This window comes from Fibrobacter sp. UWB11 (genome assembly GCF_900143015.1).
Lineage (GTDB): Bacteria > Fibrobacterota > Fibrobacteria > Fibrobacterales > Fibrobacteraceae > Fibrobacter.
Map to the genome: position 1 here is coordinate 288,357 of NZ_FSRT01000002.1, position 57,671 is coordinate 346,027.

General features: G+C 49.1%; 44 protein-coding genes (2 of these 44 cut by a window edge). 24 read left to right on the forward strand and 20 right to left on the reverse strand.

Annotation, left to right across the window (positions count from 1 at the left end; all coding sequences use genetic code 11):
• A protein-coding gene (locus BUQ91_RS09825; protein WP_074209127.1) for a histidine phosphatase family protein crosses the window boundary here: on the forward strand, positions 1-787 show its 3' portion. Its footprint begins 404 nt before the window's first position; the window shows 787 of its 1,191 coding nt (coding positions 405-1,191); the start codon falls outside the window, past its left edge; its stop codon occupies positions 785-787.
• An 86-nt stretch (positions 788-873) separates the two neighbouring features.
• On the opposite strand, the gene BUQ91_RS09830 is transcribed toward BUQ91_RS09825, so the two are convergent.
• From BUQ91_RS09830 to BUQ91_RS09845, 4 genes are all read right to left on the reverse strand, one after another.
• Entirely contained in the window at positions 874-1,755 is an 882-nt protein-coding gene (locus BUQ91_RS09830) for a phosphatidate cytidylyltransferase (protein WP_072827790.1), read from the reverse strand.
• Positions 1,748-2,458 (reverse strand): isoprenyl transferase, encoded by a 711-nt coding sequence (locus BUQ91_RS09835; RefSeq protein ID WP_072827789.1) that lies wholly within the window; start codon positions 2,456-2,458, stop codon positions 1,748-1,750. Before BUQ91_RS09835 ends, BUQ91_RS09830 begins: the two co-directional genes overlap by 8 nt.
• Positions 2,459-2,470: 12 nt before the next feature.
• A complete protein-coding gene (gene frr / locus BUQ91_RS09840) occupies positions 2,471-3,004 on the reverse strand; it encodes a ribosome recycling factor (protein WP_014546512.1) in 534 nt (177 codons plus the stop codon).
• A gap of 192 nt (positions 3,005-3,196) precedes the next feature.
• Positions 3,197-4,921 (reverse strand): right-handed parallel beta-helix repeat-containing protein, encoded by a 1,725-nt coding sequence (locus tag BUQ91_RS09845; RefSeq protein WP_074209128.1) that lies wholly within the window; start codon positions 4,919-4,921, stop codon positions 3,197-3,199.
• Between the two features lie 140 nt (positions 4,922-5,061).
• Between BUQ91_RS09845 and BUQ91_RS09850 the strand changes: the two genes are divergently transcribed.
• Genes BUQ91_RS09850 through BUQ91_RS09880 form a run of 7 tightly spaced genes read left to right on the forward strand, consistent with a single transcriptional unit; the run spans position 5,062 to position 9,717 of the window.
• The gene (locus BUQ91_RS09850; protein ID WP_074209129.1) at positions 5,062-5,646 is read left to right on the forward strand and encodes a TetR/AcrR family transcriptional regulator; all 585 of its coding nucleotides are present in this window, start codon (positions 5,062-5,064) and stop codon (positions 5,644-5,646) included.
• A complete protein-coding gene (locus BUQ91_RS09855; RefSeq protein ID WP_254842315.1) occupies positions 5,643-6,167 on the forward strand; it encodes a GNAT family N-acetyltransferase in 525 nt (174 codons plus the stop codon). Before BUQ91_RS09850 ends, BUQ91_RS09855 begins: the two co-directional genes overlap by 4 nt.
• Before the next feature lie 31 nt (positions 6,168-6,198).
• Entirely contained in the window at positions 6,199-6,822 is a 624-nt protein-coding gene (locus BUQ91_RS09860) for a CatA-like O-acetyltransferase, family 2 (RefSeq protein ID WP_074209131.1), read from the forward strand.
• 17 nt (positions 6,823-6,839) lie between these two features.
• The gene (locus BUQ91_RS09865; RefSeq protein ID WP_074209132.1) at positions 6,840-7,343 is read left to right on the forward strand and encodes an HXXEE domain-containing protein; all 504 of its coding nucleotides are present in this window, start codon (positions 6,840-6,842) and stop codon (positions 7,341-7,343) included.
• A gap of 52 nt (positions 7,344-7,395) precedes the next feature.
• Positions 7,396-8,622: an NAD(P)H-dependent oxidoreductase gene (locus BUQ91_RS09870; RefSeq protein WP_074209133.1), complete on the forward strand. Its 1,227-nt coding sequence runs from the start codon at positions 7,396-7,398 to the stop codon at positions 8,620-8,622.
• A gap of 57 nt (positions 8,623-8,679) precedes the next feature.
• Positions 8,680-9,015: a DUF3795 domain-containing protein gene (locus tag BUQ91_RS09875; RefSeq protein WP_074209134.1), complete on the forward strand. Its 336-nt coding sequence runs from the start codon at positions 8,680-8,682 to the stop codon at positions 9,013-9,015.
• Positions 9,016-9,027: 12 nt separating this feature from the next.
• Positions 9,028-9,717, forward strand: coding sequence for an aspartate/glutamate racemase family protein (locus BUQ91_RS09880; RefSeq protein WP_074209135.1), 690 nt, complete (start codon positions 9,028-9,030; stop codon positions 9,715-9,717).
• Between the two features lie 85 nt (positions 9,718-9,802).
• On the opposite strand, the gene pyrH is transcribed toward BUQ91_RS09880, so the two are convergent.
• A complete protein-coding gene (pyrH, locus tag BUQ91_RS09885; protein WP_074209136.1) occupies positions 9,803-10,510 on the reverse strand; it encodes a UMP kinase in 708 nt (235 codons plus the stop codon).
• Positions 10,511-10,673: 163 nt separating this feature from the next.
• Between pyrH and BUQ91_RS09890 the strand changes: the two genes are divergently transcribed.
• From BUQ91_RS09890 to BUQ91_RS09905, 4 genes are all read left to right on the forward strand, one after another.
• Positions 10,674-12,572, forward strand: a complete 1,899-nt coding sequence (locus tag BUQ91_RS09890; RefSeq protein ID WP_074209137.1) for a M6 family metalloprotease domain-containing protein — start codon at positions 10,674-10,676, stop codon at positions 12,570-12,572.
• Positions 12,573-12,742: 170 nt separating this feature from the next.
• Complete coding sequence (locus tag BUQ91_RS09895) at positions 12,743-13,624, forward strand: electron transfer flavoprotein subunit beta/FixA family protein (protein WP_014545688.1); 882 nt, start codon at positions 12,743-12,745, stop codon at positions 13,622-13,624.
• A 3-nt stretch (positions 13,625-13,627) separates the two neighbouring features.
• A complete protein-coding gene (locus tag BUQ91_RS09900; RefSeq protein ID WP_072827777.1) occupies positions 13,628-14,653 on the forward strand; it encodes an electron transfer flavoprotein subunit alpha/FixB family protein in 1,026 nt (341 codons plus the stop codon).
• Positions 14,654-14,658: 5 nt separating this feature from the next.
• The gene (locus BUQ91_RS09905; RefSeq protein ID WP_014545690.1) at positions 14,659-16,371 is read left to right on the forward strand and encodes an acyl-CoA dehydrogenase family protein; all 1,713 of its coding nucleotides are present in this window, start codon (positions 14,659-14,661) and stop codon (positions 16,369-16,371) included.
• A gap of 131 nt (positions 16,372-16,502) precedes the next feature.
• Here the strand turns inward: BUQ91_RS09905 and BUQ91_RS15425 are convergent, their stop codons facing one another.
• The 3 genes from BUQ91_RS15425 to BUQ91_RS09925 all read right to left on the reverse strand — a co-directional run bounded on the left by BUQ91_RS15425 (position 16,503) and on the right by BUQ91_RS09925 (position 20,463).
• Positions 16,503-17,681, reverse strand: a complete 1,179-nt coding sequence (locus BUQ91_RS15425; protein ID WP_083601227.1) for an FISUMP domain-containing protein — start codon at positions 17,679-17,681, stop codon at positions 16,503-16,505.
• 410 nt (positions 17,682-18,091) lie between these two features.
• Positions 18,092-19,558 carry an ATP-binding protein gene (locus BUQ91_RS09920; protein ID WP_073424918.1) on the reverse strand — a complete coding sequence of 489 codons (1,467 nt, stop codon included), beginning with the start codon at positions 19,556-19,558 and terminating at the stop codon, positions 18,092-18,094.
• Positions 19,559-19,593: 35 nt separating this feature from the next.
• A complete protein-coding gene (locus BUQ91_RS09925; protein WP_074209139.1) occupies positions 19,594-20,463 on the reverse strand; it encodes an Abi family protein in 870 nt (289 codons plus the stop codon).
• A gap of 350 nt (positions 20,464-20,813) precedes the next feature.
• Here BUQ91_RS09925 and BUQ91_RS09930 point away from each other — a divergent pair, with 350 nt between their 5' ends.
• Positions 20,814-21,179 (forward strand): cupin domain-containing protein, encoded by a 366-nt coding sequence (locus BUQ91_RS09930; protein WP_074209140.1) that lies wholly within the window; start codon positions 20,814-20,816, stop codon positions 21,177-21,179.
• 28 nt (positions 21,180-21,207) lie between these two features.
• On the opposite strand, the gene rseP is transcribed toward BUQ91_RS09930, so the two are convergent.
• The 3 genes from rseP to BUQ91_RS09945 form a co-directional block, all read right to left on the reverse strand.
• A complete protein-coding gene (gene rseP, locus BUQ91_RS09935) occupies positions 21,208-22,572 on the reverse strand; it encodes an RIP metalloprotease RseP (protein ID WP_254842316.1) in 1,365 nt (454 codons plus the stop codon).
• 106 nt (positions 22,573-22,678) lie between these two features.
• Positions 22,679-24,691, reverse strand: coding sequence for a glycoside hydrolase family 9 protein (locus BUQ91_RS09940; protein WP_074209142.1), 2,013 nt, complete (start codon positions 24,689-24,691; stop codon positions 22,679-22,681).
• 200 nt (positions 24,692-24,891) lie between these two features.
• Complete coding sequence (locus BUQ91_RS09945) at positions 24,892-26,751, reverse strand: glycoside hydrolase family 9 protein (RefSeq protein ID WP_072827772.1); 1,860 nt, start codon at positions 26,749-26,751, stop codon at positions 24,892-24,894.
• Between the two features lie 218 nt (positions 26,752-26,969).
• On the opposite strand from BUQ91_RS09945, the gene BUQ91_RS09950 reads away from it, so the two are divergent.
• The 7 genes from BUQ91_RS09950 to purF all read left to right on the forward strand — a co-directional run bounded on the left by BUQ91_RS09950 (position 26,970) and on the right by purF (position 35,172).
• Entirely contained in the window at positions 26,970-28,316 is a 1,347-nt protein-coding gene (locus tag BUQ91_RS09950; protein WP_072827771.1) for a UDP-glucose dehydrogenase family protein, read from the forward strand.
• A 75-nt stretch (positions 28,317-28,391) separates the two neighbouring features.
• On the forward strand, positions 28,392-29,468 hold the full coding sequence (locus BUQ91_RS09955) for an NAD-dependent epimerase/dehydratase family protein (RefSeq protein ID WP_074209143.1): 1,077 nt from the start codon (positions 28,392-28,394) through the stop codon (positions 29,466-29,468).
• 211 nt (positions 29,469-29,679) lie between these two features.
• Positions 29,680-29,979, forward strand: a complete 300-nt coding sequence (locus BUQ91_RS15560; RefSeq protein ID WP_139299731.1) for a hypothetical protein — start codon at positions 29,680-29,682, stop codon at positions 29,977-29,979.
• Entirely contained in the window at positions 29,939-31,600 is a 1,662-nt protein-coding gene (locus BUQ91_RS09960; RefSeq protein ID WP_074209144.1) for a CTP synthase, read from the forward strand. Before BUQ91_RS15560 ends, BUQ91_RS09960 begins: the two co-directional genes overlap by 41 nt.
• A 191-nt stretch (positions 31,601-31,791) precedes the next feature.
• A complete protein-coding gene (locus BUQ91_RS09965) occupies positions 31,792-32,133 on the forward strand; it encodes a P-II family nitrogen regulator (RefSeq protein ID WP_072828002.1) in 342 nt (113 codons plus the stop codon).
• 58 nt (positions 32,134-32,191) lie between these two features.
• A complete protein-coding gene (locus BUQ91_RS09970) occupies positions 32,192-33,457 on the forward strand; it encodes an ammonium transporter (RefSeq protein WP_072827768.1) in 1,266 nt (421 codons plus the stop codon).
• A 329-nt stretch (positions 33,458-33,786) separates the two neighbouring features.
• Positions 33,787-35,172: an amidophosphoribosyltransferase gene (purF, locus tag BUQ91_RS09975; protein WP_074209145.1), complete on the forward strand. Its 1,386-nt coding sequence runs from the start codon at positions 33,787-33,789 to the stop codon at positions 35,170-35,172.
• A 121-nt stretch (positions 35,173-35,293) separates the two neighbouring features.
• On the opposite strand, the gene BUQ91_RS09980 is transcribed toward purF, so the two are convergent.
• From BUQ91_RS09980 to gltB, 3 genes are read right to left on the reverse strand one after another with little or no spacing between them, the layout of a single operon-like run.
• A complete protein-coding gene (locus tag BUQ91_RS09980; RefSeq protein WP_074209146.1) occupies positions 35,294-37,333 on the reverse strand; it encodes an NAD(+) synthase in 2,040 nt (679 codons plus the stop codon).
• A gap of 29 nt (positions 37,334-37,362) precedes the next feature.
• Positions 37,363-38,727 carry a glutamate synthase subunit beta gene (locus BUQ91_RS09985; protein ID WP_074209147.1) on the reverse strand — a complete coding sequence of 455 codons (1,365 nt, stop codon included), beginning with the start codon at positions 38,725-38,727 and terminating at the stop codon, positions 37,363-37,365.
• Between the two features lie 32 nt (positions 38,728-38,759).
• Positions 38,760-43,187 (reverse strand): glutamate synthase large subunit, encoded by a 4,428-nt coding sequence (gene gltB, locus BUQ91_RS09990; protein ID WP_074209148.1) that lies wholly within the window; start codon positions 43,185-43,187, stop codon positions 38,760-38,762.
• Positions 43,188-43,638: 451 nt separating this feature from the next.
• On the opposite strand from gltB, the gene BUQ91_RS09995 reads away from it, so the two are divergent.
• The gene (locus BUQ91_RS09995) at positions 43,639-44,262 is read left to right on the forward strand and encodes a formate/nitrite transporter family protein (protein ID WP_074209149.1); all 624 of its coding nucleotides are present in this window, start codon (positions 43,639-43,641) and stop codon (positions 44,260-44,262) included.
• Between the two features lie 51 nt (positions 44,263-44,313).
• Here BUQ91_RS09995 and BUQ91_RS10000 read toward each other — a convergent pair whose 3' ends face one another.
• Complete coding sequence (locus tag BUQ91_RS10000) at positions 44,314-44,913, reverse strand: superoxide dismutase (protein ID WP_074209150.1); 600 nt, start codon at positions 44,911-44,913, stop codon at positions 44,314-44,316.
• A gap of 445 nt (positions 44,914-45,358) precedes the next feature.
• Here BUQ91_RS10000 and BUQ91_RS10005 point away from each other — a divergent pair, with 445 nt between their 5' ends.
• Complete coding sequence (locus tag BUQ91_RS10005; RefSeq protein WP_074209151.1) at positions 45,359-47,479, forward strand: glutamine synthetase III family protein; 2,121 nt, start codon at positions 45,359-45,361, stop codon at positions 47,477-47,479.
• A 202-nt stretch (positions 47,480-47,681) separates the two neighbouring features.
• Here the strand turns inward: BUQ91_RS10005 and BUQ91_RS10010 are convergent, their stop codons facing one another.
• The 5 genes from BUQ91_RS10010 to ileS all read right to left on the reverse strand — a co-directional run bounded on the left by BUQ91_RS10010 (position 47,682) and on the right by ileS (position 55,505).
• Complete coding sequence (locus tag BUQ91_RS10010) at positions 47,682-49,202, reverse strand: sigma 54-interacting transcriptional regulator (protein WP_254842317.1); 1,521 nt, start codon at positions 49,200-49,202, stop codon at positions 47,682-47,684.
• 85 nt (positions 49,203-49,287) lie between these two features.
• Entirely contained in the window at positions 49,288-50,496 is a 1,209-nt protein-coding gene (locus BUQ91_RS10015) for an LL-diaminopimelate aminotransferase (RefSeq protein ID WP_074209153.1), read from the reverse strand.
• A 62-nt stretch (positions 50,497-50,558) separates the two neighbouring features.
• A complete protein-coding gene (gene dapF / locus BUQ91_RS10020) occupies positions 50,559-51,419 on the reverse strand; it encodes a diaminopimelate epimerase (protein ID WP_074209154.1) in 861 nt (286 codons plus the stop codon).
• 258 nt (positions 51,420-51,677) lie between these two features.
• Positions 51,678-52,205 carry a hypothetical protein gene (locus BUQ91_RS10025; RefSeq protein ID WP_074209155.1) on the reverse strand — a complete coding sequence of 176 codons (528 nt, stop codon included), beginning with the start codon at positions 52,203-52,205 and terminating at the stop codon, positions 51,678-51,680.
• A gap of 114 nt (positions 52,206-52,319) precedes the next feature.
• Positions 52,320-55,505, reverse strand: coding sequence for an isoleucine--tRNA ligase (ileS, locus tag BUQ91_RS10030; RefSeq protein ID WP_074209156.1), 3,186 nt, complete (start codon positions 55,503-55,505; stop codon positions 52,320-52,322).
• Positions 55,506-55,870: 365 nt separating this feature from the next.
• On the opposite strand from ileS, the gene BUQ91_RS10035 reads away from it, so the two are divergent.
• Together BUQ91_RS10035 and BUQ91_RS10040 are read left to right on the forward strand one after the other, a co-directional pair.
• Complete coding sequence (locus BUQ91_RS10035) at positions 55,871-57,265, forward strand: sugar porter family MFS transporter (protein WP_072827755.1); 1,395 nt, start codon at positions 55,871-55,873, stop codon at positions 57,263-57,265.
• A 166-nt stretch (positions 57,266-57,431) separates the two neighbouring features.
• A protein-coding gene (locus BUQ91_RS10040; RefSeq protein WP_074209157.1) for a polysaccharide deacetylase family protein crosses the window boundary here: on the forward strand, positions 57,432-57,671 show its 5' end (the start). It continues 1,023 nt past the right edge of the window; only the first 240 of its 1,263 coding nucleotides appear in the window; the start codon lies at positions 57,432-57,434; its stop codon lies off the right edge, out of view.

Consider the following 57,671-nt stretch of genomic DNA (forward strand, 5'->3'; position numbering starts at 1 on the left):
ATCATCTTCAACGACGCCCTCGCCCGTTAAAATCACGCTCGACGAAAACGGCTTTGCAACAGTCGCCGATGTTTACCGCAGCCTTCAAGACAACGAAAAAGCCGTATTCATCATTCGACATTCCGAACGCGAAGACAATGTCGCCATCGAAACAGAACTAACCGCAAACGGCGTCAAAATGGCACAAGATCTAGGCGCCACGCTAAAAAGTGACGAGGAGTTCAGCTACATCACATCAGGATTTGTGCGCACAAACGAAACGGCAAACAACATTTCAAAAGGCCGCGGAGAAGCAAGCCTCCCGAAACTCATCACCAACTACGATATCACCGGGAACTGGTTCCTGAAAATTTCAGCGGATTCGCTCGCCCAGTACGCCACAAAGCTTAACATGAAAGGTAGTTCCGTCGAGCTTATGGCGCATTGGGCATACGATGGCGGCTACCCCGATGCCCTTTATGAACTCTCGCCCCGCTCCGAAGAATTCATGCAAAAAGTTATCCTCAAAAATCTATCCAAATGGAAACGCGTGAGTATAATGGTTTCGCACGACATTCTCGTGATGCCGCTCGCCGTTTTCGGTTCCGATAAAAAAGTAGCCCTCAAATACCATGAAGACTACCATTGGATAAATTACATTGCCGGGCTCGCCATCATCATCGGAAAAGAGAACAACCTGCGCTATGTCCCTGTAAAAGGCGCCGATTCCGGCGTCATCGACTATCTTGCCATTTACATGGAAGAACACGGCACGGGAAGCAAGAAGCCCTCTACCCCCAAAAAGTGAACCAAGAACTTGAACCTTGCAAAAAAAGACCGTAGCTGAAATTATCAGTTACGGTCTTTTCAATGCTTTTTCGTAGCTTTTTAATTCTATACGACGTTCTTCAAGAAGTCCATGAAGATGTACAAAGCCGGGGCAGCGAGCAAGAAGGAATCGCAGCGGTCAAGCACACCACCGTGTCCCACGAACAGATTGCCAGAATCCTTGGTGCCGCTCCAACGCTTGAGTGCAGACATCAAGAGGTCGCCCACCTGACCAGCCACCGTAATCAAAAGACCAATGACGATAGCCGATGTCCAAGTGTAGTTCATTTCGAACGAGCTAAGAGCAGCACTGCACTTGACCCAGTATGCCACCCATGCAACCGTTGCAATGGAGCCTGCAATAGAGCCTTCCCAAGTTTTCTTGGGGCTAATACTCGGCGCAAACGGATGGCGACCAAACGGGCCCTTGCCTGCAGCGAACTTTCCGAAGAAGTAAGCGACAGTATCGCAAAGCCACACCGCGGTCATCACCAAAATAAACGGATAGCAATGTTCAAAGCCCTGACCGTTACCCATCATGAGCACGTTCATGCCACCCCAAAGTCCTACGTACAGCGGAGCGCCGAATTGCATCACAAGCCACGGGAACAAGTGATCAATCTCCACCTTCGCAAAGGCAACGCCGATGTAAATTGCAAAGACCGCAAGGAACGTCATGCCTAGCACGTAAGGCACTGCCGGGAGCCCAAAGTAGCCACCCTTCGAAAGCGCCCATGCAAGCGTCAATGCTAGCGACGATGCAAAAGAGAGATAGCGCATATCGGGACCCTTGAACATCTTAGATGCCATGCGAGCCCATTCCCAGGAACCCACAGCACTCAAAAAGCTCATAAGGCCAATGCGACTAAAATCGTTAAACCACAAGCAAACAAAAACAATCGGAATCGCGATAAATGCTGTGATTAATCGCTGCGCAAGATTACTCATGCAACACCTTCCCAAAACGTCTTTCTCGGGTATTGAAAAATTCAACAGCCTTCATGAATTCTTCTTTGGTAAAATCGGGCCATAGCGTGTCCGTCACATAGAACTCGCTGTACGCGGCCTGCCAAAGCAAGTAGTTCGAAAGGCGGAATTCTCCACCGGTGCGGATAACAAGATCCGGATCGGGAGCACCCTTCAAATAAAGATTCTTTGCAAATAAAGTTTCGTCAATATCATCAACTTGGAGCGTGCCCGCTGCAACTTGTGCGGCGATAGACTTCGTTGCTTCCACAATTTCTTGCCTGCCGCCATAAGAAATGGCGAGGTTCAACTGCATGCCCGTATTGTTCGCCGTAATATCAATTGCGGACTGGAGACTTGCACGCGGCTTTTCGGGAATGCGGTTCATATTACCGATAACCGTAAGTTTCACGTTCTTCGCCATAAGGTCGGGGATTTCCTTCACTACCATTTCGATGAGAAGGTTCATCAAGTAATCCACTTCCTTGGAAGGTCTGCCCCAGTTTTCGGAACTGAAAACATACAAGGTCATGTGTTCGAGCTTGAGGTTTACGCCCACTTCGACTGCATCAATAGTGGACTCGGTCCCCTTACGGTGACCGAGGAAACGTTCCAAGCCACGGCTACGAGCCCAACGCCCATTGCCGTCCATGATGATAGCGACATGTCTAAGCTGATTTGCCACGCAAACCCCGGACTACACCTTGAGGATGTCTGCTTCCTTTTCGGCGAGCAAACGGTCAATTTCGGCGATAGCCTTGTCGGTAGCCTTCTGGATTTCGTCCTGTTGCTTCTTGACTTCGTCCTCGGAGATTTCCTTGTTCTTCTTGAGAGCGTCGTTAGCATCGCGACGGATGTTGCGGATAGCCACGCGGCCATCTTCAGCATGCTTGCGAGCAATCTTGGCAAGTTCCTTGCGGCGTTCTGTCGTGAGAATCGGAAGCGTTACGCGAATGCAGTTGCCGTCCTTCATCGGAGTAAGACCGATGTTTGCAGCGAGGATTGCCTTGTCGATTGTATCGACGAGTTGCTTTTCCCACGGAGTCACGAGGAGCATACGCGGTTCCGGCACGGAAATCTTTGCCACCTGGGAAATCGGAGTCGGAGTGCCGTAGTAGTCAATGCGTACGCCATTGAGGATAGCCGGGCTAGCCTGGCCAGCGCGGATCTTGGAAAATTCACGTTCAGTGGCCTCAATGGCCTTGTCCATCTTTTCAGAATATTCAGACATCTTTTTTGTTCCTAGTTCTTAGTTACTAGTTAATAGTTTTAAAACTAGAAAGACCTGCGGCGTAACCGAAGGACTCCTAGCGTTAGTTATACGTTCGAAATATAGGTAAAAATTATGAAGCGGGGTTATGGACAGAGGCTAGTTTTTACATTTCTTGGCATAAATAAGGATTTCTGAACGTCATAGAAGGCTCTATTTCACGCTTACCCTTTTCAGAAAACGGCCATACCGCACCAAGTACACACCCGGAGCTTTAAACTTTGTACGCAATATATCGGCTATGGATTTTTTACGACACAAATCCGCCGGCAAACGTCCCAAGTAACGGCCTTGCAAATCAAATACTGCAGCCATGCCAAAAACTTTCGCAAAATAGCCTGGACGCATTACGATAGAAGTCGAGACTGAACTACTAGACGAAACATTTGCAGAACTGCTCGACGCCGCAACAGCACTGCTCGAAAGTCCGTATTCAAATGCGCCCAGATCAGGGGCTTTCCCCACAAACGGGAATCCAACATTTTCGCCCTTATCAATAGCGCGGCTCCCCTTCTTGAGTCTTAAAAAGTCCACGTCGGGCAAGCTTCCATCAGCCTTACGCGGGCCAAGAATTCCCGGAATCGTCGAGAGGTCCTTGCCAGTCACGGTCATGCTCGGGTCGTCAAGACTCACAAAGTCATCTTCCGTCAAATCGAGATTCAAATTCCAAGAGTTATTTTCGCCAGCCGGGCAATCCACATAATGGTCGATGTTCTGACTCGATATTTTCTCCCAACAAGTTCCGATTTGCGATAGTTTGTTCGGAAAGGCAATGTTATTCTTGAGCACGTGGGCGTTGTCGCCGGTGAGGGGCGCCACCTCGGCAATGCGGTTCCCTTCGGAATCGAAGAGCGTCGATGCCATGGCAAATTCGCGGTCCTTGTTCATGTACGACGTGTTGTTGAGCCACTTGCTGCCCACGCCGGTGTAGTTCGCGTAAAAGCCCGTCGCCTTATTTTTCCAGGCGGCGCAAAACCTGATGGTATGCCGCCCACCACCGAGGGTGCTTTCGCCCATCTTAATGCCGTGACCGTTGCCGTTCTTCGGGTTTCCAAGTCCATAGTCGCTGTAGCCGTTCCCCATCGCATAGCAGTTCTCCAGCACCACGGGGAATTCCTGGTTGATGAAGTCGAAACCGTCGTCGCTGTTCCACCAGGCGCGGCACCCGATGAACTTCGTGGTATCGCCCTCGCCGGGATTCTGGTAGTGCGCACCAAAGCCGTCGGCATTTTCGCCGTCGCCCTGCCAGCCCAAGGGGTCGTAGTTGTCGTGGGCATCGCAGTTCAAGAAGATGTGTCCGCCGCCATCCGGTGCGCCGTCGTTCGCGAAGAATCCGGGGCCCGCATTATGGTGGCTGTCAATCTGCTCCAAGAAGATGTGCTTGCTCGCGTAAAGGAAAACGCCAGAATTCGAATTGTGCTTCATGGGCGTGTTCCGCACCTCAAAACCCTTCAGGTGCAAATACTTTGCCGAAATCACAATCGGCGAGGTATACATCGCTCCCTCGGGCGTGCCGTCGCTATGGTCCGTGCCTGCGGCCACGGGGAGGTTCGCGCCGTCAAAAATCGGACGCTCGCCCGGATAGGCTAGATAATGGATGCGTTTGTCATCGCTCTCGCCGCTTGCAGTCAAGAGAATGCCCGCGGTCATTTTATACCGCGCATAAAAAACCGTATCGTTCAAGTCGTATATGCCGCCACGCACCCACACGGTATCGCCCGCGTGCACCACCTTGTTCGCCTTGTTGAGCGAGGCAAAGGGTTTTGCTTTTGTACCGGCGTTGTTGTCGCTGCCATCGGTGGCCACGTAGTAAACGGCACCGAACGCTTGAACAGCGGCCAAGACTATCCCCAATGCATATACAAACTTTTTACTCATATAACCTATTATATAAAAAAAATGACTCATGTGAATAAGACAGATAGTCCAAATTGAGCAATAACTCTTCAAATGTGAAATTGACAGGCTAATATTTATTAGCTATTTTAGCTAACATTCATTAGCTAAATTTTGGAATCATGTCTACAAAAGAAAAAATTTTAGAAACGGCGCTCACCATGTTTGCCAAGAACGGCTACAACGGAACGAGCATGGAACAGATTGCCCAAGACGTGGGCATCAAGGCGCCGTCACTTTATAAGCATTTCAAAGGGAAAGAAGACATTCTGAACTCGCTGATTGACATCGCCGAAGCTCGTTACGAAGAAAACTTCGGTTCTGATAAAAAAATCGGCAAGTTGCCCGAAAGCATCGATGAATTTTTACGCTCAACCACAGAAAGAATACGTTTTACAATAAACGACCCCATCATCCGAAAAATGCGCATTTTTTTAGTGCAGGAGCAGTTCCGCAGTGAGCGTCTCGCCAAAATTACAACACGTCACCAAATGGACGGCATTCAAAAAATGTACCAGAAGATTATAGGAAATCTGATGAACAAGGGGCTATTCCAAAAAGATAACCCCGCCTTGCTAGCCATGGAACTCATCGCCCCCGTAACAGTTCTCGTTTCAAAAGTCGACCGCCAGCCCAACAGCAAAAAAGATGCATTAAAACTCATTGAAAAGCACGTTAAACACTTTGTCGAAATTTACAAGAAATGATGGAAACTAATAGAATTTTACTGCGCCCTTGGAACGAAGGCGATGCCGAAGCTTTGTTCAAATACGCAAGCGACCCCGAGGTAGGGCCTCGTGCAGGATGGCCACCGCACAAAAGTTATGCAGAAAGTTTGCAAATCATCCGCATGGTTTTTAGCGGCGAAGGGATGTGGGCTGTCATCTGGAAAGAGACGGGAGAGCCCATCGGTTGCGTCGGCTATTTACCAGCGTTCGCGTCGAACTTGAAAATTGCTGAAACCGAATGCGAAGTGGGTTACTGGATAGCCCGCCCCTATTGGGGAAAGGGAATTTGTACTGAAGCGATGAAGTTGGTTATTGACTATTGTATTAACGTGAAAGGCTTTACCACTCTGTGGGGCGACTATTTTCTCGACAATCCGTCATCGGGCCGCGTGATGGAAAAATGCGGATTCATTGATACCGGAAAAGAAACGTTATGCACAAGCCTTGCGGTAGGTTCCGACCGCCCCGTGAAAGTGATGAAACTCTGTCGAAACGGATAAAGTCATCGGTGAACATATTTAAGGCAAAAAAATGGCAAAAGAAATCAATCCTAAAAGCACAACCAGAGCAAAAGCGTTTGAATTTTGGATGCAAGCTCCGAATCCGATGGTAACATTTTTCAAATCGTTGAACGTCACAAGACTCGTGAAGGTGAGCAAGAAACGCGGTTTGAAATTCAACATGCTTATGGATTACTGCATCGGCAAGGCTGCGGCAAGCGTTAAAGAATTTTACATGCTCCCGGTCAACGGCAAACTCATGCAATACGATTCGATTGCGGTGAATACAATCGTGAAAAACGACGAAGGCGAAGTCAGCTCTTGCGACATCCCGTATTCCGAAGATTTAGCGACATTCAACCGCGACTACCTCAAATACACAAAAATCGTGGCAGAAAGTAGCCAGGATTGGGACTTGTCCGAAAACAGCATGGTCATTGGCACTTCGGCTATTATCGATACAGAAATCGACGGTGCAGTCGGAATGAATTCCGGCATTTTCAACAATCCCTTCATGATTTGGGGACGTTACAAAAAGCGTCTTTTCCGCTATGAATTGCCGGTTTCGTTCCAATTCCACCACACGCAAATGGACGGAGCTCACGCCGGGAAGTTCCTCGCGAACTTGCAAAAAGCAATCGACGAATTGCGATAAAAACAACAGCTATCATTATGGATTTAATTTGGATTATATCGTTCCCTCTAGCGTTCATCGTTCACGATGGCGAAGAGATTATCGTTCAACACAAATGGATGCTGACGCATAAAGATCTTTTAATCCAAAAATTTCCAAGAGCGAAGCGTGTCATCACTCACTTGTCCAGCCTTTCAACAAAAGCTTTCACAATGGCTGTACTGGAGGAATTGATTCTTTTGCTTTTTGCGACAGCGTACATTCTTATCGGTGGCGCGTATGCAACAGAATTATGGATTGCGTTATTTATGGCCTTCTCGGTACACTTTGTTATTCATATTGCGCAGGGCGTTATAGTAAGGGGGTACGTTCCCGGACTCGTGACATCTATTTTGATGTTGCCTTATGCGTATTTCGGAATAAGTAGAATTTGCGAAGAAGTTAGTGGAGATAAATTATTGCATTTAAGCATTTTAGGAATCGTCGCAATGATGATAAACCTGAGATTAGCTCACTGGATAGGAAAAAAATTTTCGCACTAGAAGTAACACTTTTCAAGACCTTAGGTGTTACAGATAAAAAGGATTATCAAAAATGACTTTAGTTTTGAATACATTGGAATCGTGCGATTGTTCGGAACAGATTAAAGCATTGTTTGCGGACAAAAACGAAGAAATAGAAATCATCAACACCGCAGATTTAAAAATTATGCATTGCATGGGCTGCAACAACTGCTGGCTGAAAACACCAGGCGTTTGCGCCATCAAGGACGATTACGAAATCATCCTCAAAAAATTGGTCACAGCAGAAAACTTCTGGGTTGTAGCAGATACAAAATTTGGTTTTGTTGACTACCGCGGCAAGCGAGTCTTAGACCGTGTTGTCCCGATGCTAAATATGTACATTGAATTTCGCGATGGTTGGGAGCGTCACCAGCTGCGTTATCACCCGCTAAATTTCGGTGTCATTTACAAGGGCTATGGTAACCGAGAATTACTTGAAGAATGGAGCATGCGAGTCGCCAGAAATATGGCAGGGCGCTCGCTCGGTGTAATTAGTTTAGACAAGAATGGGATGGAAATGCCGTCCAAAACCGCCGCGACTCCAGTCGAAAATGTCGCTTTGGAAACTGCCACGACTCCCGAACACGTCATCATAATTAACGGAAGCCCGCGCGTCAAAAAGAACAGCAACACGAATAAGATCATCCAAGCTTTTGCAGAAGGGCTCGAAGAAGCAGGAATCACGCACAAGCTTTATTCGCTATCAAACCATGCTGAATGGGATGAAGCCCGCGAAGCGTTCATGACGAACGACAACATCATCATTGCCTTGCCGCTCTTTGTAGAATGTCTGCCGAGTCTGTTGCTTGAATTTTTAAACACACTCCCCACGGAACGCAAGCAACCTGCAAAGCTCTCGTTCATTCTTCACAGCGGATTTGACGAAGGGCATCAGTTGCGACTTGGCGAAAAATTCTTGAAAACGCTCCCCGCTCAGCTCGGTTGCTCTTGCGGCGGCGTTCTCGTGAAAGGCGGCAGTTTTTTGCTCCGAAACCGCGAAAACAGCTACATCAAAAAGATGACCGACAAAATGCTCGCCTCTTACACAGCCATGGGACTGTCGTTTGCCCGCAACGGGAGTTTCTCAACTCCAGAAGCACAGAAGTTCACAGGCCCCGAAAAGAATCCAAAAATAGGAGTCCTACTTTTCAACCTCATTTTCAAGCGCATCGTCAAAAAGAATTTCGACCGAATGGCGCAGGAATGGGGCTGTACCCGACCGCTTAATGATAAACCGTATTTAGCACAACAAAGGTGATCCCGGAATAAATCCGGGATGACAACTCAAGATGAGAACTCAAAAGAGAAATTTACTATGAATAACTTTATCGCTTGCTGCGGACTCGACTGCGAAAAGTGCGAAGCCCGCCTTGCCACCATCAACAACGACAATACGCTTCGCGCAAAAGTCGCAAAGGAATGGTCGGAACTCAACAAAGTGGAAATCACTCCGCAAATGACCAACTGCACCGGTTGCCGCATCGAAGGGCCCAAAACGCCGTTCTGTCAATCACTCTGCCCTATCCGCAAATGCGCACAAAACAAAGGCTTTGCCACCTGCGGTGAATGCAACGAAGTAGAGCACTGCGAAACGCTCAGCATGATTACGAGCCACAACGATTACGCTCTCAGCAACTTAAAATCAAAATAACTGGAAAGTAAAATGAAGACTATCGGACTTATCGGTGGAATGAGTTGGGAAAGCACCATCACCTATTACGAAATTTTGAACAAAGAAATCGCAAAAGCACTCGGCGGATTCCATAGTGCAAAAATCATGATGTACAATGTGGACTTTGCCGAACTCGAAGCAAACATGTCGAGCGGAAACTGGGACGGAAACGCCAAGATTATTTCGGATGCAGCAAAACGCCTCGAAGGCGCCGGTGCCGACTTTATCGTCATCGCCACCAACACCATGCACAAGCTCGTCCCGCAAATTGAAAAAGAAATCCGCATCCCGATTCTACACATTGCCGATGCAACCGCCAACAGCATCAAGCGCGGCAATATCAAGAAAGTTGCCCTCCTCGGCACAAAATTCACGATGACACAAGACTTTATCAAGAACCGCCTCATAGAAGCAGGTCTCGAAGTCATGACGCCTGATGCCCAAGACATCGAACTCGTAAATGATGTCATTTTTAACGAACTCTGCCTCGGCAAAATTCTTGATGCATCCCGCAAGGAATACCAGAGAATCATTGCGGAAATGAAAAAACGCGGCGCCGAAGGCGTGATTCTTGGTTGTACCGAAATCGGCATGCTCATCAGCGCAAAAGATAGCGTCCTCCCCACTTACGACACAACAATCATCCACGCGACCGAAGCCGCGAAGATGGCTCTAGAATAACGCCATATAAAAAGGTCCTCGCTTTTGCGAGGACTTATTGCTTTATAAAAGGCCACCTCGCGATTATTATTCGCGAGGGTTTTAATTAGCAATGCACGAGCGTGCCGAGGTCACCTTCGATAGCAGCGCGCGTGAGGTTGCCCTTTTCCATCTTGAAAACGAAGATAGGCATGTTATTTTCCATGCAGAGAGCGACTGCTGCGGTATCCATAACCTTGAGGCCGCGAGAAATAACTTCCTTGTAGGAAATGTCATCGAAGCGAGTAGCCGTCGGATCCTTGACCGGGTCTGCGGTGTAGATGCCATCGACCTTGGTAGCCTTCATAATCACATCACATTCGCTTTCGATAGCGCGGAGAGCAGCGCAGCTGTCCGTCGTGAAGAACGGATTGCCCGTACCGGCAGAGAAGATGACCACAGAGCCAGCGGACAAAAGCTTGAGAGCCTTGCGGCGGTCGAAGAATTCGCAAACCGGTTCCATGCGGATAGCGGACATCACCACAGAGTCGATACCCTGCTTGTCAAGAGCGTCCTGCATAGCAAGGCCGTTCATCACAGTGCCGAGCATACCCATGGCATCGCCCTGAGCGCGGTTCATGCCGCCGGCAGAGGCAGAAATGCCGCGAACGAGGTTGCCGCCGCCAATCACGAGAGCGACTTGCACGCCCTGCTTGACGATAGATGCAATTTCCGAAGCCATGTCGGAAAGGATAACGTTATCGATGCCGTGGCCCTTTTCGCCAGCAAGGGCTTCGCCACTGAGCTTGAGAAGAATGCGTTTGAATTTCATAATCTAGTCACTAGTTATTAGTCATTAGTTATTAGTGTTTCGGAGGAAATGTAATAAAAATAGGCTATGGGTAAAATGAATAGTCCTTGCTTTTTTCATACGAAACGCCTTCTTGCCGCAAATTAATGTATTTCTAAAAATGGATTAAAGGGAAAGGGATGTTTTTATGAAAACCAAATTTGCTTTTGGCCTGTTATTATTGCTCCCAACGATGCTTTTTGCAGACATCGTGTATCAAGGAAAACGCGTCCAGGAATGGCCCGAAGAAGCAAGGCCTAGATTCGCTACGCCCAGTTTTCTCCTAAATCGTTCAACAACAACACAAGCGAAGAGCCATTACGCAGCCCCAAAGGGCAAAATTTACAGCCTAACGCTGCTCGTCGATTTTTCAGACCAGAAGGCGCCCGTCTCGGTAGCCGACGTTGAAGAATGGCTGAACAAGGAAGGGTTCAACAGGGACGGCTGTAACGGATCCGTGCGCGACTACTATCTAGACGTTTCGAACGGGCAGCTAGACCTCACCAATGAAGTTTACGGCTGGTACCGCGCCAAACATCCCAAGTCCTGGTACGAAAACCTGCAAGGGTACACGGGTTCGGACTCGCTCATGAAAGAAGTGTTCAATTACTTCGATCCACTAGTCGATTTTTCACGTTATGATAATGACAAGGACGGCACCACCGAAGCCATCAACATCGTCTACGCAGGCCCCGGACAAACATGGGGACAAGGCCTTTGGCCGCACTCGGGATGGTCCAACGAAAGAAGGGACGGCGTCAAGTTGACGCATCATCAGATGACGGACATGCCCGGCAAATTTTCCATTTACGTCTTTGTACATGAATCGGGACACATGATTTTTGGCTGGCCGGACCTTTACTGGTACGGCGATTACTGCACCATGGGTAACCGTGCGCATGATTTGAACCCAGTCGCCATCAACGACTTTTACCGCGCGGACCAAGGCTGGATTCCCTTTGTGGACGTAACCAGCAATGACGTGAGCCTCGAAACCACAAAGCCCGGCGAAGTCTGCTACCGCTACAAGAACCCCGCAAGGCCCGACAAAGAAGGTTTAGTATGGTCCTACGTACAAAACAAGGGCCGCAACCAAGTGCTAAAAGGAAGCGGACTCTTGATGCAGCACTACGATTTTTCGATCGAAGGCAATTCCGCTGCAGACAAGCTCGGACTCCGAATCGTGCATGCCAGCGCGGCGGGAAAATCAAGCGACAATCCCGGCGACCAGTGGCCAAGCCCGGGCAGCACTGCCAACACGTTCTTCAAAAGCGGGACATACTCAGAATTTTCAGATGATGCCTACCCCGCCATCCGCTGGTACAACGGTTCCAAAACAGGACTCAAGATTACGGACATCGGAACGCCGGGCGAAACGCTAACGTTCTGCATCGGCGGAAACTGCCCCGCTCAAGAATCATCGAGTTCTCAGGGGATTGCATCAAGTTCGTCAAGTGCGCCGAAGCCCGAAAGCAGCAGCGCCGTCGAAATAAAAATCGAGAAAATCGCTTTTGACGTAACGCTTCCGATAGACGACAATTATGCTTACGTCACACTAGACTTGAAAGGTGACGACGTTGCAAAAGTATTGGGCCTCCAGAAAAGTGAAATTGCAGACAAGATTAAGTTTTATGGTGTAGAGCCCGACGGAACACTCAACAGTCGCACCACCGGTGAAGGCACCGGACACTGGTTTGACGCCGACGGCAAAATCGTTGCCTGGGACCCGAACGGCACCAGCATCGTATTCTCCAACATGGACCTCACGACCATGACCACAAAAATCGGCCACATGCCGAACAAAGTCAAAGCCGGAGATTCATTCGTCGTGCGACAGGCAGTCGTTTACGAAAGCAAGCAGGTCACTTTCGAAATCACGATCACGATACCGCAGAAGACAACTCGAATTTCAAGCATCCGCAGTTCAAGATGCGGCAAGCCCGGGAACATGATTTTCAATGCGCTCGGAAAACCCGTCGGTAAAAGAACAGAGTCGGGCGAATTGCCCGACCTGCCTAAAGGCGTTTACGTGGAAATAGCTAAGTAAAAATCATTTATTACAGAAATATTACACAAATCTTAAAATGGAGTTATTTTCAGCCCGTTCGGAGCATATTCAGAAATCCGGCGGGCTTAATAATTTTATCTTGTAGCTTGTAAAATTTTGCAGAGTAGCAGGATTTTCAATTAACCGTTAAATTAAAACACTATAGTAATATGAGTCTTAAAATCGTTGTGCTTGCAAAGCAAGTACCTGATACACGAAACGTAGGCCCGGACGCCATGACGCCGCAGGGTACTATCAATCGTGCCGCATTGCCCGCGGTCTTCAACCCCGAAGACCTGAACGCCCTGGAGCAAGCCCTTCGTTTGAAGGACCAGTTCCCTGGTTCCACCATCTCCGTGTTGACCATGGGTCTCCCGAAGTCTGCCGAAGTCGTCCGCGAAGCTTTGTACCGCGGCGCTGACTGCGGTTACGTCGTGACGGACCGCCCGCTCGGTGGTGCTGACACACTCGCTACGAGCTACACGCTCGCCCAGGCAGTGAAGAAGATTGGTGACTACGACATTATTCTCGGTGGCCGCCAGGCTATCGACGGCGATACCGCACAGGTCGGTCCGCAGATTGCAGAAAAGCTCGGACTCACGCAGGTGACTTACGCCGAAGAAATTTTGAAGCTCGACGAACAGGCACGCAAGGTCGTGATCCGCCGCCACATCGACGGTGGTGTCGAAACTGTGGAAGCACCGCTCCCGCTGGTTGTGACCGTGAACGGCAGTGCTGCTCCGTGCCGTCCGCGCAATGCAAAGCGCATCATGAAGTTCAAGAATGCGACTGCAGTTGCCGAACGCAAACCGGAAGATGCAGACAAGTACGCAGCTCTCATCGCTAAGAAGCCCTACCTCGACATCCCGCAGTGGGGTGCAGCCGATATCGACGCCGACCCGGCCCAGATCGGTAAGGCAGGCTCGCCGACGAACGTGAAGGCCGTCAAGAACATCGTGTTCAAGGCCAAGGAAAGCCGCACGCTCTCCGCAAGCGACGCCGACATTGAAGGACTTATCAAGGAACTTTTAGACGGGAAGATTATTGGCTAACCTATGAATAACGTATTTGTATATTGCGAAATTGAGGGAACCACCGTCGTTGACGTTTCCCTTGAACTGCTTTCTAAGGGTCGCAAGTTGGCCAACACTCTCGGCGTTCAGCTCGAGTGCATTTGCGCTGGCAAGGGCCTTGATGGCATTGAAAAACAGGTTTTCCCTTACGGTGTGGACAAGGTTCATGTGTTCGACGCCGAAGGCCTGTTCCCCTACACCACCAATCCGCACGCCTCTCTCGTGGTGAACCTCTTCAAGGAAGAACAGCCGCAAATTTGCTTGCTCGGTGCAACGGTTATCGGCCGTGACCTCGGCCCGCGCATCTCCAGCGCCATGCACAGCGGCCTTACCGCTGACTGTACCGAACTCGAAATCGACAGCTTCGAAATGAGCATCGGTGGCGTGAAGAAGTTCTACGAAAACCAGCTCTGCCAGATCCGTCCGGCATTCGGCGGTAACATCGTCGCAACGATTGTGAACCCGGAACACCGCCCGCAGATGGCAACCGTCCGCGAAGGCGTGATGAAGAAGGAAATCGTGGACCCGAACTACAAGGGCGAAGTCATCAAGCACGACGTGGCCAAGTACGTTCCGGAAACGGAATACGTGGTCAAGGTGCTTGAACGCCATGTGGAAAAGGCCAAGCACAACCTCAAGGGCGCTCCGATTGTGGTCGCCGGTGGTTACGGCATGGGCTCCAAGGAAAACTTCGACATGCTGTTCGAACTTGCCAAGGAACTCCACGCTGAAGTCGGTGCTAGCCGCGCCGCTGTGGATGCAGGTTTCGTCGATCATGACCGTCAGATCGGTCAGACTGGCGTGACGGTCCGCCCGAAGGTCTATATCGCTTTCGGTATTTCCGGCCAAATCCAGCACCTCGCTGGTATGCAGGATTCAGGTATCATCATCTCCGTGAACTCCGACCCCGAAGCTCCGATCAACGCTATCGCTGATTACGTGATCAACGGCACCGTCGAAGAAGTTCTCCCGAAGATGATCAAGTATTACAAGGCAAACAACAAGTAAGCGCTATGGCAAATTTCTACACAGATCACCCCGAGATTAAATTCAACCTCGAAAGCAGCCCCTTGATGCAGCGCATTGTCGAACTCAAGGAAAACGGCTTTGCTGACAAGGACAATTTCGACTATGCGCCGGAAGATTTTGCCGACGCTATGGACAACTACAACCGCGTGCTCGAAGTCGCAGGCGACATCACCGCAAACACGGTCTTCCCGAACTCCGAAGACGTGGATGCCGAAGGCCCGCACTGCGAAAACGGCCGCGTCCGCTACGCATCCAAGACCTACGAAAACCTTGAAGCCACCCGCAAGGCTGGCCTCAACGGTGTCACGATGCCGCGCCGCTTTGGCGGCCTCAACTTCCCGATTACCGCCTACACGGCCATCAACGAAATGATTGCCTCTGCAGACGCCGGTTTCGAGAACATCTGGTCCCTCCAGGACTGCATTGAAACGCTCTATGAATTCGGCGACGAAGACCAGCGTTCCCGTTTCATCCCGCGCATCTGCGCCGGCGAAACGATGTCCATGGACTTGACCGAGCCCGATGCAGGTTCTGACTTGCAGCGCGTGATGCTCAAGGCCACCTACAGCGAAGCTGACAAGTGCTGGTACTTGAACGGCGTGAAGCGCTTCATCACGAACGGCGACTCCGACATTCACCTGGTGCTCGCCCGCTCCGAAGAAGGCACGCACGATGGTCGTGGTCTTTCCATGTTCATTTACGACAAGCGTGACGGTGGCGTTGATGTTCGCCGCATCGAAAACAAGCTCGGTATTCACGGAAGCCCGACTTGCGAACTTGTCTACAAGAACGCCAAGGCTGAACTCTGCGGCCGCCGCAAGTTCGGTCTCATCAAGTACGTGATGGCCCTCATGAACGGCGCACGCCTCGGCATTGCCGCTCAGTCTGTGGGTATCAGCCAGATGGCTTACAACGAAGCTCTCGCCTACGCCAAGGACCGTAAGCAGTTCGGTCAGGCTATCGTGAACTTTCCGGCCGTCTACGAAATGATCTCGAACATCAAGGCTCGCCTCGATGCAGGTCGCGCCCTCTTGTACCAGACAGCTCGTTACGTCGACATTTACAAGTGCCTCGAAGACATCGAACGCACGCGCAAGCTCACCGACGACGAAAAGAAGGAACTCAAGCTTTACCAGAAGCTCGCTTCCGCTTGCACGCCGCTCGCCAAGGGCATGAACTCCGAATACGCAAACCAGAACAGCTACGACTGTATCCAGGTTCACGGCGGTTCGGGCTACATGCTTGAATACGCTTGCCAGCGCCTCTACCGCGACGCTCGTATCACCTCCATTTACGAAGGTACGACGCAGCTCCAGACGGTTGCAGCACTCCCGCACATCACCACCGGCAGCTACGGTCTCATGCTCGAAGAACTCGAAGCTATGGACGTTCGCCCGGAATACGAAAGCCTCAAGGCCCGCGCCAAGGCAATGGACGAAAAGTACAACGAAGCTATTGAGTACGTGAAGTCCGTTGAAAACAACGAATTCACCGACCTCTGCAGCCGTCACTTGTACGAACTCGCCGCCAACTGCGTGATGACCCAGTTGCTCCTCCGCGACGCCACCAAGGCACCGGAACTGTTCGACAAGAGCATGAAGGTGTATTTGAACCTCGCCGAAGCCGAAGTCGCAAAGCACTACAACTTTGTGAAGAGCCTCCGCGTGGAATCGCTCGAAAGCTACAAGCAGGCTTAACTGATAGCGGGGCGTGTAAACACCCCGGTGTCATCCTGAGCGGAGTGCCGTGAGGCACGAAGTCGAAGGATTTAAACGCTAAAAGAACCTCGGTGATGAACCGAGGTTCTTTGTTTGCAATTTCCTTTTACTCAATCTTTATTTTTTAAGCAACGCAACGACACTCCATTATCATCAGTCATTGTAACGGAAAAAGTAAAATACGAATTCGATGTTTGCGAAACATCTTTGGCATTAAAACTCGCAGTTTCTGTATTCCACTTTGTTTGACGATAGGTCGTCCAAAACTCAGCCCGTTCACCATAATAATCAAATGGTTCAAAAGTACCCCAGTCATTAAAGCTGTATTTAAAGCCCGATGGTTTGACATTAAATCCAAATTTATCACTTCCATTTCCATTATCAATCCAACCATTTTTCGATTTCAAAGCAATAGATCCAGCGGCATAGCTTTCCACACCACCATCTGCCGCCCCACCTCCCGCAACTTTTACAAGTGTAGACCATTCGTTTAAGCTAGGAACATGCCATCCTTTGGGGCATATTCCACGTATTTCTATTGTATCAACAATCAATGTTGATACACATTTAGCAACCCCACTTCCACACCCCGCAGTCTGAGAACTAAATATACCCGCACTATCAATAGCAGCCGAATATGTATATAGATGTCCTAATGATTCACAACTATCAGATATGTAATTAAAACAAAAACTCTTAGCAGTGCCATAATCATAATCCAATTTCAAGTTTTCCGCCATCCAAATTTGGCTGCCAATTGTTACAGTCTTGTACACCTGATTATCCCTTAAATCCTTGAGGGTATTACTTTTTCTATCATAAACACTCTCTCCATTTTTATTTACCACTTTAGAAAAAATAGTTGAAACAGGAATGCAATCATGATTTTTCGTTAGATAGTAGCAATATGAAGATTCGAATGCACTACTCATTACAGTACTACTAGAAATTTGATTAGAAATAATTGATGATGATGAATAGGAAGTAGCAATTGAACTGTAACTAAAAGAAAAAGGATCCATCAACTGCCAATTTCCATTTTGACAGGTATAAGCATTCCCCTGTGGATCTTGCATAACACTTCCCACAGAACAAGTAGGCAAATTATTTTGCAATGGAACGAATACGTCATTACGACATATATATCTGGTTCCATCAATATCTGTCTGAGAGCCTTCAATGCATACTGAATTATTTGTTTGCGAAGCAGTTACATTAGCGTTGGAATCATTGCCGCACGCAACGAAACAGAAAACTCCAACCAACCAAAAGACACACGCTATCTTCATAACATACCTCCCTACAAAATGGATAAATTCAAAAAAAAGACGTGGGAAACGTTCATGTTTATCCGAATCGAGGTTCAGCAAAACCTGCACTTGATAAACACAAACGACCCACGCCCATTACTGGACGTGAGCGTTCGCATCCCTTTTCTCAAGTGCTTGAAATTTGCTGATTTCGATTCAGAGAGCCAGGAGCAAAGCTCAAGAAATGTCAAAAACAAAATTACCTTATAAAAACACCTCTAAAAAGTTTACAATCCTAATATAACTCTTTTTTCACGATAAAAAGCCTTTTTTCAAACGAGAATGCTCTAAAATTAAGAAAAACATATCATATAGAGCTACCAGATAATATTCCTAATTAGACTAGTTTGGGTTTACTACGGCTTAATTAGCAATTAAGTCACCCACATCTATCTCTTTTTTGTAGGCTCAACCTGCTTGTAATACTTTTTTAAAAAAGTCTTATTGTCAATACGATCCTTATACGCATGAGCCCATAATTCGTTAAAATCATATGTTGGGTAATTAACGGCCTTGTTTTTTAGAATTTCAATGAAATCTTGGTTTTGATTTTGCAAATCAAGAAAAGATTCTAATTCAGAAATGTTTATGATACTTACATCATCTAGTTTTCCATATTCAGATTTCAGCAAATCCTTACATATACTATTTGCGTTATACAAATGATCATATAGAACAACCAGACTGTGAACTACATTGCAATTCTTGTATGCAGACAATTCTAGCAAGCCATTTGCCATCAAATTCTTGGTCACTCTAATTTGCTCGATGGCTTTACCAACACTATTTTTTAAGTTATTCGAAGCACAACGATGATCACCTAGAAACTTCGCGTTTGAAAAAATACCAGATTGTTTAACCTCAACAAGAACCAATTCATTATCTTTTTTCAAAAAAAAGTCTACCGTTTTATTTTGCCGCTTTCCATAAACAATTTCTCTAGATATTTCAAACGATGTTAGATAATAATCTAATAGCATCCCTACATAATTTTCGAAAGCATAACCAAATTCCTCTCGAAATAGATTCCTTTTAGCACCATTATTATAGTGATTGGATAAATCGTGGTATATTCCTGTAGTTACCCGAGCATACAAATAATTTACGGCAGGGACAAAGTAAACCACCCTATTTTTTCCCACAGGAATTTCTTCAGAATTCAAAATAGGCTTACTTATATAAGCTGGAGGAACGGTTCTATTTATCCATTCAGCCTTCTTTGAGGAAAAATAATCCAAGAACTTTAAATGTGAATCTTCCTGTAAATTTTCTCCGAAAAAAGACGATAATTCAGAAGGATTTTCGTACGGAAACAAGTATCCATTTTTTAGCGCAGCCATAGCAAAAAACAGAATTGACCTATAAGATATTCCTACAATAGACTCAATTTCTGTTAAAGGCTGAATGGTATTTCTTGACGGCCATGCATCTGTAAACAAGCACCAAGCTCTAGAGACCATATGCATAGGAGAGCCTCGAAACTGTTCATAAGAAACTAGGGTCATCATTTCAAGGGCATCCGAATGCTTTAGAAGATTCTTTTCTTCTTCTCCCGATGCAATACGAAGAACCAATCGTAAGCCATCATCCGTAGGAGTTGTCAACTTTTCATTTCTTGCGTATTTTGCAGCAAGAATAACAGCCTCGCACAAAGTTCTATCTGTATACGGGACGTCTTTAAACTGTTCCACCTTCTCAGATAGAAACAAATTTGAAGACAAACTACAAATTTTTCTTACTAACTCCAAAAAATTAAACTGAGAGAAAAAACTTTGGCATTCGCTTTCGGAAAGTTTAATTGTATCTGTTACCAATATATTCTTCCCACAAAAGGAACCTGGATTATAAATTTCCATTCCACCCCTCCCATTTATCACGATAAAACCAAGGATTATTCTTCCTTAGCAATCGCTTTTTCTGCCCAATCTTCCGGGAACGAAATGTGTTCCAACTGAATTGCAGACGAATACTTTTCAAACAATTCTTTAATTGACGGAAGAAATTCTTCGTTCCACTTTTGGGGATTCGGATACAAATTTCGCACAGCAAGGAACGCCGCCCAAAGAGAGCGTTCATCTTTTTCCTCGACTTCCTCAATATTTGCAGGAATAGCAGAGAAAATCCTATAGTAGAGTCGTCCGTAATGGGCACAGATATTACGCAAGTCAGTCGTACACCTTAGCCAGCTTTTTAGATTCTTCGGAATCGTCTTATAATACTGACATGCAAAGAGCTTTTGATCTGCAAGAACAAGGTCTGCATAAAAATAGGACAACATGCCAAACGAGAACAACTCCACAGCCACCCAAATGGGGAACACACCATCATAGCAATCCTGATGATGCTTCACAAAAAGAACATTAGAACTATGTTCAACTTCTCTATTGAACGTTTCTAAGAATCTTTGGTGTTTATGCGACGGAGAAAAATTCGATTCAATCAAATAACCCGTCGGACCATATTTATGCGCATGGAAATACGCAAGTCTCGCCCTCATAGAAATTTCAATCTCTTCAAGAGCCGAGAAAAGCGACCGTCTCAACAATCGGTCGAATTCGTATATCTGCACAATTCTTGAAAAACTCGTCCCTGCATTATAGGAACCATCTTGTTTTCTAAACGGTAGGAAATATGCAGACAACCTATAATAATTTATGGACTCAAGGCATCGAACAGCATCATCCACACTTTCGATACAACATCCACGTTGTTCGATCTTTTCAGCCTGCTCCCTATACGTTGTCGCCTTTTTGATTTCCATAAAAAAAATGTCCCCCCTGGGACACGTCAATGAGAGGTGCGGGGGGTCCTGTTATTTATAAATATACAATCTTTTTCAAAAAACAGCAAGTAGCCGTTTATTGAATCAGACAGAAGTAGCCTCACTTTTAAGATGCTTATTGATTGCGGTAAGCCGAGCGTTGCGAGTGCGGCATTTGCAAAAACCCCTGCGGCTCGACCATAGCCATGCAAGCATGGCTGCGACACACACCTTTCAACCTAATTCGGTAGGCCGATTCCGCCCCCACCTACCCAAAATCTCCCAAAACAGCGAAAAATACAGGCACACCACATTCACGAGTTCAATAAAGAGCTATCTTTGCATACGAAATGGAACTGATCAAAAACTACGACATTAGAGTCTTGTGCAATCCCGGTGTGGAATCGGCACAGTTGCTCACGCCCGACAACAGCAGGTCAGAAAAGGTTTCGGTCACGAAAGTTTCTGTGATGCCAGGTGCAGAGCAGCCTCGTCACAAGCACTACACGTCGGAACAGATCTGGGTAGCTATTGCTGGTCGCGGAGTTCTCTTGTTGGCAGACGACAAGGAAGTGCCGTTTGAAGCAGGCGATGTAGTCCGTTTTTCGGAAAAGGAAATTCACGGACTCAAGAACATGGGTGCCGATATTTTCGAATACATTTGCATCAGTACGCCACCGATGAATTTCGCATACGCGTACATGCACGAGAGATAAAAGAAGGCGGCCGAGGCCGCCATTTTTCTTATTTCAAGAAGAGCGAGATTTTGCCGAAGTCCAGAATCGTGATGAACACGAAGAAACTGATGAAGAATGCTGCGGCAACATTTTGAATAACTGATTGAGTTTTTAAACTCAGCGGTTTTCCGCGTACTTTTTCAATTCCAAGGAACATGAGCAGGCCACCGTCCGTAATTGCAAGCGGAAGCAAGTTCATTACACCCAAGTTAATGCTGATTAATGCGAGGAGCATCAAGAAATCCTGGAAACCACTCATCCACACGTTTCCCATTACGGCGACAATGGAGACCGGGCCCGAGAACGCATCGACTTTAACTTGTCCTTGGAACAAGCGTTTGAAGTATCGGAAAATGCTCGTGGTCATTTTCCAGCTTGTAGCGCAAGTCTTTTCAAACGCTTCAATCGGTCCACGGCGCACAAGGTGCGTTTCGCTGAACATCACGTAACCCATCTGGATTCCGACAATGTAGCGTTTGAATTCTTCGTTGTAGGCAGGAGTCATTTTCACGTTGACTTTTTCGCCACCGCGCATGAGCGTCACACTGACTTCGGCTCCTTTGGAGCCATCTATCAAGCGGACAACATCTTCGTAGCGAGAAATGTGTTCGCCGTTGATTTCGAAAATAGTATCACCGCGCAAAATTCCAGCTTTTTCAGCAGCAGAGCCTTCCTTGGGCGGCAAGCGCACGATAACGCGATTGCGAGGATAGACTCCGATATCGCCAATGCCCATTTTGATAGGATCGGATGTCGAATCCATAGCCGGGATTACAAGTTCTTGCGGAACAACCTTGATTGCAAGCGGTTCACCACCGCGATGCACTTCGAGCATGACATTTGCGCCAAGGCTTACACCAATTTGTTCGCGAAAGTCATCCCATCCTTGCGTTTCCTTGCCATTGATTGCAGTGATTGTATCACCCGGCTGGATGCCCGCCATTTCGGCAGAAGAATTCTTCGCCACAAATCCAATGATAAGGCTCTTGTTGTCGGGTTCCTGAACACCGACCATATAAAGGATAATCAATAGAACAAACGCAAAAGCGATATTCACAAACGGTCCCGCAAATGCAATTGCGGCACGCGCCCCTACGGACTTGCCCAAAAAATCATCTTGCGAGGGTTGATTGCCTTCGATGCTATCGGGATTTTCACCGGCCATCGCCACATAACCGCCAAAGGGAATTGCAGAGATGCAGTATTCCGTTTCGCCTTTTTTGTAGCGGAAAAGCTTTTTGCCAAAGCCAACCGAGAAGGTGTTCACCCTAACCTTGTTCCACTTGGCAACAATAAAATGGCCCAGTTCATGAATGGTCACAAGGAAGCTCAGGGCCAACAGCCCCAAGACAAACATCAACAAATTGTTCAAAATACTCGACATCATGTTGACAATTTAGAAATTTTGCTTTTAATAGAAAAACGGCGCCCCGACAAATAGGGGCGTCGTTTTGCATTCTATGAATATGAGAATTTGTTTACTTGATGTGTTGTCCCTTCAAGTCAAAGCGTTTGCCGTTCTTTTCGACGAAGAGAGAGTGACCATCGAAACGGAAACGCGGTTGCTGAGAGCGAACGACATTAGATTCAACAGGCACGCGGATTGCAATCGTCCCCTGCGAGCTGGAGGATTCTACGTTTGCAGAAGAGCTTAAGGAAACGCTCGGAACAGAAGAAGAGCTCACGGCGGTTTCGGAAGAACTAGACACAACTGCCGAAGACGAACTCTGCGGAGCACTCGAAGAAGAAGAAACCGTAGAAGAGCTAGAAGCCGGTACATCCTGTTTTGCAACGCCTGCGGCAGCAAATTCCGGAGCATAGCCAGCATTGATGGCTTCGATTGCACCAGCGAGATACGCAAGCGGAGCGTTCCAGTTAATGGCAACTTCATTTGTGGCATAGCTGCAACGCTGATCGGTGTAAGCGGTAGCGGCCTGACCTGTACGGTAATCTGCACACTTCCATTCGGCAGCAGAGCCAACGTCTTCGCCGCCCGGCTGTGGGCCACCCACGAGCATTCCCGGAATCGGGTCTTCTACATTATCAGAAGTACTCGGACGGTGGTGCGGCATTTTCGGAGACTTGGTGCCGTAACCTGTCACAAAAGACATGTCGAGAGGATTCTTGCCGAGCAAGTAATCGAGAGCCTTGACGGCAGCCTTGTAATACTTTTGATTGCCCGTGAGGTAATAGGCATGCAACAGCCAAACACCCTGATTGGAAGCAACGGCATTGGATCCCCATACAAAGTCATCCTTGTCCATCACGACGCCAAAACCCGATTCGGCGCGGTTGACAAACTTATCGGCAGTACCCAAAATTTTCTGTTTTGCTTCGCTGGCATCGCCACCAAACTGAGTTTGATGAGTTGCTTTTTCGTAAGTGGCAAGGCCCATGACATCACCCCAATACGAAACGTATTCCGAGGAGCCCGACTGCTTGTAAGAAGCATCGCCGGTCGTGATGTAGAGTTCCGTACCTGCGAGAACCTTTTCATCATTCGGATTGTCATTTTCGTAGGCGCCCGTCGAAACGTCCGACGGATTGGCGAGATAGTTACGGCTCGGGTTCTGCTGACCCCAAGCATAAGCTTTCTTGGCAGCTTCGAGACACTTGGAAGCGTAAGTAGCATCGAACGGCTTGTAAATGCGGGAAGCCATAGCCATGACTGCGGCAAAATCAAATGTACCAGCAGTGCTCTTACCGATAACATAAAGTTCGGAGTTATCCTGAGCAGGCATTACATCACCCGGGAAACCGAGAGACGTGAGTTTGTGATAAACGCCGCCATCAGAAGCCTGCATGGTGAGCATCCAATCGAGATTGTACTTGATTTCGGCAAGCAAATCCGGCAAGGAGCCTTCGGCCGGGATATTCCACTTGAGCGTCTTGAAATACTGCGGGAAGTGTTCGTAGAGAGAGAGAAGCGTGTAAGTCGTGATGCCCGAGTTCACGATATAGCGACCATAGTCACCAGCATCGTACCAGCCCTTGCTCGACTGGATTGTACCCGAGGCACCGGTAGAATTGTGAAGTTTTGCTGTTGCGTTCGTGTGACCAGCGGCACGAGCCCACTTGCCTGCGTACTGTTCTTCGAGAGCCATGGAGGCACGCTGGTAGTAGAACCACTTGATGGAGGCCTTGACTATTTCTTCGTAGGTTTGCGATTTCACAACGAGATCGGAACGGAGCACATTACCGTTCACCTTGATGCTGTACTTGCCCGCTTCGGCGAGCTTGGAGAAATCGACGAGTTGGACGTTCTGACCGCTCGCATTCCAGTAAGATGCAGCCTTCGGCGTGACAGAAAGCACTACTTGGCCAGCCGCATTAACAAAATCCACATTGCCGTTAGCTTCGACAAGGGCTAGTTCCTTGAAGTCGCCTGGACGGTAACCGATTTGGTTGATGTAAGCGGTCGCAGCAAAAGCCGGAACCACAACAAGCGCAGCAAGCGCAACGGACTTTATCGCATGATTTTTCACAAACATCCTCACTTAAAAAAGTGCAAGTATTACCCATATAATATAGAGCCGTTCAAGTACTTTTTCCACCCGCGCAAGCATCATTTTAGAGAAAAGTGTAGCAAGTGTTTTGCAATCACACACAAAAAAACGGCGCCCCCGGAGAAAGGGGCGTCGCTTTGCATTCTATGAATATGGATTTTTTGAGGTTCGGTTAGGAGAATTCTTTAGAAACGATGACCCTTGAGGTCAAAGCGCTTGCCGCTCTTTTCGATGAACACCTTCTGATCATCAAAACGGAGACGCGGAGCATTATCAACAGACACACGATGCCTCGATACAACCGGCTTGATGGACGATGTACCACCCTTTGCAACACCAGGAACCGCAAAAGACGGAGCAAAGCCAGCATTCAAAGCTTCAAGGGCGCCAGCAATGTAAGCAAAAGGAGCGTTCCAGTTGATAGCGACTTCGTTCGTCGCATAGCTGCAACGGTCATCGATATAAGATGTTGCAGGAACACCAGTCGTGTAATCCTTACATTCCCAAGACTTGGAGCCAATATCTTCACCACCCGGCTGCGGGCCACCCACAAGCATACCCGGAATCGGTTCCGTTATTTTATCCGCAGTACTCGGACGATGATGCGGAAGTTTCGGCGACTTTGTTCCAAAGCCTGTCAAGAAAGACATATCAAGCGGATTCTTGCCGAGCAAATAGTCAACGACTTTTTTAGCAGCTTCGTAATACTTCTGTTCGCCAGTAAGGTAGTAGGCATAAAGGAGGAACACGCCTTGGTTACCCGCCACAGCGTTGGAGCCCCAGACAAAGTCTTCGTTCGACATTACAACGCCAAAGCCACTCGAAGCGGCAAAGGCAAATTCATTTGCATAGCTCAAAAGCATCGACTTAGCGGTTTCGGCATCGACACCAGCTTCGGTCGGGTGAGTTGCGGCACCATAAACAGCAAGGCCGTACATTTCGGGCCATGCCGGAACAATGCTTGTCTTGTTAGCATCGATAGTCGGCTTGTACGAAGCATCTCCCGTAGAAAGGAACAATTCCATACCGGCAAAAGCCTTTTCATCGGAGAATTCGCCATCGCTATAAGAACCTGTTGCAACATCGACCGGATTGTAGAATGCAACATTCGGATTCTGGAGCGCCCAGGCATAAGCCTTCTTGGCGGCTTCAAGGCAAGTTGTTGCGTATGTGGCATCAAACGGTTTATACACACGATATGCAGCAGCCATCACACCAGCAAAATCAAGCGTTGCAGCAGTACCTTTACCGATAACATAAAGTTTATCGGTATCCTTGGCCGGCATCACATCGCCCGGGAACTGGAGAGTCGAAAGCTTGTGGTAAACCATACCGTCAGCGGCCTGCATGGTGAGCATCCAGTCAAGATTGTACTTGATTTCGGCAAGCAAATCCGGGAGAGTTCCTTCGGCCGGGATATTCCATTTGAAAGTCTTGAAATAATCCGGAAAGTGTTCGTAAAGTGAAAGGAGCGTGTATGTAGTAATGCCCGAGTTCACGATATAGCGACCATAGTCACCAGCATCGTACCAGCCCTTACTCGATTCGATCGTACCCGAAGCACCCGTAGATTTATGGAGATTCACGGTCGCATTCGTGTGGCCTGCATCGCGTTTCCACTGGCCGGCATACGTTTCCTCCAAAGCCATGGAGGCACGCTGGTAATAGTACCACTTGAGCGAAGCCTTGGCGACATCTTCAAAAACTTTGTCTGCAACTTTCAAGTCTGAACGAAGAACTTGGCCGCCCTGCTTAATGCTATAGACACCCGGTGTTTTCAATTCGGAAATATCTACCAGCTGCACATTCACTGCACCCGGATTCCAATAAGAAGCGGCCTTCGGAGTGACCTTGAGGACGGTCTGACCAGCGGCATCTACAATTTCGATATCGCCACTTCCTTCGGTCAAGGCAAATTCCTTCGGATCCGAAGTACGATAACCGACTTGGTTGATGTAAGCGGTCGCGGCGGTCGCAGCCGTAGCGAGCGAAAGTACCGTCGCCGCGAGAGGGATAAACTGTTTCAAGCCAAATTTGACCGACATAGGACACTCCTTTCCATTATTCAACACTATAAATATATCGTGAAAAACAAAAAACGCCCTTTGAATACGGCAAAAACTGGACACAGCTGTACCCAATTGTGAAAAAACGCAAACACACAACTACGCCTTCGTCGCAAATTTTGAGGCTACACCGCATTACAATTTTATTACATTTCACTTCGATTGTTAAATACAGAAATATCATCAAGGATTTCTTTATGAATATTGCAATTGTTGGAACGGGATATGTAGGGCTTGTCAGCGGTACATGCTTTGCTGAAATGGGTGTCAATGTCACTTGCGTCGATGTAAATCAGGCAAAAATCGAATCTCTCCAGAAAGGTGAAATTCCTATATACGAACCGGGTCTCGACGAGATGGTACTTCGCAACCAGCGCGAAGGCCGCCTTAGTTTCACGACCGACCTTGCAAGCATCCTTGACGATGTAGAAATGGTCTTTAGCGCCGTGGGTACGCCCCCCGACGAAGACGGTTCCGCCGACTTGCAGTACGTTCTCGCTGTGGCACGCACGTTCGGTCAAAACATCAAGAAGTACACCGTTCTCGTGACGAAGTCAACAGTCCCGGTCGGTACGGCAAAGAAGGTCAAGGCCGCCATCCAGGAAGAGCTTGACAAGCGCGGCGTGAACGTTCCGTTCGACGTGGCTAGCAACCCAGAATTCTTGAAGGAAGGCTCCGCCATCACGGACTTCATGAAGCCCGACCGCGTTGTCGTAGGCGTTGAAAGCGAACAGGCCAAGGAACTCATGACCCGCCTTTACCGTCCGATGATGCTCAACAATTTCCGCGTGATTTTCACGGACATTCCGAGTGCTGAAATGATCAAGTACGCAGCAAACTCCATGCTCGCGACCCGAATCAGCTTCATGAACGACATCGCAAACTTATGCGAACTCGTAGGCGCCGATGTAAACATGGTGAGGAAGGGCATCGGAAGCGATACCCGCATCGGCTCGAAGTTCCTCTACCCGGGCTGCGGCTACGGTGGAAGCTGCTTTCCGAAGGACGTGAAGGCCCTCATCAAGACGGCCGAAAAGAACGGCTACAAGATGGGTGTTTTGAAGGCTGTCGAAGAAGTGAACGAATACCAGAAAACGGTGCTTTTCAACAAACTTGCAAAACGTTTTGGCGGTGAAGCAAATCTCAAGGGCAAGACGATTGCCATGTGGGGACTTGCCTTCAAGCCCGAGACCGATGACATGCGCGAAGCAACCGCACTCGTACTCATCGACAAGCTTGTAAAAGCAGGCGCCACCATCCGCGTATTTGACCCAGTCGCCATGAACGAATGTAAGCGCAGAATGGCTGCACGAAGCGATGCCGCAGCAATTGCAAACCAAATCGTGTATTGCAACGACATGTACGAAGCATTGCTCGACGCCGAAGCGCTCTTGCTTGTAACTGAATGGAAGCAGTTCCGCATGCCGAGCTTTGGCGTAATGAAGAAGTCGATGAAGAACGCGCTCATCATCGATGGTCGAAACATCTACGATGCGAAGGAACTCGCCGACGCTGGATTTGAATACAGCGCCATCGGCTGCTAAGCCACATGCGTTATCCTGAACGGAACGCAGGTGCTATAATATAATTGTTAGGATTAGTTGGAAAAGGAATATATAATGCTTGATAAAAATGTTGTTCTTAATGGAAAGGCTATCCTTGTCACAGGAGCCGCAGGATTCATCGGATGCAATCTTTGCAAAAAATTGCTGAACGGTTACTCCTGTTCCGAACTCGTAGGACTTGATTCCATTACCGATTACTACGACGTAAATATCAAGCATGAACGCCTCAAGGAAATCGATGACCTTGCGGCAACAACAGGCAAGAAATGGACATTCGTCAAGGCAAACCTCGCCGACAAAGCGATGATTGATAGCCTTTTCGAAAAGTATCATTTTGCCGTTGTCGTAAACCTCGCCGCTCAAGCAGGCGTTCGCTATTCCATCACTAATCCCGATGCCTACATCCAGAGCAACCTCATCGGATTCTATAACATTCTTGAAGCCTGCAGGCACAACGAAGTCGAGCATCTCGTGTACGCCAGTTCTTCTAGCGTGTACGGCAGCAACAAGAAGATTCCGTACTCCACAGACGACAAGGTAGACAATCCGGTATCGCTGTACGCCGCCACCAAAAAGAGCAACGAGCTCATGGCCCATGCCTACAGCAAGCTCTATAACATTCCGAGTACAGGTCTCCGCTTTTTCACCGTTTACGGCCCTGCCGGCCGCCCGGACATGGCCTACTTCGGTTTTACAAACAAACTTAAAGCCGGTAAAACAATCCAGATATTCAATTACGGCAAGTGCAAGCGCGACTTTACTTATGTCGACGATATCGTAGAAGGCATTGTTCGCGTGATGCAGCACGCCCCTGAAAAGCAAAACGGAGAAGACGGTCTCCCGCTCCCGCCTTACAAGGTCTACAACATCGGTAACAACCATCCGGAAAACTTGCTGGACTTCGTGACAATTCTCCAAGAAGAACTCGTCCGCGCAAAAGTTCTCCCAGCCGATTACGATTTTGAAGCTCACAAGGAACTCGTTCCCATGCAGCCCGGTGACGTTCCTGTTACCTACGCCGACACTTCTGCATTGGAAGCTGATTTCGGATTCAAGCCCGCCACTCCGCTCCGCGATGGTCTAAAAAAATTCGCAGAGTGGTATGCCAAATATTACGGAACGGCAAAGTAGTTTTTCTGAAAAACGCAACTCAGACGAATTTACAGACAAATTCAGAAAACACATTACAATTGCCCAAATCGCATTTTCAAACGACATAGTTTTACATTTTCTTGTATTTCGCAAAATTGCTTTACACAAAATGTAAGAGTTCAAAAATTGTTACAAAAAAATTTTGGTCAATTCTTGCCGCGCGTGACTTTTTTACTACATTATAAGTCCGATGAAAATATCGGAATCCATCGAAGCCCACCTGAGCTCAGCCGTTGCAGCAATCTCGCAACGCAACCAGGCGACTCTCTCTGAGTTGGTTATCAAACATCCGATTTACTTCACTGTCTTTCATCGTCTTTATCATCTTTATCGTCTGGCAAAAGCAACTGGCTTTTGCCTTTCTTTTTGTACAAACTTTAAACATATTTCGACTATAAAGTCGGAACACGGTGAGCAACGCAAAGCTCACTTACCCAAGGAGAAGCAACATGGCCAAGGCAACCGCAAAGAATACGGCAAAGCAGCCTAAGTACATTTTTATCACGGGTGGCGTCGTAAGCTCACTCGGCAAGGGAATCACCTCGGCATCGCTCGCGCTCCTTTTGAAGAGCCGCGGCTACAAGGTGTTCATGCAAAAGCTCGACCCGTATTTAAACGTGGATCCGGGTACCATGAGCCCCTACCAGCATGGCGAAGTTTTTGTGACGGATGACGGCTACGAAACCGACTTGGATTTGGGTCACTACGAACGTTTTGCAGGAGTGCAATGTTCCAAGGCATCGAGCTACACTTCGGGCCGCATTTATTCTTCCGTGCTTTCTAAGGAACGCGCAGGCCATTACTTGGGCGGCACGGTGCAGGTCATCCCACATATCACAAACGAAATCAAGGATGCATTCCGCTCGGCAGCCGAAAGCGGTGCCGATATTATTTTGTGCGAAATCGGCGGTGTTGCAGGCGACATCGAATCGCTCCCGTTCCTTGAAGCAGCAAGGCAGTTCCGTTTTGAAGTCGGTGTCGAGAACACTTGCTTTATCCACTTGACTTTAGTCCCGTACCTTAAAGCGGCTGGCGAACTGAAAACTAAACCTTCGCAGCATTCCGTGGCAGAGCTCCGCAATATCGGTATTTTCCCGGACATTCTCGTGTGCCGTACTGAAATGCACATTCCGCAAGAACATCTCGACAAGCTCGCCCTTTTCTGCAATGTGAAACCCGAATGCGTCATTGAAGAAAAGGACGTGACGGATTCCGTTTACGCAGTGCCGCGCGAACTTTCCAAACAGGAACTCGACCTGCGCGTTTTGGAGCAGCTCCACTTGAGCGTTCATCCCATTATCCATTCCGAATGGGATAGCCTCGTCAAGAAAGCAACCAAGCCCAAATACGAATGTACCATCGCGCTTGTGGGCAAATACATTGCCATCCGCGACGCTTACAAGTCCGTGCACGAAGCATTGCAGCACGCCGGCATGGCAAACAACGCCAAAGTGAAGGTGGAATGCATAGAAGCTGAAGAACTCGAAAAGAATCCGAACCTCATCAAGAAAGCAGACGGCATTTTGATTCCGGGCGGTTTCGGTAGCCGTGGCGTAAACGGCAAATGCGTTGCCATTCGTTACGCCCGCGAACATAAAGTTCCGCTGCTCGGCATTTGCTTGGGCATGCAATGCTGCGTTATCGAATACGCACGCAACGTTCTCGGCTGGAAGGACGCAAACTCTACCGAATTTGATGAAAAGACAACCCATCCGGTTATCGACTTGATGGACGAACAGAAAAACGTCACCGAAAAAGGCGGCACCATGCGCTTGGGCGCTTACCCGTGCAAGCTTTCCAAGGATTCCAACGCAGCGAAGCTTTACAAGAGCACAAACATCAGCGAACGCCACCGTCACCGTTACGAATTCAATTACAATAGCGAATTCCGCAAGGAACTCGAAAAGGCCGGTCTCAAGATTGCAGGTTCATCGCCCGACGGAAAGCTCGTCGAAATGGTGGAACTCAAAAATCACCCCTATTTTGAAGCTTGCCAGTTCCATCCGGAATTCAAGAGCCGTCCCACCGATCCACATCCGTTGTTTACGGGCCTCGTGAAAGCCGCTCTCGATCAGAAAAAATTGGGGACAAAAGCGTCTAAAACAAAGTAATAACAGTTTTTACATTTTCTGAATTTACTGCAATTTTTGTAAAACTAAAATTTGTAATCGCGATTCCTTGAATCGCGATTTTTCTTTTACTTTTGGCTTTTTTGAGCGAATTTCGGCATTTTCAACATTTTGGCACGACCTTTGCATTAGAAGGGACGAACAAAAAAGAAACCTCAAAAAAGGATACCATCATGAAGCTAGTTACAGCCTACATACAACCTGAAAGGCTAAATAATGTAAAGCAATCCCTATACGAAAAGAAGATCTACAAGATGTCCGTTACGAACGTCTTGGGCTGCGGCCAGCAGAAAGGTTACAATCAACGCTTCCGTGGCGTTGTGACCGAAGTGAATTTGCTTAAGAAGATTTGCTTGAAAATCGCCGTAAACGACGAATTTGTACAGCCTTGCATCGATGCGATTATCGAAGGCGCCCGTACAGGTAATATTGGCGATGGCAAGATATTTGTTACGACACTTGAACAGTGCGTTCGCATCCGCACCGGCGAAACTGGGCCGGAGGCAATTGGTTAATTCGGAATCAGGAATTCAGAATTAGGAATTAAAATTTTCAAAATAAGGAATTAAACAAATGAACGAAGTAGCAAATGTCGCAACCGTCAGTGACGCAATATTTATGACGGAAAACATCTGGATCATGATCAGCGCCATGTTGGTGTTCATCATGGGTCTCGGTTTCGCATGCGTTGAAGCAGGCCTTGTACGTGCTAAGTGCTCTGCAAACGTGGCATTCAAAAACATCGCTGTGCCGGCTATCGGTATTACGATGTACGCTGCATTAGGTTTCGGCCTTATGTACCCGGGCACCTTCAACGGAATTCTCGGTTTCGCAGGCTTCGGCATTGGCGACTGGGCAAATCCGGCAAACTTCACCGCCGCCTACAACGGACACTTCACGCTGTTCACAGACTGGCTGTTCCAGGCAATGTTCGCCGCCACCGCAGCAACGATTGTCTCTGGTGCCGTTGCTGAACGTGTCAAGCTCAACTCCTTCCTGATTTTCACCATTGTCTATGTTGCACTCGTCTACCCGATCGTCGGTTCTTGGACATGGGGCGGCGGCTGGCTCTCCACCTTCGGTGCTCACGGTTTCCACGACCTCGCTGGTTCTACCCTCGTTCACTCTGTCGGTGGTTGGGCTGCTCTCGCTGGCGTGATGATTCTCGGACCGCGTATCGGTAAGTACGTTGGTGGCAAGGTTCACGCTATTCCGGCTCACAACATTCCTCTCGCAACCGTCGGTGTGTTCATGCTTTGGTTCGGTTGGTGGGGATTCAACGCCGGTTCTGCTCTTAACGGCGACCCGAAGGCAACTAGCTGGATTCTCGTGACCACGAACCTCGCTGCTGTCGCAGGCATCATTACCGCAACGCTTACAAGCTGGATCGTTTCCAAGAAGCCGGACGCCACCATGGCCCTCAACGGATGCCTTGCTGGTCTCGTAGCAATCACCGCTGGTGCTGACGTCGTGACCCCGCTTTCTTCCTGGATTATCGGTGCTATCGCTGGTGTGCTCGTAGTCGGTGCAGTCTTCATGTTCGACCGCTTGCACTTGGATGACCCGGTCGGTGCTCTCTCCGTCCACCTCGTCAACGGTGTCTGGGGTACGCTCGCTGTCGGTATCTTCGATATCACTGGTGACTACACGCTCGGCACTCAGGCTGTTGGCGTCCTCGCCTACGCTGTCCCGTGCTTCGCAGCCGCAAGTCTGATCTTCTTCGTCATCAAGAAGACGATTGGCCTCCGCGTCACTGAAAAGCAAGAAATGCGCGGCCTTGACCAAGCTGAACACGGTCAAGAAGCTTACAGCGGCTTCCAAATCTTCAGCAACATGTAATTTAGCACTTAGTTATTAGTCAATAGTTATTAGTTAAAAAACTTACTGAAGTTTCCAAGCCTTAAACTAACGACCAACAACCAATAACTAACAACTACAAAAAGTATCTCTGTTGACTACTTCACCCCGGAATGAAAATTCCGGGGTTTTACGTTTTCTGTAAATCACATAATGCACTTTTTCAAGAAGCGCCGATTTTCGCCCAAAAACGCAATCCGTCTCAATTTGGCACATTTTTTGCTATTAAAATTCGTCCGTTTCCTCGCTTGCACCCGTCCGGGTGGGCTATGACCATAAGGTAAGGGAAACATCCATTCACAAGAGGCATTATGCTCGAAGAATTACATGAAGAATGCGGCGTTATCGGCATCTACAACGGCGATAACGTGGCACGCAACGTCGCTATGGGGCTCTACGCATTACAGCACCGCGGCCAAGAAAGCGCAGGCATTGCTGTTACAGACGGCGATAAAATACGAATCCGAAAATCCATGGGGCTCGTTGCCACTCTCTTGCGGGAACACAATATCGACGAATTACAAGGTTTTTCTGGCATAGGCCACGTACGTTACAGTACCACGGGCGCATCGACACTCGCAAACGCACAGCCGATTCTCGTGAGTTGCAAATGGGGACAAATCGCCGTTGCACACAACGGAAATATCACCAACGCCAACGAGCTCCGCGCAGAAATGGAAGCCGACGGCCACATTTTCCAGACAACGTCTGACTCCGAAATTCTCCTCCACGAAATTGCACGCACCCACGCAGATACATTGGGCGAAGCAATCAAAAAAGCGATTACAAAATTCACCGGAAGTTTTTGCCTTGTCTTTATCAGCAAGGATACCATGTACGTTGCCCGCGATGGCTACGGATTCCGCCCGCTCTCCATCGCCCGCATGGGAAAATCTTGGTGCGTTGCTAGCGAAACTTGCGCATTCGACTTGCTCGGCGCCCATTACGTTCGCGACATCCAGCCAGGCGAATTTCTGACGATTTCACAGAACGGGCTCCATTCGGAACGATTCACGCAAAAAGACAGACTCGCTCACTGCATTTTTGAATACATCTATTTCAGCCGCCCTGATTCCAAGATTTTCGAACAAAGTTGCGACAAAATCCGCCGCAAGATGGGTAAGCAGCTCGCCAAGGAATGCCCCGTCGATGCAGACATCGTGATTTCCGTGCCCGACAGTGCCACAACAGCAGCGCTCGGTTACGCACAGGCTAGCGGCATCCGATTTGAAATCGGCCTTTTGCGCAACCACTACGTCGGAAGAACGTTCATCGACCCCACGCAAAACGTCCGCGAACAAAAAGTCAAGCTCAAGTTCAACCCCATCGTAGGCGTTCTCAAGAACAAGCGCGTATGCGTTGTCGAAGACTCGATCGTTCGCGGCACCACGCTTAAGATTTTGTCCAAAATGCTCCGCGATGCAGGCGCACTCGAAGTCCACATCCGCATTGCATCGCCTCCTGTAGCGCACCCCTGTTTCTTCGGTATGGATTTTCCGAGCCAAGGCGAACTTGCTGCAAGTTCAATGACTCCAGACGAAATTGCCAAAATGCTCGGCGTCGAGAGTCTCGGCTACTTAAGCGTCGAAGGCATGAAGGAATGCACAGGCGAAGGCGAAAATTACTGCGCCGCCTGCTTCGACAACGATTACCCGGACTACATCGGGATTGATACAAACAAGACCCGTTGCGGTTAAAACGAAGCATAAGCACAAAAGAATTCTCTGTTGACGAAACAACCCCGGAACGAAAGTTCCGGGGTTTCATGTATTACGGCAAAAATTTTCGGTATTTACCGAAGCAATTTATCGAGCCCAATTATCGCGCCCAGTCCGCAAACGAGGCATCACTCGGCATGCGCCAATCCGCACGGGGCGAAAGTGAAATCGTTCCGACTTTCGGACCATCCGGGATGCAGCTTCGCTTGAACTGTTGCGTAAAGAATCGACGAACAAAAACAGTGAGCGCTTTTTCAATCTCTTCATCGCTAAATTTGCCCGCAAAAGCGTACTTCGCCAAGAACAAAAGTTTCTTGGGAGTTGCACCGTACTTGGCAAAATGATAGAGGAAGAAATCGTGAATTTCGTACGCGCCCAAAATGCTTTCGGTCTTTTGCGCAATTTGTCCATTATTATCGGCAGGCAGAAGTTCCGGCGATACAGGCGTATCGAGAATATCATACAAGACATTCTTTAATTCCATAGCCGTCTTTGCATCTACGCTAAACTTCAGCGAATTGTCCGCATACCAGCTCACGATATGGCGCACAAGCGTTTTGGGAATATCGCAATTCACCGCATACATGGACATGTGATCGGCATTGTACGTACTCCAGCCGAGAGCAATTTCGGACAAGTCACCCGTACCAATTACAATTCCACCAACGCTATTGGCAACATCCATAAGAATCTGCGTGCGTTCGCGCGCTTGGACATTTTCGTAAGTCACGTCGAGCTTTTGCGGGTCGTGACCGATATCCTTAAAATGCTGGAGACATGCCTCCTTGATGCTTACGGTCTGCAATTCAACGCCTAAAAGTTTCGCAAGCTCAACCGCATTGTTTTTCGTGCGATTGGTCGTTCCAAATCCAGGCATCGTGAGTGCCAAAATTTCTAATGCAGGGCGTTTTAACAGTTTAAAAGTTTCAGCCACAACGAGCAAAGCAAGCGTCGAATCGAGACCGCCCGAAAGGCCAATCACGGCACGCTTGGAATGAGACGCTTCAAGACGCTTAGCAAGGCCCGCACATTGGATATTGAAAATCTCTGTGCATGATTGGTCTCGCGTTTCAGGCGACCCTGGAACAAACGGCATCGGAGAAACAAATCGATACTGAAGCACATCGCAAGCACGCAGGCCATCGAAAGATGCCGCCCGCGCATAGAAACTGCGACTGTCAAAATCCTGGAACGAGCCTTCGCTCAGCCGCTGCATATTCAAGCGTTCCACGTCGATATCGGCATAGATGATTTCCGTTTCGCGAGAGAACGGTTTGCTTTCAGCAACCATGCTACCGTTTTCAGCAACCATCAAATGACCGCTAAAGACCATGTCCGTCGTCGATTCATGCACACCCGCAGAAGCATAGACATATGCCGCCATGCAACGCGCCGACTGGTTCATCACCAAATTACGGCGGTAATCGCGTTTGCCTACAAGCGCATCACTTGCAGACAAGTTTACAATTACATTTGCACCGGCCAAAGCGAGTTCACCGCTCGGAGGCGCCGGAGTCCACAAATCTTCGCAAAGTTCAACGCCTATGCGAACGTCAGAACCCGCGCAATTTGCAACATCCGCGCTGCCTTCAACCGCGCCGTTGTTACACAAGCCAAGAGTTCCGCGATCCTTCACCGTGAAGAAATTCGTTATCGGAACTTCGCCCATGCCTTCTATCGCACACGTCACGGCACCCGCAACACTACCTGCCAAAGCGCCACACGCTCCGCGCAACAAGTCGCGGCCACTCGAAAAATGGCGTTTTTCATAGAATTCTCGTTGGTTCGGCAAATAGATTTTCGGCGTAATCGCCACAACCCGCCCGCGCTGCACAAAAGCAGCACAGTTATACAACCTCCCAAACAAACGTAGAGGCAAGCCTACCGCGATAACAGCATCAGAATCCTTAAAAGATTCCGCAATTTTCAACAGCGCACGGGAGCTGTTCTGCAACAACAATTCCTGATGGAACAAATCGCTGCAAGTGTATCCGGTAATACAAAGTTCAGGAAAAACGACAAAAGCCGCCCCATTGGAGACGGCAGCTTTTGCGCTCTTGATGATTTCTTCGGTATTGAAGGCTGTATCGGCTACTTTTAGGATAGGAGATACAGCCGCAAAACGATAAAATCCAAACATGATTTCGCGAGCAGTATTCGAGATGAACGTTACTTGATTGTAGCCACTTTCGCTTTCGCATCGGCCATGGCACGCACCACAAGGGATGCACCATTAGCGCAGTCACCCACCGCATAAATATGGCGAGAAGGATCCGGAATAATTGCTGTACGCGGCGTAAGCGTGAGGCCCAAATCGTTCACGATACCTTCGGCGGGAACTCCGGTAAAGCCCATAGCGAGCACCACCAAATCCGTATTGATGACTTCGGTAGAATTCGGAACTTCGTTCGGCTTGAGCGGGCGGCCCTGCGGGGACATTTCCCATTCGACGCGAACAGCTTCAACACCGGCAACGCGACCATCTTTCACAATAAACTGCTTGGAAGAAACATTCCAGCGACGTTCACCACCTTCATGCTGGGCATAGCTTGTACGCAGCATGTACGGCCAATCCGGCCACGGCGTAGACGGAGAACGTTCCTCAGGCGGCTTCGGCATGAATTCCACCTGCAAAACGCTTTCGCAACCTTCGCGGATTGCCTTACCCACACAGTCGTTACCCGTATCGCCACCGCCAATCACGAGCACCTTGCGGCCCTTGGCAGAGAACTTTTCAGGATTCGTTTCGCCCGGTTTTTCGGCACCATGCAAAAAGTCGAGAGCAAGGAAAATGCCTTCGGCATCGCGGCCAGGAATTTTCAAGTCACGAGCATTCGGCGTACCGATGGCGAGGAACACTTCGTCAAAATTCTTGTGAATGTATTCCGCAGCAATATCCTTCCCGATTTCAGTATTGTAGACAAACTTGATTCCAGCCGCTTCAAGCAAAGCCACACGGCGGTCAATCACAGACTTGTCGAGTTTCCAGTTCGGGATACCATAGCGCAAAAGACCACCGGCCTTTTCACGCTTTTCGTAAACCGTCACGGCAAAGCCCTTACGGCGAAGCGCTTCGGCAGCAAACAACCCAGCAGGACCAGAGCCAATCACAGCGGCGCTCTTTCCGTTCGGTTCTGCAGAAGGGAGCTTTACCCAGCCTTCTTCAAAAGCCGTTTCGATGATGAACTTTTCAATCTGGCGCACCATCACCGGATCGTTATGCACGTTCCCGGTACAAGCCGATTCGCAAAGAGCCGGACAAACGCGACCCGTGAATTCCGGGAAGAACGCCGTCTTGCTAATGATATCGTAAGCGCGTTCAGCATTTCCCAAAGAAACCGCTGCGTTAAATTCGGGAATCAAGTTGCCGAGAGGACAACCAGCACCATGGCAGAACGGAATTCCGCATGTGTGGCAACGACCGGCCTGACCAACAATTTCAACAGAAGTCAGTCTACGTTCAACTTCCTTATTGTCCTTCACACGCTCTTCGACAGGGCGGTAGACATCTTGTATGCGTTTTACTTCTTGCATATAAACCTCAAGCTTGGGTCCTTCGACACCGTTTATGCCTTTTGTCCCTTCTTCAAGAGAGCGTTTCTATAATCCACCGGGAAAATCTTTACGAACTTCGGACGTTCGCTATTCCAATTTTCAAGAATGCGCTTGCCCTTTTCACTACCCGTTGCCTGAACATGCTGGTTAATGATATCGAGAAGTTCGCTTTCGCTATCAGTACCCGGCAGCACACTTTCAAGGTCCACAGAATCCACGTTGCAGCTCAAGTCAAAGTGACCCGTTTCGTCATATACGTAAGCGAAACCGCCCGTCATACCTGCAGCGAAGTTCACGCCCACGCGGCCGAGCACAACCACACGGCCACCCGTCATGTATTCGCAACCATGGTCGCCAACACCTTCCGAGACAAGGAGCATACCCGAGTTACGGATACCAAAGCGTTCACCAGCGAGACCGTTAATGAAGATCTTACCAGAAGTACCACCGTAACCGATAACGTTACCGGCAATGACGTTGTCTTCAGCCTTGAAGCTTGCATTGCTTGGCGGGCGCACAATAATCTTACCACCAGAAAGGCCCTTACCCATAAAGTCGTTTGCTTCGCCTTCAAGGTCAAGCGTTACACCCGGAGCAAGGAATGCACCGAAGCTCTGGCCAGCCACACCGTGCAAGTGAACCTTAATCGTATCTTCAGGGAGTCCCTTCACGCCAAAGTGTTCATCCACTTCGCCAGAAAGTTCCGTACCCACCGTACGATCGGTGTTGTGAACAACAGTGCAGAGTTCCACATTGGCACCACTCTTGAGCGTATCCTGCACAAACGGCAAGAGTTCGCGACGGTCGAAGTTGACCAATTCTTCCTTCACATAGTTCTTGTCGAAAGACTTGATGCCGCCTTCGACAGTCTGGAAAATCTTCGAGAAGTCGAGGTTGTGAGCCTTGTAGAATGCAATTGCCTGATCGCGTTCGAGCAAGTCGCTACGGCCGCAGGCTTCATCGAGGCTCTTGAGACCAAGGCTTGCCAAGATTTCGCGAACTTCGTCTGCAATGAAGAAGAGGAAGTTTTCAACGTATTCCGGCTTACCGGCAAAGCGCTTGCGGAATTCAGGATCCTGAGTTGCAATACCCATCGGGCACTGGTTCGTATGGCACTTGCGGTCCATCACGCAGCCAAGGCTAACGAGCAAGTTTGTTGCAAATCCGAATTCTTCGGCACCGAGGAGGGCTGCCACCACAACGTCACGGCCCGTCTTGAGCTGACCATCGACCTGGAGCTTGATGCGACCGCGCAAATCGTTAAGAACAAGAGTCTGTTCCGCTTCGGCAATACCGAGTTCCCACGGAAGGCCGGCATGCTTGATAGAAGTCAGCGGAGAAGCACCCGTACCGCCATCGTGGCCCGAGATGAGCACCACATCGGCATGAGCCTTAGCAACACCCGCGGCAATCGTACCCACACCCACTTCGGACACGAGTTTCACGGAAACACGAGCCTTCGGGTTCGAGTTACGCAAGTCGTAAATGAGCTGGGCCAAGTCTTCGATCGAGTAAATATCGTGGTGCGGCGGAGGAGAAATCAAGGACACATTCGGAATCGAGTGACGGATGCGAGCCACAAATTCGTTCACCTTGTGAGCCGGCAACTGACCGCCTTCACCCGGCTTTGCACCCTGAGCCATCTTGATCTGCAAATCCTTAGCATGGCGTAAGTAGTCAATCGTCACACCAAAGCGGCCCGAAGCAATCTGGCGAATAGCAGAGCTACGGATATCACCGTTAGCAGCAGGCGTATTGCGGTCCGGATCTTCACCACCTTCACCGCAGTTGCTCATGGCACCGATACGGTTCATGGCGATAGCAATCGTTTCGTGGGCTTCCGGGCTCAAAGAACCAAGGCTCATTGCACCGGCTACAAAATGCTTGATAATCGATTCGCGGCTTTCGACTTCAGAAATATCAATCGGAGTCGTCTGTTTGAACTTGAAGAGTCCGCGCAAGGTTGCCTGACGTTCGGACTGGTCGTTAATCAGCTTGCTGTAAGCCTTGAACTTTTCATAGTCACCGCCCTGCACTGCCTGACGGAATGTAGCAAGCGACTGCGGAGTCCACAAGTGCTTTTCACCTTCCTTGCGGAATGCGTACTGACCACCGGACTGGAGAACCTTGCTTGCATCGGCAAAGGCAATGTTCTGGCGATCGCCAACTTCATGGGCAATTTCTTCGAGGCCAATACCTTCGATGCGGCTTGCCGTACCCGGCAAGAACTTTTCGACAAGTTCATGATTCAAGCCGACAGCTTCGAAAATCTGGGCACTGCGGTAGCTACGAAGGGTAGAAATACCCATCTTTGACATGATCTTCAAAAGACCCTTGTCCACAGCCTTTACGTAGTTTGCAGCAGCCGTCACCGGATCGACATCTAGGTCACCGCAATGGCACATGTGGGTAAGGCTTTCAAAAGCAAGATACGGGTTAATCACCGTTGCACCGTAACCGAGCAACAAGGCAAAGTGCATCACTTCGCGGACTTCACCGGACTGCACAATCAAACCGATTTCCGGACGAACACCAGCTTCGACCAAGGCACGGTTTACACATGCTGTTGCAAGCAAACTCGGTATAGGCACATAGCCCCAATCGATGTTCTTATCCGAAAGCACGATGATATCGAAATCGTCGTTCACGGCACGCACGGCATCGCCAGCAAGGTTCTGCAAAGCAGCTTCCAAGACTTCGCCGTTACCACCGAGCGGGAACTGCATCTTGAGCACTTTAGCCTTAAAGCTCTTGTCACCGATATTTTCAAAACGACGGATTTCGTCTTCGGTCACAATCGGGCGCGGGATCTTGATGAGGTGAGCCTGTTCCGGAGTTTCTTCGAGAATGTTGCCGTGGTTACCAATGTAAGTCGTAAGGCTCATCACGAGCTCTTCACGAATCGGGTCAATCGGCGGGTTCGTCACCTGTGCGAACAACTGCTTGAAGTAGTTGAACAACGGCTGCGGCTTATCCGAAAGCACGGCCAAAGCGGCATCGTTACCCATGGAGCCGATCGGTTCTGCACCGGTCTTTGCCATCGGCTTCAAAATCACAGACAAGTCTTCGGCAGAATAACCGAAACGCTTCTGCTGCACCAAAATATCATCCGGAACATCAGACGGATTGATTTCGCTAAAGAGGCCGCGAACGCTCATCTTGTTTTCGGCAACCCAGCGGCGGTAAGGCTTGCTACGTGCCACCTGAGCCTTCATTTCGGCGTTCTTCAAAATTCTGTGGTTTTCCAAATCCAAGTAAATAATTTCACCTGGTTTGAGGCGGCCCTTTTCTTCGACTTCATCATCGCGCAAATCGAGCACACCCGTTTCAGAAGCCATCACGAAAAGGCCGTCTTTACATAAAGTGTAACGTGCCGGACGAAGACCGTTACGGTCGAGAATTGCGCCAGCGTTCACGCCATCGCTAAATGCCACGGCGGCCGGTCCATCCCACGGTTCCATCAACATGGATTCATATTCAAAGAAGCCACGCACATCGCGGCCGAGGTAATGCTTCTGGCCCCAAGCCTGCGGCATGAGCATCATCATCGCATGCGGAAGGCTACGGCCCGCAGCGACGAGAAGTTCAAACATGTTATCAAGGCTAGCAGAGTCGCTCTGTCCACCCGGAACGAGCGGCAAAAGTTTCTTGATATCGTCGCCGATAATTTCGCTCTTCAAGTGCGGTTCACGAGCGCGCAAGCTGTTGAGGTTACCGCGAAGCGTATTGATTTCACCGTTGTGAGCCAAGTAACGGAACGGATGGGCAAGCGGCCAAGTCGGGAACGTGTTGGTAGAATAACGCTGGTGAACAAGCGCAATCGGGGATTCAAAATCGAGGTCGTTCAAGTCCTTGTAGAAGCCTTCGATCTGGCTTGCAAGCAAAAGACCCTTATAAACAATGCTACGGCGGCTGCAGCTGCAAACATACAATCCGTTGCAAGCCTTTTCAATCAGGCGGCGAACCACATAAAGCTTAATATCAAAAGCCTGGTCCGTCTCAAAAGCAGAGCCGTCAAAGAACACTTGGCGGATATGCGGCAAAGTTTCGCGAGCCGTGCGACCGATCTTGGCAGGATTTACCGGCACTTCGCGGAACTGGAGAACCTTCACGCCTTCAGCTTCGGCAACTTCACGAATCTTAGCGTCAAAGGTATCCGCTTCAAGCGTGTTCTCGACAAAGAACATTGCCACACCGTAACGCGCCGGAAGTTCCGGGTACAACTTGCGGAAGAACTTGTGCGGCATAGAAAGCAAAAGACCCGCACCATCACCAGTTTCCGGGTCTCCACCTGCTGCACCGCGGTGCATGAGTCTCTTCAATACGGTAATACCCTGCAACACAATCTGGTGCGAGGCAACATTATTTATATTAGCGACCAAGCCGACACCGCAGGCGTCGTGTTCGTTAATCGGGTCGTAAAGTGCTTGAGCTTTCATAAAATTCCTTTTCTAATTTTTTGCGACCACATTATGCAAAAACTGTGCCAAGACATAGGCTCAATACAAAACACACGTATCAATTAGTGAAAAAGCGGTTAAAAATGTAAAACCTGAATCAAAATCGAGAAATCAGTCAAATTAGCTATTACAATTTCTGAAAATAAACATTCGAGTTTTACAATTAGTGTAATTATTGATAGATTTCAAGCTCCAAACAGCCCCGCCGAACACCTACACGACGTAGGCCTCTGTACAAATCCTTGCATTGGCATTATTTTTGCAACGCCTTACGACAATTTTCACCTTTTTTCAAATTGGCATCCTTGCGGATGCATTTAGTCCCACCTTTTACTAAATTTGCATCCTCACGGATGCATTTAATACGGCTCGGTCATGTCAAAGCACAAATGCTTTGACGCGACTCTCACCTTTAATTAAATTTGGCGCCATGATTAATTTTATCAAATCCGTCTATTCCGGCCTTTGCATCGGCCTCGGCGGTACAGCATTTCTCTCTTGTGACAATAAAATTTTGGGATCGTTCCTTTTCGGTCTTGGACTTTTCACCATCCTGAATTTCGGATTCAACCTTTTTACGGGCAAAGTCGGATACTTTGTCAACAAGAGACCCAACTACTGGGGATTCCTCGTCATCGTCTGGCTCGGCAACTTCGTCGGAACATTCCTGTTTGCAAAAATGATGGCCGCGACCCGCTACGGCGAGGCACTCCAAGCCAAAGCAAACGCACTTTGCATTATTAAAGATAGTGACAGTCCCTTAAGCCTTGTAGTGCTCGGCATCTTTTGCGGCATGCTCATGTTCATCGCGGCCGACGGTTACAAGACCATCGAAAATCAGGTCGGAAAAGTCTTCACCGTGTTCCTCCCCGTCATGGTCTTCATCTTGAGCGGATTCGAACACTGCATTGCAGACATGTTCTATTTCTCGCTCGCGAGCGACTTCTCTTTGACAATGTTCAAAGCGCTTTTCGCCATCACAATCGGTAACACAATTGGCGGCGGGCTCATCCCGCTTATGCAAAAGCTGAAAGACAAAGCCCCGAACATTTAAATGCATAAAACGGCCGGGACATCCCGGCCGATTTTGTAATCAGTTTAAACGTTATCCAAGACGCGCGTTCACAACGTCCCAATTTACAATGCTCCACAGAGACTTCAAGTAATCCGGACGGCGATTGCGATAATCTATATAATAGGCATGTTCCCACACGTCAAACGTTAAAAGCGGCGTGAGCCCCTTGGTAATCGGGTTTTGCGCGTTACCTTCTTGCGTGATTACGAGCTTACCCGAAGCATCGGCAGAAAGCCAAACCCAACCGGAGCCAAAAAGCCCAGCACCCTTCGCCTGGAATTCTTCCTGGAATTTTTCGAAGGAACCAAAATCACGGGCAATCGCATCGGCAATTTTTCCCGTCGGAACATTCCCTTCCTTGGGGGCCGCAAACTGCAAGAAATACATGGCGTGATTCAGAATCTGGCCAGCGTTATTGAAAACGCCCCCATCAGCAGTCTTTACAATTTCTTCTAAAGACTTGCCCTCGAACGCACTTCCCGGAAGGGCTGCATTCAAGTTATTCACGTAAGTTTGCAAATGCTTGCCATAATGAAACTCAATCGTTTCGGCGCTCAAGACCGGAGCCAAATCAGTTGCAGCATACGGAAGAGACGGCATTTCAAATTTACCGTTGATGGGTTGAGTCATAGAAAACCTCGCTTTTTTTTTCGAGCCGACACCGGCGTAATCTTTTTGTAATATATATAAGATTTTGGAGAATGGAGAAAATCACCCCTAAAGGTTACCAAATAAATGATAAAATTCTAAGGAATAACAAAGCTACACAAAATGTAAAACGACTTTTTTCTCTACTCTTTCGTCATTTTTGCTAAATTCGCCCTCATAATTGACAATATTTGCGTAGCAAACTTATCGAATCAAGACAGGGATAACCTTCCACAAATACGTTATTTACATATTTTGTAATTTCACCTATAATTTTTCATAATCTGTAATTTTCAAAACACGAAATAAAAGCTCATCAAATTTTCATTTTTCGTTTTCGTGCAAATTTCGCGGTTTTACAGGCAAATTTCCGAATTGGCACACTTTTCGCTTATAAGGCTGCGAAAAAAAACTTAAGGAGATTGCCATGAGCAACGAATACAGATTAAAAGCTATCAAGGAAATCGCAAGTGAAAACGCAACGGGCGTAATGCCGGCAGCACCTGCAAACATCGACTTTTACGGCGAAGACGTTTTCAACGCCGAAGCGATGCGCACCTACCTTCCGAAAGACATTTGCAAAAAGCTCTTCGCTACTATTGATGGTGGCGCACCGCTCGACCCGAGCATCGCTGGCGAAGTTGCACACGCTATGAAAAAGTGGGCCATCGATCGCGGTGCCACTCACTTCACTCACTGGTTCCAGCCTCTTACTGGTTCTACTGCAGAAAAACACGACTCCTTCCTTGAACCCGAAGATGGCAAAGCCATCCTCGCGTTCAGCGGCAAGAACTTGATTGTTGGCGAACCGGACGCATCTTCCTTCCCGAGCGGCGGCCTTCGCTCTACGTTTGAAGCTCGTGGTTACACCGCTTGGGACCCGACTTCCCCGGCTTTCATCAAGCGTCACGGCAACGGCGCAACCCTTTGCATCCCGACTGCATTCTGTAGCTATACTGGTGAAGCACTCGACAAGAAGACTCCGCTCCTCCGCTCCATCCAAGCTTTGCAGAAATCCGCCGACCGCCTCATGGGCCTCTTCGGTGTCGCTCCGCAGAAGGTCACCGTCACGCTCGGTGCCGAACAGGAATACTTCCTCGTCGACAAGCGCTTCTATCTCCAGCGCCCGGACCTCTACCAGGCTGGCCGCACCTTGTTCGGTGCCGCTCCGGCTAAGCACCAGCAGATGGAAGACCACTACTTCGGTAGCATTCCGTCCCGCATTTTGAACTTTATGAACGATGTGGAAAAGGAACTCTGGAAGCTCGGCATTCCGGCAAAGACCCGCCACAACGAAGTCGCTCCGGCTCAGTTCGAACTCGCTCCGATGTTCGAAGAAGTGAACCTCGCTTGCGACCACAACATGCAGATTATGGAAGTCCTCCGTCAGGTTGCTGACCGCCACGGACTCGTCTGCCTCCTCCACGAAAAGCCGTTTGCAGGCATCAACGGTTCTGGTAAGCACAACAACTGGTCTGTGAACTATGGTAAGACCAACCTCTTGAACCCGGGTAAGGACCCGCACCAGAACGCCATCTTCCTCACCACGCTCTGCGCTGTGATTTACGCCGTCGATACTCACGCTGACCTGCTCCGTATGGCTGTTGCAAGCGCTGGTAACGACCACCGCCTTGGCGCAAACGAAGCTCCTCCGGCAATCATCTCCATGTACCTCGGTGACCAGCTTGCTGACGTCGTCGACCAGCTCGAAAAGGGCGATCCGAAGTCCAGCAAGCAGGCTGGCGCTCTTAAGCTCGGTTCCGACACTCTCCCGCCGCTCCCGCGCGACGCCACGGACCGCAACCGTACTTCTCCGTTCGCCTTCACTGGCAACAAGTTCGAATTCCGTGCACCGGGTTCTAGCCAGAGCTGCTCTGAACCGAACGTCATCCTCAACACGATCGTTGCCGAAGCATTCGACATCATCGCAGACAAGCTCGCCAACGTTCCTGCAGAAAAGTTCCACGAAGAACTCCAGAACCTCTTGCAGAAGATTGTCAAGGAACACAAGCGCGTTATCTTCAACGGCAACGGTTACACGGACGAATGGGTCGAAGAAGCTGCAAAGCGCGGCCTCCCGAACACCCGCACCACCATGGAAGCCCTCCAGGCACTCAACAAGAAAGAAAACGTCGCCCTCTTCGAAAAGTACGGCGTGTTCAACAAGCGCGAACTCGATTCCCGCTACGAAGTCAACATGGAAGACTACCACAAGAAGATTCACATCGAAGGCGAAATCGCTCGCGACATGGCGAAGGACATCATTCTCCCGCAGGCCATCGAAGCTTACTCCGCTGCTCTCAAGGCAAACGAAATGGCTCTGAACCAGGGCTTCCCGGCTCTCGATTCTTACGCCAAGCCGCTTGGCGAAGGTATCAAGAAGCTCCTCGCTGCAATCGAAGTGATGGAAAAGGCCCTCGCCGGGAAGCACGAAGATATCTTGAACGGTATGCTCGACCTCCGCTTGATCGTGGACTCTCTCGAAAAGATCGTCCCGGACGAAAAGTGGCCGCTTCCGAAGTACCGCGAGATGTTGTTCATTTACTAATTCATCTACTAATTAATTTCGAACCTCATAAATGCAGTCCGTCGGTCAAAAGCCGACGGATTTTTTGTGTAGCCAACGAAAAACCCGCAACCCCATCACCGCACGAATTAATCACCACCCCACCAACCATTCAACACATAAAAAAAAGCCGTGCATCGCGAAATGCACAGCCTTATAGTCAACAGAGTTTTTGAATTTTTTATTAGCGCCCAGATTTAATCCCGAGCTTATTCATGCGGTAATTCATCATACGCGGAGAAACGCCCAAATCGCGCCCAGCTGCCGAGATATTACCATCATTACGCTTGATTGCTTCAGTAATGATTTCACGTTCATAATTTTCCATCATCACTTCAAGCGGTGCAATCTTATCGTTCGGAGCACCAATCGTACCGACGCTCAAACTTGTCTGCAGTGAAGGCGGCAAGTTATAGCTATGGACACAATCATCGGTAGCCGTAAGCACAGCACGTTCAATGCAGTTTTCAAGTTCACGAACGTTGCCCGGCCAATGATAGCTCATAAGCAAATTGATTGCCGTTGTCGAAAGGCGCTGTACCTTCTTGCCGTAACGCAGATTCATCTTTTCAATAAAGTGTTCTGCAAGCAAAATAATATCAGATTTGCGCTTCGCCAAATCAGGCATCGTGATCGGGAAAATGTTCAAACGGTAGAAAAGGTCTTCGCGGAACTTGCCCTGAGAGATAAGCTCTTCAAGATTACGGCTCGTTGCCGCCAAGAAGCGCACATCAGAATGGAGTTCTTCATTGCTACCGACACGGCTAAAAGTACGTTCCTGCAAAAAGCGCAACAACTTGACCTGAGTTTGCATGGTCAAATCGCCAATTTCATCGAGGAACAGTGTTCCCCCATCTGCAGCTTCAGCACGGCCAATACGGCGATTCAATGCTCCCGTAAACGCGCCCTTTTCATGTCCGAAAAGTTCGCTCTCGACAAGATTTTCCGGGAGCGCAGCGCAGTTGAGCGTAATAAACGGTTTGTCCTTTCGACCTGACAAGTTCACGATAGCGCGGGCAATCATTTCCTTACCCGTACCGCTACCGCCTCGAATCAACACCGTTGCATCACTCGGAGCCACCTGACGCACTTGTTCGTACACCTGGCGCATTTCACGGCAATTACCCACAAGTTCGCCGGGATTGTTCGAAAGCATATCGCGCAACTTGCGGTTTTCTTCGAGCATCGCCTCACGTTCGCCGTGAAGTTCAATACATTCGTTTGCAGCATCGCCCGTAATATTTGCAATAATTTCGAGCAACGCCACATCGCGATCCAAGTCGGTCGAACCATCTACCGGACGGTCAATCGAAAGCGTTCCGATAACATGTCCATCATGAATCAGCGGCACACAGATAAACGCCACCTGAGATTCGTAATGGCGGCTCCCCGTACGGTTCAAGAATCTGGAATCCTTGCGTAAGTCCGGAATTACATGGCTCAAGCCGCGTTCTGCGACATGTCCCGTAATACCTTCACCCATTCGATAAGAGCCACGCTGTTTTTCAGATTCATCAAGTCCGCGCGAAGCCTCAATTTTCAGGGTATCGCCAAAGAGCAGCGCAAACGTACCGCGCAGCATTCCAAGTTCAGATTCCAAAATGCCAAGCACATTCTCGAGCAACTTTTCAACATCACGCTCGTGAATAATCGCAACGCTAATCTTTTGGATTACCGAAATTTCTGGACCTATAGAAGTGGGCATGGTCATAAGATAGTAATTCGTATTTGCGCCTTCAGCGCGGTTACTAGTTAATAGTTATCAGTTACAAGAATTTTTAAGACCTATTTTACAACCGTTCTCTGATTCTTCTCAGCGCTTCGCAGGTGCGTTCGTAATCGCCAAAAGCAGTCAAGCGGAAGTAACCTTCGCCACACGGGCCAAAGCCACTTCCCGGCGTACCCACGACTTCGCAAGTAGCAAGCAGGCGGTCAAAGAAGTCGAACGATTTTTCACCATCTGGAATCTTCCACCAAATGTACGGAGCATGCTCACCGCCGAACACCGTGTAGCCGGCCGCAGTCAATTCCTGACGAATCACGCCAGCCGTGCGCATATAACCGGCAATCACTTCCTTCGTCTGTTGCCAACCCACCGGAGAATAAATCGCTTCAGCAGCACGCTGAGTCACATAGCTCACACCATTGAACTTGGTGCACTGGCGACGATTCCACATCGCATGGAGCTTCGAAAGTTCGTGCGGAATGACCGTATAAGCGCAACGCACGCCCGTAAAGCCTGCCGTCTTGCTGAAGCTACGGAATTCAATCGCGCAAGTACGAGCACCCGGAATTTCAAAAATCGAATGCGGGAGCGTTTCGTCCTGAATGTAGCAGTTGTAGGCGCCATCAAACAAAATCAGCGCTCCGTTTTCGTTTGCGTAGTTGACAAACTTCTGGAGCGTTTCGCGAGTGAGCACCGTACCCGTCGGGTTGTTCGGGCTGCAAAGGTAAATCAACTGCACCGGATTTTTCGGCAAGTCCGGCTGGAAATTGTTTTCGGCCGTCGAAGCAAGGTAAGTTACTTCCGAGAAATGACCATCTGCCTGAAGAACACCCGTACGTCCAGCCATCACATTCGAGTCCAAATAAACCGGGTAAACAGGATCAGGAATTGCAATCTTTACATTTTCTGAAAAAAGTTCCTGAATGTTCGCCACATCGCACTTGGAACCATCGCTCACAAAAATATCGTTCGGGTCCATCTCGATGCCGCGAGCCGTGTATTCGCCACGAACAATTGCCTCGCGCACAAAATCATAACCCTGTTCCGGACCATAACCGCGGAAAGTACCCTTCACCGCCATTTCGTCAACAGCGGCATGCATGGCCTTGATGACCTCGGGAATAAGCGGAGTCGTCACATCGCCAATGCCAAGACGGATGATATCCGCATTTGCATGCGAGCCCTGATATTCCTTGATTTTCTGGGCAATGGTCGAGAAGAGGTAGCTGCCAGGAAGGCGATCGTAGTAGGAGTTAATGTAAGATTCGTTCATAATTTGTTTGTTTTTTTTAAAGTTTCACGTCATTGCGAGCCAAAGGCGAAGCAATCCAGTTTTTAATCAATTGTCCCTTTAAAAACTTCTTCCGCAGGGCCAGTCATCAGCACAGGTCCATCTTCTTCGTGCTTGATGTGCAAAACGCCACCATCAAGAACAACATCAGCCTCGACGCCCACGCGGCCCGTGCGCTGGGCCGCAACGAGGGTGGCGCAGCTGCCAGTACCACAAGCCATCGTAACTCCGCACCCTCGTTCCCAAACCCGCATGCGGATTTGCGTGGGCGAAATCACTTGTGCAAATTCAATATTGCAACGGTCAGGGAACTGCTTATCGACTTCGAGAATACTTCCCCATTTTTCAAGTTGAATCTTTTCGATATCATCAACAAAAATGACCGCGTGCGGATTTCCCATAGAAACCGTCTCCGCGGTAAAATCATAACAGTCTGCCGTAAGCTTAATGGAGTCAAGGAACGCCCTCGGATGCCCCATGTCAACACACACGCGGCCATCGTCCAAAAGCGTCGGGCGAACAAGACCGCTCTTCGTGTGCAAATTGAAAACCTTCGTGTCTTCGGACTTTGCAAGACCGCGACTACGGATAAACTTCGCAACACAACGCGTGGCGTTCCCGCACATCGCCGCTTCCGAGCCATCGGCATTGAAAATACGCATTTCAAAATCGACGCCGTTTGCAACAGCCTTTGACGCAGGACCCGCACCACCGACACCATTAAGCACGAGGCACCCCTCGCCATCCATAGGAGTCACAAGGACCACACCATCGGCACCAATGCCAAAACGGCGGTCGCAAAGTTTAATGATACGCTGTTCAAATCCGCTGCCAAAATCCAGCGACTCACCCGGTTCCAGGAGAACGAAATCGTTACCTAACCCGGTCCATTTTGAAAAATTCATAAGCACAACCCATTGAAGGCGGTTAATTTATCGCCCCCAATATGCAAAGACCGTGCCAATTTTACAGAAATTGTTAAAAATGGCAATTTTACGCTAAAATCGGCATTTTTAAAGAATTTCAATGATTTTACAGAGACAATATTATTTACAAAATCTGTAAAATAGCATAAGACTATTTACATTTTATGTAAAATACATGAACAAGAAAGTGTAATACAAAAACGAATAGGATCTTAGGAACAATTCCCAAATTATACACTAAGGGTCAAATATTCCAATTTTCGGAATGGAACACGAAAACAGGAAACTCACATAAGGATTCTTTTTTTCGAAAAAATAACCAACTTCAATATTCAATATAAGCATCAAGTCCAAACGAACGGCTGCACCATAGTCGAATCCCGACGAAGAAAACCACCCCACCTGCGGGCCAACAGCAATGCCGAACAGGGAGTGCAAATACTCAATATTTGGATACAGCAAAACACCATGTTCATGGTCCTTGAAATCATATACATATCTAGTACGAACAAACCACACTAGCGCATCATCCGGCGCCCACATACCCTTTACATTCTCAGGGCGTTTCTGTACATAGATGAAGCTTGCCATAGACCACCATTCCACCCCAGCCACGAACATGCTTCCACCACCAATTTCAAAGCCAAGAGGTCTCGGTAAATAGTCCACTTTTTTCTCAGGCGGAGGCACAGCACCATCTTCTGCCATGGATACACCCGGCAAGAGCAAAGCAAAAAGAAGAACGAGAGTACGAATAAACTTCATTATGTTATGAATATAAAAAACTCTGGAATTTTAGATTCCAGAGATAAATGTTTTCAGGCCTGGATCCTTCGCCCCTTCGGGGCTCAGGATGACAATTGCGCGAATCTAGCCTTATTACGCCTTCACCGTCGTGAAGCTAAATGCTTCTCCATCAGCATCATTGGCTTCGAGACCATCAGCAGATGCAGCCCAGGCAATCTTCACAGCTTGAGTCTCCCCTGCAATATAAGCTTCATTCTCCGCAACGGCCTGCTTGAAGACGTCACTTGCAGAGAACAGCGTCACTTCGATCTTGTCGGTGATGGCGTAGTTCTGGTCCTTACGGCGGTTCTGGATGCGGTTCACGAGTTCGCGGGCCACGCAAGCACGGCGAAGTTCGTCCGTAATCTTGAGGTCCAGAGCCACGGTGAAGTGCTGGTTGGCTTCCACTGCCATGCCATCGGCCACGATGCGGTTGAGCATCAAGCAGTCAGCACCAACTTCACCAAATTCGAACTTAATCGTTTCGCCAGCCTGGAGAGCCTTGATTTCATCAACCGAGAGGCTGTTGAGCTTAGCGGAAATCACCTTCATGTTCTTTGCATAATCCGGCCCCTTTGCCTTAATAGCGAGGAAGTTCGGCTTAGCAGAAAGCTTCACGAGCTTGGTTTCGTCTTCGAGGAACTTCATTTCACGAACGTTGAGTTCTTCGAGAATCAAGTCCTTCATGGTCTCGGCGACATTCTTTTCTTCGGTGCCGTGAGCAACCACCGTCATGCTGGCAATCGGCATACGGTTCTTTACGTTGTTCGTTGCACGAATCACGCGGCCCATTTCGACCATGCCACGCACCATGGCGATGCGTTCCACGAGTTTTTCGTCCATCAGGGACTTGTCTGCACTCGGGAATTCGCAGAGGTGCACGCTCACCGGAGCATTGGCATCCACTTCGCGAACGAGAATCTGGTAGATTTCTTCGGCGAGGAGCGGGAGGAACGGAGCGAGAATCTTGGAGAAATCAACAAGCACCTTGTACATGGTAGCGTAGGCGGCGTTCTTGTCGCCATCGTTTTCGCTCTTCCAGAAACGGCGACGGCTGCGGCGCACGTACCAGTTCGTGAGGTCATCCACCGCGGCAATCACGGCGGGCACCACGTTGTACAGGCGGTAAGCCTTCATTTCCACTTCGACCTTGGCTGCGAGATCCTGCAGCGTTGCAAGCATCCAGCGGTCAAGTTCATTGTCGCTCTTGACTTCTTGACCCGGCTTCCACGTGAGCTGGCCCTTGGCGGCGTCGGCGTTGTGGTTAGAGACAAAGAATGCCACAGCGTTCCAAAGCGGCAACATCACCTGCTTCACGATGCCCTTCACGCCTTCTTCACTGAAGCGGAGGTCTTCAGCCTTCAAAGCGGCGGAGTTGATCATGAACAAGCGAATGGCGTCAGCACCTGTGCGTTCGATGAGGTCGTTCGGGTCCGGGTAGTTGCGCTTGGACTTACTCATCTTGGAACCGTCTTCGGCCAAGATAATACCGTTCACAATAACGTTCTTGAATGCCGGCTTCTGGAACAAGGCGTTAGAAAGCACGGTCAAGGTGTAGAACCAACCACGAGTCTGGTCGAGGCCTTCGGCAATGAAGTCTGCCGGGAAGCTGCGTTCCACGAGTTCCTTGTTTTCAAACGGGTAATGGCGGCTGGCATACGGCATGGAACCGGATTCGAACCAGCAGTCGAAAACTTCCGGCGTACGGCGGTAAACCTTGCCGTTCTTTTCAATCGTGAGCTTATCGACAAAGTGCTTGTGCAGGTCGTCGAGTTTCACGCCGGTGAGCTGCTGCAGTTCTTCGATAGAGCCCACGGCAATCATGTCGCCGTCGTCGCTGAGCCACACCGGAATCGGCGTACCCCAGAAACGGTTACGGGAAAGGTTCCAGTCGCGGGCGCCTTCGAGCCACTTGCCGAAGCGTCCGTTCTTGATGTGGTCCGGCACCCAGTTCACGGTCTGGTTGTTTTCGACCATCCATTCCTTCAGAGTCTTGGTCACGCCGTCCTTGCTCGTCACAGGCGCATCAATCTTGAGGAACCAAGTCTTGAGGGCGCGGTAAATCAGAGGAACGCCGGTACGCCAGCAGTGCGGGTAGCTGTGGACAATCACGTCCTGCTTGAACACGCGACCCTGTTCCTTGAAGTAGCGGATAATTTCCTTGTCGGCTTCCTTCGCACCGAGGCCCTTCCACATCGGGACCTTGTCGGTAAACTTGCCTTCAGTATCCAGCGGGTCGAAAAGGCCGAGGTCGAGTTCTGCACCCTTCTGGAAGTCTTCTTCACCGAAGGAAGGAGCGGTATGCACGGCGCCGGTACCGTCTTCGGTACTCACGTAGTCGGCAGGGTAAATCTTGTAGTGGCGGGACAGCTGGTCCGGCGTCACGAATGCATCGGAAATGCGGGAAAGCGGTTCATAGTCCTTGCCCACGAGTTCAGAGCCCTTGCAGGTATCCACAATGTTCGGGTTCTTGAAGTAAGCGGCGGTACGGCTTGCGGCAATCCAGTACTTCTTGCCATCCTGTTCCACAAGGTTGTAGTCCATGTCCGGGCCCACAACAATGCAGAAGTTGGAATAAAGTGTCCACGGAGTCGTCGTCCACACGAGGATGCTCGTGTCCTTGAACTTGGCTTCATCCGTGTTGAGCGGGAAAATGAGCGTCAGAGACGGGTCCTGACGGTCCTTATAGCCCTGGTTCGTTTCGAAGTTCGAAAGCGGAGTAGCGAGAGCTGGGCTGTACGGCTGGATGCGGTAGCCCTGGTAGATGAGGCCCTTGTCGAAGCACTGCTTGAACACCCACCACACAGATTCCATGAAGTTCTTGTCCATGGTCTTGTAGCCCTTGTCGAAGTCGACCCAGCGGCCCATGCGGCGAACGGTTTTCTTCCATTCGCTGGTGTACTTGAGCACCTTGCCGCGGCAGGTTTCGTTGAACTTGTCGACACCGAGTTTCTGGATTTCAGCAACGCCAGCGAGACCGAGTTCGTTCTGCACGAGAGATTCAATCGGAAGACCGTGGCAGTCCCAACCGAAACCACGCGGAACCTTCTTGCCCTTCATGGTCCAGTAACGCGGAACGATGTCCTTGATGGTACCGGCAAGCAAGTGACCGTAGTGCGGAAGGCCCGTTGCAAACGGAGGGCCATCGTAGAAAGTGTACGGTTCAGTTTCCGGACGGGAGTCCAGCGACTTCTTGAACGATTCATCCTTATCCCACAAGCCGAGCACGCGCTCTTCAATCTGCGGGAAGGTTTCTTCTTTCTTTACTTCACGAAACATGGTTTACCTCAAGCCCCGCAACACAGCGCTGCGGGCATTAAATTTTCGGGCGTAAAGATAGAAAATGGCTAAAGTCACGGCAATGCGCCCTCCCCGCCAAAGCAGCCAAAAACAGTCTCCGTCCCCCTCCCCATATTCCTAAATAAATTCACAAAATCTGCAAAAAGCGCGCACACTGTAAGAAAATTATATATATCTATTTATAGATAGGACGGGAGCAACAACACTCGACTTTCGACTTATGTAAGAAAAACGTTAGTCCTTTTTGGACTATCAAGATTTATTGTAAATCTTGAATTTACAATTCCTTGATATCTATATTAGCGGCTAATCCATTTGACAAAATCAAAAACAGAGGTACGAAAATGGCAGTAGAAGACAACTATAACGTTGGACACGTCATCATGATAACCCTTTCCGCCGCCATCGGAGGGTTCCTATTCGGTTTTGACTCGTCCGTGATTAACGGTGCAAACGTAGCGCTTAAGGGCTATTTCAATTGTAACGACATGCAGCTTGGTCTTGCGGTTTCTCTCGCTCTAATAGGTGCAGCTGCAGGTGCTTACTTCGCAGGCCGACTGGCCGATAAATTTGGACGTGTGCGTTGCATGCTTGCAGCCGCCGTCCTTTTCTTTATCAGTGCAATCGGTTCCGGTCTCCCGTTCACCATCTACGACTTCATCGCCTGGCGCGTGATTGGCGGTATCGGTATCGGCGTGGCATCCATTATCGCCCCGATTTACATTGCCGAAACTTCACCGGCGCACTTGCGTGGGCGACTAGGTTCCATGCAGCAGTTCGCTATCGTTATCGGTATCTTCGTGGCGCTGCTTTCGAACTACATCATCGTCCGCATTTCGGGTTCAGCAAGCAACTTGATTATGGGCATTGAATCCTGGAAGGTGATGTTCTGGGTCGAAGCTATCCCGGCTTTCCTCTACGGTGTCGCCGCCTGGCAGCTCCCGGAATCCCCGCGTTTCCTCGTGAGCAAGGGCCGCATGGAAGAAGCTCAGAAAGTGCTTTCGATGATTGCATCCGTCGGCATCAAGGAAAAGGCTCAGGAAATTGAAGACTCCTTCAAGACTCACAAGCCAGCCAAGCTTTCTGACCTCCTCGAAACGGTCGCTGGCAAAAAGCGCGTCGCTCCGATTGTCTGGGCTGGTCTCAGTATCGCCATTCTCCAGCAGCTCGTGGGTATTAACGTGATCTTCTACTATGGTTCCATGCTTTGGCAGAGTGTCGGTTTCGGTGAAAGCGATGCATTCCTTACGAGCGTGATTTCCAGTGCCATCAACTTGACCATGACTATCGCTGCTATTCTCCTTATCGATAAGATTGGTCGTAAGCCGCTTTTGCTCATCGGTTCTGCTGGCATGACCGTTACGCTTGGCATTCTCGCGTGCTGCTTCCTCTTCGGTTCCGACGCTAGCGGTAACCTCACAGGCAATAGTGGTATTTTCGCCCTCCTCGCCGCAAACTTCTACGTGGCATTCTTTGCCGCAACATGGGGTCCGGTGATGTGGGTGATGCTCGGCGAAATGTTCAACAACCGCATTCGTGCCGTGGCAATCGCAATATGCGGCCTTGCCCAGTGGGGTGCAAACTTCCTGGTCAGCTGGTCTTTCCCGGTTCTCGTCGGCAAGGACGGTATCGGAATCGGCCCGACCTACTTGATTTACACGACCTTCGCAGCAATAAGCTTTGTGTTAGTCGCCAAGCTGGTGAATGAAACCAAGGGCAAAAAGCTCGAAGCGATGTAATATCAAATATTGATTTATATCAAAGGTCCCGGAAATTTCCGGGGCTTTTTTACTTGAAATCGTCAAAATTTGTGAATTTAAGGGGAAAAGCCATACAACTTGTAGTATTGCCAAGCAGACCTTTTTTTGAGAAAAAAGGTAATTTTTTTTTAGGTGGGGTAATATCATGTATTGCAAAACAAAAAACAAGTCCTCGAAAATCGCTTTAGCATGCGTTTTCGCCTTTGGGCTCATAGGTTATTGTACTGCAGCCCCTGTCAAAACTGTACCCTGGAACGGCCATGTTGGTGCCGTAAGTTTTACTTTCGACGACGCTCTCGAAACCCAAGTTCTTAACTTGAAACCTTTGCTAGATGCAATGCCGGATGTCCATGTGACATTCTTTTTAACAGCATTCCAGGACCGC

Bases quoted from the DNA above. Each gene is read 5' to 3' on its own strand.
- BUQ91_RS09830 (WP_072827790.1), bottom strand. From the start codon at position 1,755: ATGAGTAATCTTGCGCAGCGATTAATCACAGCATTTATCGCGATTCCG.
- frr (WP_014546512.1), bottom strand. From the start codon at position 3,004: ATGTCTGAATATTCTGAAAAGATGGACAAGGCCATTGAGGCCACTGAA.
- BUQ91_RS09845 (WP_074209128.1), bottom strand. From the start codon at position 4,921: ATGAGTAAAAAGTTTGTATATGCATTGGGGATAGTCTTGGCCGCTGTT.
- BUQ91_RS09850 (WP_074209129.1), top strand. From the start codon at position 5,062: ATGTCTACAAAAGAAAAAATTTTAGAAACGGCGCTCACCATGTTTGCC.
- BUQ91_RS09855 (WP_254842315.1), top strand. From the start codon at position 5,643: ATGATGGAAACTAATAGAATTTTACTGCGCCCTTGGAACGAAGGCGAT.
- BUQ91_RS09860 (WP_074209131.1), top strand. From the start codon at position 6,199: ATGGCAAAAGAAATCAATCCTAAAAGCACAACCAGAGCAAAAGCGTTT.
- BUQ91_RS09865 (WP_074209132.1), top strand. From the start codon at position 6,840: ATGGATTTAATTTGGATTATATCGTTCCCTCTAGCGTTCATCGTTCAC.
- BUQ91_RS09870 (WP_074209133.1), top strand. From the start codon at position 7,396: ATGACTTTAGTTTTGAATACATTGGAATCGTGCGATTGTTCGGAACAG.
- BUQ91_RS09875 (WP_074209134.1), top strand. From the start codon at position 8,680: ATGAATAACTTTATCGCTTGCTGCGGACTCGACTGCGAAAAGTGCGAA.
- BUQ91_RS09880 (WP_074209135.1), top strand. From the start codon at position 9,028: ATGAAGACTATCGGACTTATCGGTGGAATGAGTTGGGAAAGCACCATC.
- BUQ91_RS09890 (WP_074209137.1), top strand. From the start codon at position 10,674: ATGAAAACCAAATTTGCTTTTGGCCTGTTATTATTGCTCCCAACGATG.
- BUQ91_RS09895 (WP_014545688.1), top strand. From the start codon at position 12,743: ATGAGTCTTAAAATCGTTGTGCTTGCAAAGCAAGTACCTGATACACGA.
- BUQ91_RS09900 (WP_072827777.1), top strand. From the start codon at position 13,628: ATGAATAACGTATTTGTATATTGCGAAATTGAGGGAACCACCGTCGTT.
- BUQ91_RS09905 (WP_014545690.1), top strand. From the start codon at position 14,659: ATGGCAAATTTCTACACAGATCACCCCGAGATTAAATTCAACCTCGAA.
- BUQ91_RS15425 (WP_083601227.1), bottom strand. From the start codon at position 17,681: ATGAAGATAGCGTGTGTCTTTTGGTTGGTTGGAGTTTTCTGTTTCGTT.
- BUQ91_RS09920 (WP_073424918.1), bottom strand. From the start codon at position 19,558: ATGGAAATTTATAATCCAGGTTCCTTTTGTGGGAAGAATATATTGGTA.
- BUQ91_RS09925 (WP_074209139.1), bottom strand. From the start codon at position 20,463: ATGGAAATCAAAAAGGCGACAACGTATAGGGAGCAGGCTGAAAAGATC.
- BUQ91_RS09930 (WP_074209140.1), top strand. From the start codon at position 20,814: ATGGAACTGATCAAAAACTACGACATTAGAGTCTTGTGCAATCCCGGT.
- BUQ91_RS09940 (WP_074209142.1), bottom strand. From the start codon at position 24,691: ATGTTTGTGAAAAATCATGCGATAAAGTCCGTTGCGCTTGCTGCGCTT.
- BUQ91_RS09945 (WP_072827772.1), bottom strand. From the start codon at position 26,751: ATGTCGGTCAAATTTGGCTTGAAACAGTTTATCCCTCTCGCGGCGACG.
- BUQ91_RS09950 (WP_072827771.1), top strand. From the start codon at position 26,970: ATGAATATTGCAATTGTTGGAACGGGATATGTAGGGCTTGTCAGCGGT.
- BUQ91_RS09955 (WP_074209143.1), top strand. From the start codon at position 28,392: ATGCTTGATAAAAATGTTGTTCTTAATGGAAAGGCTATCCTTGTCACA.
- BUQ91_RS15560 (WP_139299731.1), top strand. From the start codon at position 29,680: ATGAAAATATCGGAATCCATCGAAGCCCACCTGAGCTCAGCCGTTGCA.
- BUQ91_RS09960 (WP_074209144.1), top strand. From the start codon at position 29,939: ATGGCCAAGGCAACCGCAAAGAATACGGCAAAGCAGCCTAAGTACATT.
- BUQ91_RS09965 (WP_072828002.1), top strand. From the start codon at position 31,792: ATGAAGCTAGTTACAGCCTACATACAACCTGAAAGGCTAAATAATGTA.
- BUQ91_RS09970 (WP_072827768.1), top strand. From the start codon at position 32,192: ATGAACGAAGTAGCAAATGTCGCAACCGTCAGTGACGCAATATTTATG.
- purF (WP_074209145.1), top strand. From the start codon at position 33,787: ATGCTCGAAGAATTACATGAAGAATGCGGCGTTATCGGCATCTACAAC.
- BUQ91_RS09980 (WP_074209146.1), bottom strand. From the start codon at position 37,333: ATGTTTGGATTTTATCGTTTTGCGGCTGTATCTCCTATCCTAAAAGTA.
- BUQ91_RS09985 (WP_074209147.1), bottom strand. From the start codon at position 38,727: ATGCAAGAAGTAAAACGCATACAAGATGTCTACCGCCCTGTCGAAGAG.
- gltB (WP_074209148.1), bottom strand. From the start codon at position 43,187: ATGAAAGCTCAAGCACTTTACGACCCGATTAACGAACACGACGCCTGC.
- BUQ91_RS09995 (WP_074209149.1), top strand. From the start codon at position 43,639: ATGATTAATTTTATCAAATCCGTCTATTCCGGCCTTTGCATCGGCCTC.
- BUQ91_RS10000 (WP_074209150.1), bottom strand. From the start codon at position 44,913: ATGACTCAACCCATCAACGGTAAATTTGAAATGCCGTCTCTTCCGTAT.
- BUQ91_RS10005 (WP_074209151.1), top strand. From the start codon at position 45,359: ATGAGCAACGAATACAGATTAAAAGCTATCAAGGAAATCGCAAGTGAA.
- BUQ91_RS10010 (WP_254842317.1), bottom strand. From the start codon at position 49,202: ATGCCCACTTCTATAGGTCCAGAAATTTCGGTAATCCAAAAGATTAGC.
- BUQ91_RS10015 (WP_074209153.1), bottom strand. From the start codon at position 50,496: ATGAACGAATCTTACATTAACTCCTACTACGATCGCCTTCCTGGCAGC.
- dapF (WP_074209154.1), bottom strand. From the start codon at position 51,419: ATGAATTTTTCAAAATGGACCGGGTTAGGTAACGATTTCGTTCTCCTG.
- BUQ91_RS10025 (WP_074209155.1), bottom strand. From the start codon at position 52,205: ATGAAGTTTATTCGTACTCTCGTTCTTCTTTTTGCTTTGCTCTTGCCG.
- ileS (WP_074209156.1), bottom strand. From the start codon at position 55,505: ATGTTTCGTGAAGTAAAGAAAGAAGAAACCTTCCCGCAGATTGAAGAG.
- BUQ91_RS10035 (WP_072827755.1), top strand. From the start codon at position 55,871: ATGGCAGTAGAAGACAACTATAACGTTGGACACGTCATCATGATAACC.